The following is a 57,671-nucleotide window of genomic DNA, read 5'->3' as shown; positions in this document are numbered from 1 at the left end:
AAACGCCGGTGAACCCAACATGGAAGTGATCGTGAAAGAAGGCAAGGAAATTAAGCAATATAAATCTAATGGAGAAATAGGCTCTGGAGAAGGCATGAGAGCCGGGGTCGCATATAAAATGGCAGACGGTAGTTTTGTCTATATTCCAGAGAATGAAAAGAAAACTGAAAACAATGCGAAGGAGACAAACAGATGACCCGACTATTCGCGCTGCTCATTTTAGCTTTGTCTTCTTTCCAAAGTTTTGCACAGCAACAGCCTGAAGTGTTGATTATGATGTCAGGACATGCTTCTAAATCAAAAGGAGAGTTATTGCTCTCGCTGGCCGAAGATCAGCCTTTTAAACTGACTAACTTTAGCACTCGTGGCAAATCAGAAGATGAGATCCGAGCCGCTTGGCAAAGTGCTAAGTTGATTTTACTGGATGGTATTAATCCTATGCTGTCACAGTATATGTTTGCAGATTACACATCATATTTGACAGATTATCCAGAGGTTCCAGTGATCTCTTTAGGGGATCTTGAAAACATGAAAATGAATCAAGGGTTATCCCCGTCGCAGCATACAACATTGGGCGCATACTACAATAATGCAGGTAGCCAAAACTACCGTAACATGATGTTGTACATATCGACTAAGGTATTTGGGTTATCGAGTGAAGCGCCAGAGCCGGTAAAGGTAGTGCCAAATGTAGGTCTATATCATCCTGATTTTAAATCTAGCGTTACAGTTAATCAAAGCGAATTCTTTAACTGGTTGGATGTTGAAGACAATCAGCCGGTTATCGCGATTGCTATTCACCGCTCTGTAATTGACTACGAGCAACAACAAGTCGTGGATGCCTTAATCCATGGATTACAAAAGAAGGGAGCAAAGGCGCTCGCCTTTTTCTTTGAAGGTAATGACGAGTCATTGACTTACCCAGAGCTATTAACGGATGAGAATGGGGCGAGAGTTGATTTGCTCATTAATTACCGCTCACTTCACTACGTAGAAAAGCGTCGTGCTGAGTTTGCTCAAATTGGGGTGCCAGTTATTCATGCAATGAATTACACCGAAGGTGATGAAGCTGCTTTTAACCAAGATCATGCTGGCATTTCTCCTTCGTTAACGCCATTTTTCTTAGTAATGCCTGAGGATACAGGGAGTGTAGATCCGAGCATCATCGCTGCGAATGATAAAGGTGTGAAGGTGGTAATGCAGGCGCAGCTTGATGCGCTGGTTGAGCGGGCATTTAATCACGCGAATTTAGCGCATATTAAAAATCGTGAGAAAAAAATCGCTACATTTATCTGGAATTACCCTCCCGGAGAAAAAAATATAGGTGCTGCATTTTTAGATGTTCCAAGCTCAATTGTGAATATTGCCGATGCAATGAAAGCCAAGGGTTACGATGTGAAGCAAGCTCATCCAGAGCAAATTATTGAGCAAGCTGGCAAACTTTTACGTCCTTATTATCGTGGAGAAGATGCTGAAGCACTGGTTGATGTTGGTCTTGCTGATTATATGCCTTTATCCACTTATCAGCGTTGGTTTGACTCTTTGCCACAACACGTTACAGCGCCAATTGTGGAAAAATTTGGCAAGCCAAGCGAAAGTACCATGGTGCGTGAACACAATGGTGAACCTATGTTTGTTATTCCACGGATGGACTTAGGCAACATGATAATTTTGCCTCAAGGGGTTCGCGGCAGTAACGCAAAAGAGCATTCAGCAGCCTATCACAGCACAAAGTCCGTTATTAACCATGGTTATTTGGCAATGTATTTGTATGCTAGAGAGACGTTTGGTGCGGACGCGGTAATTCACTTAGGCACGCACGGCTCACAAGAGTGGTTAAGTGGTAAAGAGCGCGGATTATCTGTGTATGATGCGCCGAATTTGGCAATTGGGAACATTCCGGTGTTCTATCCATATATTATTGATAATGTTGGTGAAGCGATGCAAGCTAAGCGTCGAGGCAGAGCGACTATGATAAGTCATCTCACTCCAGGGTTTGCCAAAGCAGGGCTTTATACCGACGTTGCTGAACTTAGTGAGCTTATTACAAATTATCTGATGCTTGCTGAAGGCTTGACGCGTGAGAATACACGGGCAGAAATCATTACCCTCGCAACTAAGTTGAATATGCTGAAAGACTTAGGACTTGACGAAAAGGCTTTATCTCAAGCGTTCGATGCACATATTAGTAAGTTGCAAGATCATCTTAATACCTTAGCGCAGATGAGCCAACCTTTAGGGATCCATATTTTTGGCGAACTACCGGAAGAGGCGCATCTATACAGCACAATCTTACAAATGCTTGGGGACGACTTTACTCACCTTGCGGGTGAGTATGAACGTGAGCATGGTTTAGCTTTCGCAAAAGAGCAACAAATTGATGAGCGTAACGTTGTAAAGCTTGAAGCACTTGAGGGTTTTCAGTTATTGCAGAGCGTGTTGGGTGGGCAACAACAACTAGAGTTACCTGACACCCTTAAAGGACCAATTGACTTAGCAAAGACCTATTGGGATAACTTCCATCAAATCGCTGAACTAGAGGGCTTACTGAATGGATTATCTGGACAATACATACCTGTAAGTCACGGTGGTGATCCTATTCGCAATCCTGCAGCTGTGCCCACAGGTCGGAATCTGCTTGGTTTTAATCCCGCAAAAGTACCATCAAAAGAAGCCTATGAAGCGGGAGTTAACATGCTAGAGCAAACTGTTGCTGATTATCAGGCAAAACATGGGCGATATCCTCAAAAGCTCGCATTTTCTCTTTGGTCCCTAGAGACTATGCGCCATCAAGGGGCGTTAGAGGCACAAATTTTACACGCGATGGGTATAAAGCCTAAATGGAACCCACAGGGTAATATTATTGGTACGGAAGTGATCCCATATTCTGAATTGGGGCGTCCGCGAATTGATGTGGTGATATCGGCAACAGGTCTTTATCGCGACGCATTTCCTAACGTAATGCTGTGGTTGGCCGAAGCCATTGATAAAGTGGCGAAGATGAAAGAAGAAAACAACTTTGTTTATCGCCACGCTAGTAATTTAAAACAGCAGCTTATAGAGGAAGGAAAATCTGAGGATGATGCTGATTACCTTTCATCGGTACGGATCTTTTCGAATGAAACAGGTGCTTACGGTACTGGCTTGGCGGGAATGAGCCTTGCTTCAGATACGTGGGACGATGACAGTAAGCTTGCGAATCTTTACTTAGACCGGATGGGGTTCGGTTATGGCAAAGATGAATCTCGCTGGAGTGAGAATCTTTCAGAAACAGGACTCTATGCCAAGGTGTTATCGGGTACAGATGGCGTTGTATTTTCTCGTTCGACTAATCTATATGCTTTGATGACTAATGATGATCCATTTCAATATTTTGGTGGAATTGGTTTAGCTGTTCGCAGTCTGGACGGTAAAACTCCAAAGATGTATGTAGCGAACTTACGTCGAAAAGGACATGAGAAAACCCAAACATTAGATCAGTTTGTGAGCAATGAAATGCGCAGTCGGTATTTCCATCCTCGCTGGATACAAGCAATGCAAGACGCGGGGTATGCTGGGGCAACGGCAATACTTGATCGAATGAACAACATGTGGGGTTGGGAAGTGATGACACCCGAAGCGGTCAGGGACGATCAATGGCAAGAGTTCTTTGACGTGTATGTTGATGATAAGTATGACATGAAGATGCGAGAGTTCTTTGAGCAGCATAATGCCGAAGCATTAGCACAGATCCTTGAGCGTATGCTTGAAGCGGTTAGAAAAGGGTATTGGAAAGCCTCTCCTGAGACATTGAAAAAGATGCTAGATACTTACACCGAAATTGCAAATCAACATGATGTAGTGACCGATAATAAAAAGTTCACTGAGTATGTTGAACAACAAAATGCGGGGTTTGGTTTAGTACCCTTGATGCCTGGGCAAGCTGTGCCTAACGTTGATATGACAGCAAGTAAAGCCAATATGGAGCAAGTGACTGGTCAAAAGTTAGAACAAGTCGCTCAAGGCAAAGAAGTTGAAACTGATTATACCTTGTGGTGGCTACTGGCAGGAATTTTCTTTGCGGGTATGCTGCAGCCCTTGGTTCGACCTATGTTGACTTCTAAAACATACACTTGATAGCGCTACAAATAAGGCAATATTTGTAAACACCAGTAGAAACACAGCAAGTCGAGATAGGCTTGTTGTGTTCTCACTGTACTTTACCTATTTGCAATAAACTTACCTGTTTTGATTGGCCTTGTGGGCTAATAAATGTGAGTTATTTTCGAATGTAAAAAACGGTAAAAACAAAATATATTTTAAATTCCATTAAAAACAATATGTTGTAAATGCTATTCCTCGCTCTTACATTCTATTCCGAAAGTTTATTACTAGAGCTATAAAAATTAGTTATATTTTATAGTTGATAAAATAATAAAAATCATTATCATTCGCAATCTCGTTATTTTTGGTGTAATTAAAAATGATTCGCTTTATTGTTCCTTTTGTTTCTTCAGTAATTATCTTCCCCGGTTATGCAGCCAACGCGGACTCTAAATCCATTGAAGTGATAGAAATTGTTGCAAACAAAGCTGAAAAATCTTTGTTAGAGCTTTCCGGTAGTGCGGCTGTACTAAGTGATGATGATATTGAGCAGCTTGTAGCAACACAGTTGAGCGATTTGTTTAAAACGGAGCCAGGTGTGGCGATCACAGGTTATAGCGGTCGTCCTCAAAATATTACCATTCGCGGTATGTCAGGTAATCGCGTACTGGTGTTGCAAAATGGTAGTAGAGCTGCGGATGGTTATGGCGCAAGTGACATCAACGATCTGGTTGGGCGATTTAATTTTGATTTGGAAGACGTCAAATCTATTGAAGTGGCAAAGGGACCAGCCTCAACATTTTTTGGGGCTGGTGCACTAGCTGGTGTGGTTAAAGTGAATACCAAACAAGCAAGTGATTATCTAAGAAGTGAAGATAACTATTTAGCAATTAAGAGCTTGTACAACGGTACCAACTCGGAAGTTAAAAACACACTCACTGGTGCAACTGGATTTTTTGGGTTACCTGTTTTACTAAAAGTCAGTGACTGGCGTGCTGAAGAGCAGCAAAACTTTCCCGAGTCACGCGCTCCGCTAGACGTTAAAGGTCAAAGCGCAAAATTTAGTAGTCAGTACGAATCAGGTTTGGGCCTTTTTACATATGATTTTAGCTGGTTGACACAGCAGACAGAAAACAAAATCAAACCGGAAACCGTGCCCCAACATGACGGTGCGTGGCAAGTTGAATCTCAAAAACAACGTGAACTCCAACAAACTCATAGCCACAGCGTTAAATGGCAATCTGTGAATTCATCTCTCATCTTTGATGATGCGCTTGGACAAATGTTCTGGCGCAAAACACAGCACGAAAACGATACTGAGCAACTAATCAGCCGTCAATTTTTTAAGGTTCAGACTCGATATAGGCAGCTGCTTTCGGAAGACCGTTTTTCTCAGACCAGTTTTGGTGGCGTATTAGATTTTGCTAAGTCTTTTGGCAATCATGAACTGATGTATGGCATTAGTGCAGAACAGGTTGAGCATGAGCGTCCTAAAATCGATACCGTGATTGAGAATGGTACGCGGAAAGTGACGATTGACGCACCGTTTAATGCAGCTAAAACAGTGATACTCGGTGCTTATGTTGGTGACGATTGGCAGATTAATAGTAATTTTAGGGCGTTAATTGGTTTGCGTTACGACCATAATGCATTATCTGCTGAAGGTGACGAAGACACGAGCTCAAATGAAGTCACAGCTAGCGCACAAATCAGATATGAAAATAGTTATGGTTTTAATGCTTACGGAGCATATGCACAGGGCTACCGAGCTGCACCATACGATAAAGTATATGGCAATATTCCTCATTTATTTGCCTTTCCTCCGTTTGAAATTGTTGCCAATACTCAGTTGAGAGCAGAAACCAGTGATAGCTTGGAACTAGGGTTTTCGCAAACAATTGATAAATTGCATTTTGCCAGCAGTATTTATTACACCCGCTACGACGATTTTATCGATTGGGTGAACATCCGCTTAAGATTAAACGATGGAGTAATGGAGCGCCAGTTTGTCAATATCGATGAAGCATATACGTTCGGTGCAGAAGCAGAGGTAACTTATCAATTAGAGTCACTAATGTTTGGCGCAAATATAGGCTGGATGAACGGAAAGAATAAAGACAAGCAAGAATACCTAAGAAATCTTATTCCGCTCGAATATACATTTTATGCCAATTATGAGTTCAGTGACTTTGTAATCAACCTGCAATGGTATGGACAAAGCCAGATGACTGACTTACCTACGTGCCAAGACCCATTTTTAAATGTAGAAATACCTTGTCAGTCAACAGGAAGTTGGCACAGCCTAGACTTATCCGTAAGTTACACACTATCAAAAAATTGGAAATTCAATACCGCGATAAACAATGTGCTAGATAAGCATTATACCCGATATCAAGATGTTGCTGGTCAATCCAATTCCGACTTCGACTATTCACAACCAGGTAGAAACTTTAGAGCATCTATCCAGTATAAATTTTAAAGGGTGACTATCTTGAAAAAACCATTATTACTATTGCTACTGTGGCACCTAGGTGCGACCGCGGCAGAGCTTCAGTTTGTTACTGGTCGTGCTATTAACTCACAACAAGCTGAACAGTTACTTGAAACCAAGTTAGCAAGAAAATATCAGTTTTCTTACCGTCGTAAAGGTCAGTTTGGTAATTATTATAGCTTTATGCCTACTTATGACGCTTTGCCAATATTTAATATCGTGGATAGTGTTGCAACGGATCAACAAGGACTAGCATTTCGATTGTATGTCTCTCGTTTTTCGACGTTAAACGTGGATGAAGGCACGGTTTCTGTTGCTCCGTCTATTGAGCAGGTTGGTGCATTAATTGATAAACAAGTTGACCATTTTTCGATAGAAGAAATTAAGCGAGGGTGGTGGCTTGAGCTGCAAGGTTTAAGATTTGTTTGGAACGTATTAGTAAGTGAAACCTTGCAAGGTGAAGTCGTTACTCAGCATTATTTTATTGATGCTGATGCCACTAAAATCCTTGGTCAACGCGGCGCTATTCCTGCCTACCAAAGTGAAGTTGAGCCTGAATACTCAGGTCGAATCAAGCAGTCATGGTTATTTGATCCAGACCCAAAAACTAGCTTAATGAGTGAAGACATTGAGCAACAGTTTACACCGCAGACTGAATTTGCGGATGCAGCATTTAGACTTGTTGAGCTTAAAGATTTAACGCTAATTGGCAACCAGTTAGCACTGACGGGGCCTTATGCTCGAGTAACTGACTTTGCAGAACCACATGAAGTTGTGGAAATGTTACCTGTAGCTGGTGTAGCAAAAAATCATCATAGCTCTGCCAGCTTTTTACAACAAATGGCCTATTTTCACGTCGATTCTGCTCAGCGTCATTTGCAGGAATTGGGTTTTACTGGCGATAAGTTGATCCACTATGCGCCGATCACCATAGATGCACAAGGTTCTTATAATGACCAGTCGGCATATTCATTTCACCAAAAACGGATTTTATTAGGAGTTGGGGGGCATGCTGACGCGCAGGATGCTGATGTAATATGGCATGAATATGGACACAGTGTTACTAACTTCATCAATCCCTATGACGACGGTGCGGATAGCGGTGCAATTGGGGAAGGGTATGCCGATTTTCTCGCCGCAAGTCATAGTTACCGAGATCCGCAAGGCTACGAGTTTGAGCCGGATGTTATGTTTAACTGGGATGCTCGTTTTGGACAACGTAGACCAAGAACGTTAAATGATAGTAAAGCTAGGTATAATCCAAATTATCACTACCCAGCCCATATTCATGTTGCAGGTTCCCTAGGTGATCAGCTTTGGTCCACACCATTATTTCAATCCTTCAAAGAAGCTGAAGCGCATTATGGTGTGAAAGGCATGAATGACATGGAGAAGATTGTTATTGAAGCTATGTTTGGCCTAGGGGCGGGGATCACTATGCCCAATTTAGCGCTGTCTACACTCGATATGGCAAAGCGCCTGTACCCCAATGAACACTATGCCGACATTTTACAACGGCATTTTAGTCATCATAACTTGTTGCCAAAATTATTGGTAATTGAACAAGCCAAGGTCATTGATACTCTCACTTCAGATCCCTCTGTGGTCGTGAATATCAAAAATATCAGCCCTTACTCGCTTAAAGATATCCAGTTCGCGTCAACTGAGGACTCAACAATAAAAATCGCAACTCAACAGGTTGGCGATATTAAGGCTGGAGATTCGATAACACACACTTTTTCCATCACCTTCGATGGTGCGTTTGAATTGAGTTGTGGGATGAGTGCTTTTGTTCCGGTATTGGAGAAGTATTCGACAGGGATCCCAGTATTGAATCAAAGCCTACAGCAACTAGAAGTTACCTTAGGCCAGCCAAATCTATTTGTTGTAAAAGGTGAGGGAGGCATACTTAAAGACGCAACCGGAGAACCTAGTGGAGTTGTGCACAGTAAGGGGATCACCAACTTTTACCTTGATGTAGAGCAGCAATCTCTGCAGGTTAGCGATGACCTTAAATTTGAATTACAGCTTGAACACAATGACTTGAGCCAAGTAAGTATAAAGTTAATTAGCCCTGCGGGTGTTGCCGTAGTCATTTGGGATCAAAGCTACTACCCACATTCAAAATTTGAATTTAGTCTGCCTTCTGATGTTGCAAACGTAGATTTCTCGCCACTTGAAGGCCAGTCATTCAACGGCCAGTGGCAGCTTCAGGTTGTAGACCACAAGCCTGATTTCTCCGAACTAATTAATACGCCTACGCTTAAAGCTTGGCAGCTTTCACAAGTTACCGATTATCACTGTCATTCTGCATCCGACGATAAAGAACATACAGATGACCAAGATAATCATCTAGAAAAAATAAATGACAACACGAGTGGCAGCCTGTATTGGCTAAATATTGGTTTAATTTTAATTGGGCTTAGGCGACTCAAAATACACACTAGGAGTAAACATGACATTTAAATTGAAACCGCTTGCGCTTGCGCTTTCGGTTGTAGGTCTCAGTGCCTGCGGTGGGGGGAGTGGTGACACTAAAACAAATACTGAAAATGAGACAACGGTAGACCCAATTAGTTATTCGGTTTCGATCAGCGTTGATAACGCAGTAACCGGTACTTTATGCGCAGATAGCAACGAAAACTTAGTGTGTGACAGTATCGAGGTGCAAACTTCAATTACAGATGGAACCGCAACATTAACAAGTGAAGATGTTGCAATTCTTAACCAGAGCTACATTGTGACAGAAGGCAATGTGATGATACTCAGTGCGCCAGCTGCAGTTGCGAATGACGCTAGTATCGTAATGACACCTGCAACGACTCTGGTTTATGCGAATATGATACAAGGCATAAGTAGAGAGCGAGCAATTGAGGCTGTTGTTTCTACACTTAACGATGGCTTATCACTGTCTTTGTCAGCGGATACTTTATTGACAGCGCAAAGCGCAGACTTAGCAAACTTCAATACTGAATTTGTAAAATTGTGGCAGGCTGCGCAACAGCAAAGTGAAAATAAGGGGGCTATTCTTGCGGGCTTTGCGATTCAACTTGCAGATATTATTACCGCGATAAAAAACAATAGTCATTTTAATCAGCTAGATAGTTTTGTTGCGAATGCATTAAACTGGTCCGTAGGGTTCCCTATGACTGACACTGGGGTAACTGCATTCGCTAACCTAGATGGCTTTTACAATACCGCTTCTGTTGCGGACTTTCCAGGTCAAGACGCAGATTATGGCCTTGATCTTACACAAAATAATGATGCGGATGGTGCTGCGGGTTTTAGTTATGTAAAACTCAGTGGTACAGGTGAAATGCTTGCAGCTGATGCTGAACAATGGAGCTGTGTAAAAGACTTACAAGCAGGGCTAATTTGGGAAGTAAAAGATGCAAACGCAGGTATTCGCCACAAAGACACGTTGTTTGCATTTAAACCTAGCGACCGCGAATCGATTTTTCCTGCTGAAGTGGCTGAAGCCAGTTGTGATAATGCAGAAGGTGTATGCACAGTATCGCAATATGAAAGTTACATAAACAATCTAAACAACGGTGTCGGGTTGTGTGGATACTCTGGCTGGAAGTTACCTAAATTCAACGAGTTGTATAGCTTAGTGCACTTTGCGAGCACAGATAAGAATGACGGCGATGTTTTACTTGGAGTAGACGTTAATTACTTCCCAGAAACACATGCCGGAGACATATGGACAGCAACGCCATCGATAGAATGGCACACTTCTATGTACTATGCCCCCCACATGTGGGCGCTTGGGTTTAACGGTGGTTATATTGGTGCAACGACTTCTTATGAATACTGTGATAGTGCACAAGAATGTGAATATCCAAGTGTATTACCTGTGAGGCTTGTAACTTTAGGAGCAGAAAAATGAGATATTTATTAGTCACTTTGTCTTTATCAATGTGCTTTACTGTACAGGCTATTGAGCAAGCGTGTTCACAAACTATCGAGCGCTCTTCACCTAGCGTAGGTTTTATCGATAATAAAGATGGTACAGTAACTGATAGAGCAACACAGCTTACTTGGATGCGCTGTAGTATTGGGCAAACTTTTAATGCACAAACTTCAAGTTGTGATGGAATGCCAACCGCTATGTACTGGCAAGATGCCCTTAAAACAGCAGAAAAGATCCGGACTTCTCCAGGTCATGCAATTTATCAATACGCGGGTATTAAGAATTGGCGTTTGCCTAATATCAAGGAGCTTAACTCAATCCGTGAAGTTGCCTGTGTTAACCCTGCGGTAAACCAAACGGTTTTTCCTAATATTTTTGCTATCGCTGAAGCAGAAGGCGGGTATGCATACGTTTGGTCAGCTACGCCTTTAGCGTCTGAAGCTGGGGTAATGTATATGGACTTAAATGGTGGAAGTTTAGCGTCTACCTTTGGCTTGGAAGACTATGAGAGACAAATTTTACTCGTAGCCGACAAAGTGACAGAGTAGGCTTCAGTACTTGTCGTTCGGTGTTGTTTGGTTTTTGTTCTTGGAATGTCCTAGTCTCGGTGCTTGACTTGCTGCGAGTAGGCTAGATGCAAAGGTTGAGCAGCAAAGAGCGACAAGGTGAACTCTTTATTTTCAATATGTTACCGTCATGCTGATATAGATTAACGAGGCGCAACAGCTAAGTAAACTGGTGCAAAAAGCTTGAAAGAGCAACAGAGCTCAATATGATAAGCCAATGCGTCAAGAGTACTTATACCTAGGTTGAATAAGACTATTGATGCATTGGTATCAAGCTTAGTGTAGGTTAATACCAATTGAATTAATTCTCTAATCAATTTGAAGGGTGAAATAGCATATTAGCTTCGTTAAAAATTTCTCATTTAGAACAACTAAATAGCAAAATTTTTGCCTTGCTACTAAAGCTATTTCCCCGCTTCAAGATAGATCATTTACTTAATACAACTGGTATAAATCGTTTTAAAAAGGTTCAATCATCCACTTTGCGGATAACTGGTCCGGTTCGCCATGGCGATTTAACTCAGGTTGGTTTTGCGCTTGGTTAAACCAAATATATTGCTGCCAAAATTGATTTTTGATATTCCAAACACCACCTTGATAAATCAATGCGTAGAGTGCTTGCTTAGGAGAGTCTACGAGTTTGAGATAGCCGGCGCTTTTGCTGCTGTAACTTAAAAACAGTGAAGGGGCCTGAGTGGCTCTAAAATAGTGCTGACCCTCAGCATTGGTTACCTGAATTAAATCGAGAGGCTCAGTTGGACTAAAGGTAATTCGGGTGTCATTGTTCAGGGGTTGTGCTGCTAAATACTGATTATTTACGGGCGACTTTATCGTGATTTGTGTGCCCGTGTCTGCACTTAACTGCGGATATGTCCAGCCGCTTGGTGGCGTTTGCCAGGTTAGAGATTTCCAGCGCCAGTTGTAGGGAATATCTAAGTGTGGGTCGTTAAGATCTTCAAAACCAGGTTCGGCTTCGATATTAAAAAGACATTGGTTTCGCTCTGCATCTAGCTGTGCAACACGCTCTGTTTGGCTAGTTGTGCCTACATTTAGCTCCGTCATACAGGCTTCAAGTGACTTCCCTTTTCCTGACTCATTAGGGGCCAGTACATAAGTATGGTCACGTTTACTTTCGTCCTCATACCAAGCCAGCATTGCGGCCTCGTCAAACGACAACCAGTTTTGTACTAGTCGCTGTGCTTCTTGCTCGGCTACGCTACGTCTTTGTGCTTTTGGTATTGCCATTGTGCGAATAAACGCAGCCCAGAGATCTTTACTGGCCTCCAGCGCGACAATTGCAACCGGTTTCATGCTACTAATACGATAAGACTGCCAACCAGATTCTAAGCGTGTATTCGCTCGCCAAATTACATCGCCACTGGCGAAGTTGAGCACATCTTTGGTGTCGTGCGAATGCTGCTCGGCACCTTCAGAACAAAGGTAAGCTTTTACTTGCCAAACCTTTTCGTAGTTATCTTGTGGGAGCCTTACCGTATGTTCTGGACTAAATGAGTCTTGAAATAGGTGAACGGCACGGCCAAACAAAAAGTAATTATGATCTACTTCCGCGAGAGCTGCGTGACCACCACCATCCCACACTTTGAGGCGCTTCTCCTCAGCCATGGCCGCATCAATAAAATGTTGAACAAAACGTTTTTGCGCGCGATAAGCTGCATCTACACCACCTTGGCCTGCAATATCATCATAGCGGCGCATAAAGTGATCTAGCTGAATGTCAGCCGGTTCTTGCGATACTGCGCTAAAACAGTTTGGGCCGGTAGGATCGGTACTGGCGTTGGTGACGTTAAATCCAGCAATATCAACCCAACGCTCACCGACAATGGCGGAATTCACACTGTCGTATCTTGGTTCATAGAGTGGGTTATTGTTTAACTGGGACTGAAGTCGAGTAATTTCATCTTGTGCGGTATGTAGCGCGATGTTTTTTGCCAGACCATAGCGCCAAGCGTGTCTGGGGTCGTTGGGATCTGGTTCGATAATATGTTCGGCATCCAGCACCTCTAGTGCTGCGGTGCGGGTTAACCATTCATGTCCCATGGGCATGATCCCTTGTCCACCAAATTGGGTGAATGCTTGAACTGTGCTGCTTAATGCAAGTCCTAGTGAAATTGTAAGAGGCTTTATTTTCATATCTACTCCTTGAAAACCAAAAGCAAAAATAGAGTTTTTACTCAATGTAGGGGCAAAGATTATAGTTTGTGAAATAAATGTTTCAATTGATTTTTGTTTGTAACTAATAGGTTTTTTATCACCTGATTTGTTTGGTGAGTTTTTGCCTCTTACATGGCTTAAAAAAGATAAAAGTAATTTTTATTTAATATCAGATTGTTACAGTTTATTTTGTTCGTGTTTTATGTTCTGTAATGACGTGAAATATGCACATTTTCTTGCTGGTGCTACAGTTACTCTACTTAGCTGGGAATCAATTTAAGCGAAAGTTAGCGCACACTTGAGTATCTTTTGTTAACAAGTGTGTTGTTTTGTGCCGTGGTTACTATATCTAAAGGATATAAATATGAACTATTCACTTCACCCCTCTGTCGGTGTCGCAAGACTCGGTAATAGCGATGGTCAGTTTTATTTAGCACCAGACAAAATAGGTGGTTTACCGTTTGAATCCGATGAATGGGGCAATAAGATAGACAGCCCTGTCAGTCAGTTTAAAGACGCAGAAGGCCGGATCCGCAGACAGGGCCAACCCTTTAAAATCATTGACGAAAATAACAATGAGCTTACGTTATCGAGCGATAACGTTAAATCCATTAGTTGGACTGTACACGTCGCTAATAAAAAGGCGGCATGGTATGAGTTTAATGAATTACAAGGCAACTTACTCTATGGTCAAGATAATAGTTATAGCAATCGCAACACGCCTTGGCGTAATGCGGATGCAACGGATCGCCGAAGCTTAATTATTGACCCAGGTCCAAGAACGATATCTGGCGCAAATGCAAAGGCTGAATTTGACGCCGCCAGTGCGCCTGCAGGATATCCGGTTAGTTTCCCTCCCAAACCGTGCCAAGGCACTGAAATAAAGTCGCTCGGAGACATTTTAACCGATAACGAAGGCCGCTTAGTGGTACTTGGCGGTAAAGGGAATGCGGGTGGTAACCAGCCTCTTGAATCTTACGGTGGTGCGGACACATGGCATGATGATATTGCGGATGGAACTGTGTATTGCACGGTTACGTTTGACGATGGTAAAACCTTGCAACTCTCTGCTTGGGTAATTGTTGGCTCTCCGGATTTTGCACCGGAAATCGTTAATATCTCCAATCTCAGTGATACTATGTTTGACGTTGCGGTGCGCGAACAAAACTTATGTCCTGAGCTATACAGCGATGGTGAGTATCAGTCTTCTTATCAGGCAAATTATTACCAAGATATTGAGCCGATTATCCAGCGTATTAGCCGTTATCAGTGGGTATCAAATGTCCAATCTATGTCGGCATTTGTTTCCAATATTTTTGATTTTAAAGACAACTCTGAAGATAATAAAGCCAATCGTCAGGCTTACTTTAAGTACTTTAGGCAGCCAGTTGACCCAGCCACAGTGCAGCAAACTCCGCCAAACGAGCAAACCAATCAGCAACTCTTCGAGTATGGTATTGAGGGTAATTTACCACTGATGCCAATGAACTCTGGTAGTAACTCGGTGAGCAACGCTGAAGACAATATTGTCGATAAGTTTCTGACGTTAACGCAGACTCAATATTTCTTACTGAGTCAGTGGGCTGCTGGTAACTTTTCAAGTGCTAAACCTTCAGCGCCACAGAGCGCAGTCGATGAGTTTGGCGTATTTTATGCGGATCAAGGTAGCGTGGGTAATTGCGTTGGCTTACCTATGTGTCCAGGGATTGAGGTAACGTGGAGTTTACAAAATCCAGCAGTGTACGCGGCGCCTTATATCATTAAAGATCAAAGCATGGGTAATGGCTTTCCGAGCGGCTTGGATGCTGAGCGTGATGAGTGCGAAGGCGGTGGATGTCAGCCTGGAGATTTAACCAAGCGCATGGCATGCCCGTGGCAAGCAGACTTTTTCAACTGTACTATTCAAAATGTGAACTTTACCGAGCCAACGGTGAATAAAGTGAACGTTGGCACGGAAGACGATCCGCAAATGGTGCCAGCTGCCCCAACTTACTATAGTTACTGGTGGCCACCACAAAGCCCTTGGGATGTATTGACGAATCAATTTGATGATCAATCACTTACCCATCTGCCTGCAGGCCAGCAAGTCAACTATGCACGTGGTATCAATAGTTTTGTGCAAATGGTTGAGCATTGGTCGGCACTTGGTTTTATCCGCAATCAAAATAGTGATGAACCGAATTTCCCCTACTTTACGGAAATCGAACGTAATCACCAACTGTTTGCGTATAAGGATGTGCCTGTCTCTGATATTACTGGGAATTGCCAAGACGACGGAACCGATATTCCGGTGTTTTATATTCCTGATGACCTTAAAGATCACCTGTCTTGCGGGTGCTCTAAGGCCAAAGCAATATTAAAAGGGCTTGAAGAAAAAATGGCTAAGCCAATTACGCAAAAACGAGCTGCGAAAAAAGTGCCTCGCAGTGGTACTCGAACAAGACGGTAATGGATATGAATGGTACTCACGAATGTGATGTGCTAGTAATTGGTGCTGGCCCTGCCGGGGCTAGCACCGCATTAAACTTGCTCAATCACACAGACCTATCAGTCATTTTAATCGAGCAGTCTGATTTACAAAAATTAAGAATTGGCGAAAGTGTATCTGCAAGTGTGTTTTCGGTATTGGACTATTTGCAGATAGATAGAGCGGATTTCGGTCCGCACTGTTTTACTCCAACTCAAGGCAATAGTGCATTTTGGGGAAGTGAGAAATCTGCTAATCGTCACGCGATTTTTGCACCAGACAGAGCAACCTATCAAATTAATCGCGAGATATTTGATCTAACCTTGCTCGAAAGCACAATCCAGCGCGGTGGAACGGTGTTCCCGCGCACTAAAAGCAAAGCAATTACTCAGTTACAAGACGGTCGTTACTCAGTGGTGGTGAGTCATCCTGACTATGGTCAGTTCACCATTGTTTGCAAGTATCTAGTTGATGCGTCAGGGCGTAATTCGTCTATTGGCAAATCTCTAGGAGCGGCTGTTCAGCAATATGACAGACTTACTGGGGTTGGTGCCTTCTTTAAAGTAAAGCGGGGGGCGCTTGAGCAACTTCAACTAATTGAAAGTGATGAATGTGGCTGGTGGTACAGTGCGGCGCTTTCTAACGATATGTTAGTTGTAACGTATTTTAGTGATTTTGAATTGCTCTCAAAGCAGCGCTTAAATCGTTTGGCACAGTGGCAAGCGCACTTAGGTAGCAGTAAATATATGTCAAGGCGTGTTGAGGGGGCAAAGATGGTCGACGAAAACCTATGGGTCCGACCTGCCGGGAGCCATTTTAACAGTTTTGCTCATCTCAAAAATTATCTACCAGTGGGGGATGCGGCTTGTGCGTTTGACCCTATTTCCTCTATGGGATTAGGGTTTGCCATGACATCGGGATGCCAAGCGGCAGCCATTATCGGCAATACCAAAACATCTCAAGCGTTTATCCACAGTAGCAAGATGTATCAACAAGACTTAGCGCGTCAGTTTGATCAGTACTTAGCGCTAAAGCAGCAGTTTTATAATAAGGAAAAACGTTGGTGTGATGCGCCTTTTTGGTTCAAGCGGCAGCAACTTATCAACCAGGTTGCTTAGCTGAAACTAACCGAAGAATAACAACTGCTAGCACACAAGTTGTTATTCTGATCTCGGGTTAGCTCATATTAAAGCAAGCTTAAAATGTGTTTGGCGTTTTGTCGGGCAAGACAGCCCTTGACGGGATCGGTTGAAAACGTTTTAGCCGATATCTCCATAGGCTCCCCTTCATGAAGTACATCACCGCTATAGACTTTAACTCGACAGGTCGTTTTGTTTTGCTCTTCTGAATAAACAAGCTCCACTTTTTCGGCCTTCATAATTAAGTTTTTGTAGGGGTATCCCGCATCGGTAGATACTTTTTCAGTTTGTACCTGCTCGGATGTTGATGCGAGTGCTGCTAGAGGAAATGCAAGAATAATTGCGTATTTCATGATAAAGACTCCTTCCGTCTCTGATTTCACTGCTAAGTATTGTGTGCATTCATAAAACTGACAAACTAGAAATTCTGACCTATAGTTAAGTTTTAATTAAGTAAGATGACGAATGAAATCACCTCCACTCAAAGGACTTTGGTATTTTAAAACGGCGGCGGAATTAGGCAGTTTTAAGCAGGCGGCGGAAGCCTTATTTGTGACTCAAGCCGCTGTGAGTCAACAGATAAGAACCCTTGAGCAACAGCTTGGTTGTATGTTATTTGAACGACAAACAAGAAAGGTATTGCTAACTCAGCAAGGACAAGACTTGTTGCCTTACTTACACAAGGCCTTTGGGCAAATGGAAATGGGCTTGTCGACGTTAAAATCAGATCCTAACCCAAACACCATTAACCTGTCGGTTTTGCCTTCATTTGCTACTTGTTGGCTGTTGCCAAGGTTGGCGAGCTTCAACAAAGCATTACCAGACTACCAGCTACGTATTGATCCAACCGAGCAACTCGCCGATTTTAACCACGACGATATTGATATTGGGATCCGCTTTGGATTTGGTAACTATCCGGGACTGAAAAGCGAGCTCATCGCGGAGGATGAGTTAGTCCTTGCCTACCGTCCTGGATTAATTGACCCAAATAAACCGTTGCGAGAACAGCTATCTAAACTCAATTTTATCTATGATGAAGGCCGGGATAATGAGCATGCGTGGCTTGAACTAAACAAACAACTGGATTTGAGTGGTCATACATTCAGTAATCTCAAAATTGATAATGCGGCGTTGGTACAGCAAGCAACGGTGGCAGGGCAGGGGTTTTCTTTGTTACGTCGACGTTTAGTGAATCAATCTTTAGAGCTAGGCCAATTAGAAATCTATCCCGACTTTGCATGGTTATGTGAATATCGGTATTACTTGGTCGCACCAGAGCGCCATTTTGAGTGGCCTAAATTAAAGGCGTTTCGAGATTGGATTGTGGCTGAGCTTAGCGCATGTTGAAATTGCGATCTTATATGTTCTTGGTTAACTTTAGCTTGAGCCATAAGACGGCGAGTTGAGTACTGCAAAAAATAAAGCGGATAGGATAAACAGGCCAAGCCACTGTTAAATACGCACCAGTGGCTAGGCTGAGTTATAAGCTGCTATTTTAGGTCAAATCGGTCAGCATTCATTACTTTGGTCCATACCTCAACAAAGTCGCGGACAAACTTCTCTTTGCTATCATCTTGTGCGTACACTTCGGCGTAAGCGCGCAAAATAGAATTAGAACCAAAGACGAGATCAACGCGAGTCGCGGTCCATTTTACCGTGTCCGTATCACGTGTTTTTATCTCATATAGGTTCTCTCCACTTGGCTCCCAGCGATATGCCATATCGGTCAAGTTGACGAAAAAGTCATTACTCAAAGTGCCAACGTTATCGGTAAATACGCCATGCGATGTTTGCCCGTGATTGGTGCCTAGCACGCGCATTCCGCCGATCAGTACGGTCATTTCCTTGGCTGTGAGGCCCAACAGTTGAGCTTTATCAAGTAGCATTTCTTCTGGTTTTACGCTGTAGTGCTGTTTTTGCCAATTGCGAAAACCGTCATGTACAGGCTCTAATACATCAAATGACTCAATGTCGGTTTGCTCGTCTGTGGCATCGCCTCGCCCAGCGGCAAAAGGCACTTGGATTGATACACCGGCATTTTTAGCCGCTTGTTCAACGGCAGCGCAGCCACCCAATACGATTAGATCGGCCATGCTTACGGTAGGCGTAAAATTACTTTGCACGGTTTCTAATGCCGCAAGTACTTTCGCTAGACGCTCTGGCTCATTTCCAAGCCAATCTTTTTGCGGGGCTAGGCGGATCCTCGCACCATTTGCACCCCCTCTAAAATCGGAATATCTAAACGTTCTAGCACTATCCCACGCGGTGGCTACTAATTCTGAAAGCGTCACATTGGTTGCTAGAATTTGTTGCTTGAGTGCGCTAATTTCACTGTCGTTTAGGGTGTAGTTAACGCTGGGGACGGGGTCTTGCCATAGCAGGTCTTCGTTAGGGACTTCTGGGCCTAGATAACGGCTTTTTGGGCCAAGGTCGCGATGCGTAAGCTTAAACCACGCTCTTGCAAAAACATCGTTAAAATAGTCGGGATCGGCATAAAACTTCTCTGAAATTTTACGATAAGCAGGGTCCATTTTCAGCGCCATATCGGCATCTGTCATCATCGGCATGCAGCGTTTGGATGCGTCTTCAGCATCAACCGGCTTATCTTCTTCTTTTATATTAATAGGCTGCCATTGCCATGCACCCGCAGGGCTTTTGGTCTGCTCCCACTCGTACGTGAACAGCAAGTAGAAGTAGCCATTGTCCCATTGAGTTGGGTTCGTCGTCCAAGCGCCTTCAATACCACTAGTTACTGCATCAGAGCCAATGCCACGCGAGTTATGATTCATCCAACCAAAACCTTGTTCATGCAAGTCCGCGCCTTCTGGTGCCGGGCCTAATTCATCGGCATTGCCATTTCCGTGCGCTTTTCCCACAGTGTGTCCGCCAGCGGTTAGGGCAACGGTTTCTTCATCGTTCATTGCCATTCGAGCGAAGGTAACACGCATATCTTCAGCTGTTTTTAACGGATCGGGATTACCATCTACGCCCTCAGGATTAACGTAGATAAGACCCATCATCACAGCGGCAAGCGGGTTTTCTAAATCGCGTTCACCGCTATAGCGGCTGTTTGAATTATTGGAGGGAGCCAGCCACTCTTTTTCGCTGCCCCAGTAGGTGTCTTTTTCTGGATGCCAGATATCTTCTCGGCCACCGGCAAAACCAAAGGTTTTGAATCCCATCGACTCATAAGCAACGTTGCCCGCCAGCACGATTAAATCGGCCCAAGAAATACGATTGCCATACTTTCTTTTAATCGGCCAAAGTAAACGCCGGGCTTTATCTAAGTTTCCGTTGTCCGGCCAGCTGTTTAGCGGAGCAAAGCGCTGATTACCCGTGTTTGCACCACCGCGACCATCCGCAACACGATAACTGCCCGCAGCGTGCCATGCCATTCTGATCATTAATCCTCCATAGTGTCCCCAATCTGCGGGCCACCATGGCTGCGAGTCTGTCATAAGTTGCTCGAGATCTTTCTTCAGGGCGGGGTAATCGAGGCTGTTAAATGCGCTTTTGTAATCAAAATCGGCATCCATCGGATCGGTTTTCGTATCGTGCTGATGCAATATGTCTAAGTTCAGGCTATTTGGCCACCACTGGTGCTCGCTATGCTCTGACGACGTATTTGCACCATGTGCAAAAGGACAAATCGATGGTGTGTTTTGCTTCTTATCCATGGGAGATCCTTGTTTGTTCGATGACGGAAGATTGCTAGGGCCTGTTTATCTTTCAAGTTTGTTTCTGCAGCAGTTTGATTGATGTATACATAGGGCAAGTTGTACGCCGCGAGCAAAATACGCTCAGAGGAACAAAAATCAAACAGCAAAGGTCAACAGGCCCTAGATAAAGGTAGTCCCGATAAGTGCTTTTTACCAGATTTAGGTGGCCTTAAAAGCCAATATTGAATACCAAGAGAGTGGCGACATTTGTGACTCTCTGGGTAGTGAACACGCCAAATCTGACTGATTACATGATTTTTAATTAGACGCTTGAATATTCAATAAAAGTAAATAAATTTTGCGCAAATCGTCTAGAATTGTTTGTTGGAACGATTTAATTGTGTTATCAGTATAAAAAGGCGCAATAAATAACCTATTTCATTTCCTATAGTGATAATAAGAAACTTTCTATCGTCAGCGTCTAACTATAATTTGGAACGTTACAAAGGAAACCGTTATGACAATAACAAAACAAAAAACGACTTTGGCGTTGGCAATAGCCAGCTTGTGTGGTTTGGGCGCTATGGTGTGGACGGCCCCAGTGTTTGCCGAGGAAGCAGCGTCGGAACCCGTTGAAAAGATTATGGTAACGGGGTCACGTATCGCGCGGGCAAACCTAAGTAAACCCGGCGCGGTAACCACAATATCTAGATCGGATATTGAGCAAACCGGGTTTAAAAATATTGGTGATATGCTGCAAAATCTAACGGTTTCCGCCAGTGCTCCTAATGCTTCTCAAAATGAAAATACGTCTGGCGTGACAAACTTCGACTTACGCGGTCTAGGTGCGCAGCGCACGTTGGTCTTGCTAAATGGCCGCCGCTTACCAAACGGGGGAAATGGCGCGGATGCTGCGGTTGACCTAAGTGCTATACCTACAGCGATTATTGAACGTGTTGAAATTCTATTGGATGGTGCCTCTTCTATTTACGGCTCTGATGCGGTGTCTGGTGTCGTAAACATTATTACTCGCCAAACGGGCGATATTTTTGAGGTCAGTGGCTCAATTGGCCAATCCGCTGAAGGTGATGCTGATACGACTTCTTTGGAACTCGTAACAGGGATTGTTGGCGATAAAGGGCGTTTTATGGTGAGTGCCAGCTACGATGAAAAACAAGAAGTGTATGCTGGCGACAGAGACTTTAGCCGCTATGATTTAACACTTAATCCCGATGGCAGTTACGGCCAAGGCGGTAGTTCCGCAATGCCATGGAGTAACCTAAAAGTCACGGATGAAAACGGTAAGGAAATATTTGTTACCCGAGGCCCAGAATATGGCGAGTGGCGTGAAACTATCTCCGATGCATCACTTGCACAAAATGATTTATACAACTACCAAGAGCCTAGCTTGCTACAAACGCCTTTTGAACGCTATAGCATGAGTGCGTTTGGCGAGTATGATCTTGGCAATTTGAAGTTTTCGGATGACGTGGTATTCAATTTCGAGGCGCTTTATTCACATCGAAAATCCACAACCAATGGCGCGCCTCAGCCATTAGTTCCAGTTTGGGGTGGGTATTTAGATTTTACCTACTCTCCTGATAACTACTACAACCAGCAATTTGGTCCGAAAGACAAAGATGGTAATCCTTATGCCATCAATGACTGGCGTCGCAGAATGGTAGAAACCAATGGCCGTATGAACCATGTGGAAAACAGCCAATACCGTATCGTGATGGCGCTTTCTGGTGATTTTAATGCAGATTGGAGCTGGGAGTTGGCCTACAATTTTGGTCGCAACTCAAACAAACGACTAAAAACCGGCATATTCAATTGGCCAGCGGCTAAAAATGCGGTTGGTCCTACCCACTTTGATGAGCAAGGTGTGCTGCGCTGTGGTGCTACACCGGATGCGCTAATTGCAGGTTGTGTGCCGCTTAATATCTTTGGCCAACCCGGTACCGACTCCGAAATTTCCGAGGACATGCTAAATTATCTCTCTGGTGATTGGCCGGGGATCCAACAAGGTCATAACCAGATTAAAATCGCCAGCGCGAACCTAAGTGGCGTAGTGGCGAGTTTGCCTGCGGGCGACCTAGGTGTGTCTTTTGGCATCGAAAATCAAAAAGTTGAGGCGCGTAATCAAACAGATGCCGTTTCTATTAATATTTTAGTCACGGATGGATTAGGTAGACCAACTGGCGGCGAATATTCGCTCAATGAAGCCTACCTAGAAGCTGTCGTACCACTACTATCAGACCACGATTGGGCGCAGAGCCTAGAGTTAAATCTCGCGACTCGATATTCAGACTTTGATACGTTTGGTTCGACCACCAATTCAAAAGTGGGCGTATTTTGGGCGTTGAATGAGCAGTTGAGTTTTAGAGGGACTTGGTCACAAGCATTTAGAGCGCCTAATGTGGTGGAACTTTATAAAGGAAGGTTACCTGGTTTTGAAAATGGCGACGATCCTTGTGCCGTAGCAAATCCAAACCAAAACTGTGTCAGCACAGGCGTTCCCGCTGATGGCAGTTACCGAGAAACGATCGGACAGATCAGAACTAATACTGGCGGTAACACCGAACTTGAACCAGAAACCGCGACGAGCAAAACACTTGGGGTGATTTATCAGCCGAGCTGGCTTACTAACGGTTCAATCACCTTAGATTTTTATGACATCCAATTAAAAGATGCCATTGGTAACATTAGCGCGGTGACTAAATTGAGTGAATGTATGAATAATGGTTTGTACTGCGACTCTGTACATCGTGTTCAATCTGGTGAGTTTCAGGGGGTGATCACCGGTGTTGATGTGTTTAATGAAAACCTCAATGCGTTAAACCGTCAAGGGGTGGACGCGGAAGTTCGTTTTGACATCGGGCAGTTTTCATTTGGTGATTTGAGTACCGCACTAAACTGGTCATTTGTGAGTAAACATGAAGTCATTGAACCAGGCCTTGTAACCAAAGACAGAGCCGGACAGCGCGTTAATGGCCAGATGGCGGTGCCTGAGCACAGAGTTAACTTTGCACTTAATTGGCAGCATGACGACTTTAGCGCAAGTTGGCAAAGTTACTATATCGATTCAATGTTAGAAGAAGTATCGGTTAAACAAGGCGACCAAATCGTTAACTTTACCAATACCGTTGATAGCACGCTGACACATAATGCTCAAGTAACCTACCATTTAGACTCTGTTGATACTCAAATTACGCTGGGCGTTAACAATCTACTGGATGAAGCGCCGCCTTTTGCGACGGGTAATGGAAATAACGCAGATCCCATTCATTCATCTTTATATTTGGGTCGTGAGTACTACCTAAGATTTAAGACAGAGTTTTAACTTCACATTGTTTCCCTGTGAGAGTAAGACAAAGCGGGCTATGTAAGCCCGCTTTTTTAGTTCGCAGTTTGGTGCGAAGTTCGTTCTGACGAAGTTGCGCTTGTGGTTTGCGCTGCGGCGTTGATCCGTGACACTGCCTTCCAACAGATCAAGGCCATTAGTGCTATTAGTCCAATTACAATCGCGAAGTCTACTTTAGTTTGTAGCGGTAATAAGTTGTATTGGTTACCGAAGTAGGCCAAATTCATCACTAAACTTAAACAATAGCAAATCCCACTTAGTCCTAATAACACCTTGCTAAAGGACAAAACATCTTTGGCAAATTGGCTACTTATCAGGGCGAAGAAAAAGGCTATAAACATAGAGGACTTGACGGTTTCTAATTTGTCGGCATGCGTCGCAGGAAGTAAAGTGGTTAATGTAAAGCCAACAGCAACCGCTAAAATCACCCCAATAAAACTGCCGCTGGTCAGTCTTTTGACAAACATTAGGCTTTTAGGACTTTGCTTTTTCTGCTTTGCTCGTTTGTCAATCCACATCAAATTGCCAGTAACAATTAAGTAGGCGGTTGCAAGACCAAGGCATAAAAACGCCAGTCGCATGCCATATCCAGCAAAATCACCAAAGTGGAGGCTTGCAATGGTAGAGAGTCCCGCTCGTACCGCATTATCATAGTTGTTTTCTGTGAGGTAAACTTGCGAATTGTCACTGAGCTTATACTGAATTTCTTTAATATTAGAGAAAGCATCATTGCTTTTTGCTGTAAAGCCCACCACCGCATTCTTGTCACCAAAGTGGCTAATTTCAACCATAGTAAAGGTAACATCCCCAAGCTTAGCCTGTGCTTGAGCTCTTAGTTGATCGATGCCTTGCATGGGTTGTATTTGGTTTATGGCCTCAATTTTTGGCTCGTTAAATCCAGCTGCTTGCAGTAATGCAGTTTGGTTGCCACCATAGAGCAGCACGGCGTATGAAATCTGGTAGATAATCACGAGGTTGAAAACAAGCCCTGTGAAGGCGTACATAATGTGAAAAGGTAGGCCCATCGTGCCAATCAGGTTATGAGCATCCAGCCATTTGTCTTTTTTACCTTCGGCGCGATATTGAAAGAAGTTTTTAGCAATTTTACGCCAATGGATCACAACGCCACTTAGTATAGCAACGAAGAAAAATAACGTAATCACTCCAACAAAATAGAGTCCAGGCCTACCTAACCCCAAATCGAAATGGAGTTCAAAAAGCAACGTAGAAAACTCAAACTTATCGGCGTCAGCAAGTACCTCACCAGATTGCGGTGATATCAATAGGTGTTGATCCTGATGATCCTCCCCCGTGATCGGGTGGGGCTGATCTAAATGGGTTGCAAAATATACTTCAATAAACGGATTATGCGGCGTAGGCTCTCGCATAAAAAAGCCATGATCGGTATCAACATCGTATTGTTGTTGAATAGAGTTTATGGCGTTGTCATAAGAAATTGTGGTTATTGACTCGTTTGATTGTACAGCCAGAGGTGCACGCTCCCAACCCCGAATATTATCTCTAAATAGGCTAAGTGAGCCTGTGATAAAAACGATGAATAATACCGTTGAAATAATGAGTCCAATCCAGGCGTGCGCTTCGGTTAATGATTGTAGTGTTTGGTTTTTCATTGTTTATCTCATTAACAATAATGCTGTATTTAATAGCAGCGAAGGGATAAAAATAGCAAATAACGGCTTGCAGGCTGCTTTTGCACTTGGAAATGCGTAGCTCCATACGATAAAACCCGCCCAGATAGGAAATGCTAAGATCAGACCCAGCATGAGTTTTGCCGATTCAGAAAATGGTAGTAACAAGTTGAGGTTTAGCACCAAAGAAATAGACAGTAATAATCCCAATGAAAATCCAAGTAAGGTTTTAGGCCACATAACTTATTCCCCCTACAAATAGAGATAACAAGAAGACTAATGCTGAACTGAGATAGAAACGTCTTATTGAATACCCACTTAACAAAGTTACTGAAACTAAACTAAACATCAAGATAACAAGTGCTGCTAACATCGCAGAGATAACAGGATATTGCACAGTTAAAATACCAAGTCCGGACAAAATTAGTAGAGTGGCTAAAGGATATGCTGCGAGTCTACTAATAGATGAAGCCAAAAATCGTTGTTTAGGGCTTGCCAAGTAGAGTAACACTGCGGCAAACCAAAATGGTATAATTGAGAAAAAGCTCATGATGGTGATAATCATTATTGTTTGCAATTGATTGTAATGATTATAGGTATGTTCTTCAAGGCTTGAGTAATAATTGTCACAAATTAGATAAATTAATGATATGGCAAAAGCAGGGCTGCACTGTGAGGCTTCAGGAAGTCACGGTTTGATCCCTGCTCTGTAGCACTTTTAGCTAAGTGTAAAAGTGCCTTGCATAATGGCGAAATGGCCCGGGAAAGAACAGAAGAACTTGTAGCTGTCACCTTGCTTTAACTGCTCAGTAGAGAAGGTCACTGTGGTTTGCTCGCCACCGCCAATCACCTTTGATACGGCTAAAACGCGACTGTCGTTTGGCTTTACATAGCTATTATTTGCACCTGCCGACATACCATCGGTTGCAACGGCTTGAACATCTGCTGCTTTGCTCAACACCCAGTTGTGGCCCATGGTGGTGGCTGGCAGTTTGCCCGTATGCTTTAACGTGACTGAAATTTCTTTACAGCTAGATGGCGCACTGAGTGATTTTTTAGAAAACTGCATCATGTCGTTGGCTTCGATGCTGAGTTCACATTCGTTTGCCGATGCAGTATGAGAAAACAGAAAGACACCTAGGCTAAGCAAAGTGATGGAAAGAGAGGTTTTCATATTTAACTCCTTAATTAAAAATCATTCTCATTATTATCTTTGCCGGGGTGAATGTAAATGGATGCAGATCAATAAAACGGTTCTTTGCGTGAAGTGACTGAAATTAAAGAGTGAAAAGCAAAATGAAAGCTTAACAGGCCCAGATATTCAGGGCATCAATGCAATGGAAAGCCGTCAAGCAGCCAAAACAAGAGGGTAGTTCTTTTAAAACCATTGTCTTATGGCTGATGTCGTTGGTGTAATCATGATCAGTCAAGACATCAGCTAATCCGACTTATTGCTAATTTGTTTATGAAGCAGTGATAGTGCAGTTATCCACCCTGCGTACCTTTTGCAGTGCCGAAAAGAGTCTAGTTTTGTCGTTTGCAAAGAGCTGTTCGGTGTTTATTATTTGGTTAAACAAGCCTGCCAGTTCATCCGTGAGGTTACCGTGCTTGGCAAGATGCTGGGTCAGTGTTTCAAGAATGGCTGCACCAAGCTGATTTAATGTGCTTCTTAGCTGATCCAAATTGGCATCTTCGTTTGGTACGCCTTCAGCCAGCCATTGTGCCCGGTATCTGTATTGAATAGCTTTTGCAGCATCCATTTGTGCTTGGAAAAACGCCTCAACGCTTGCACTATCCAGACATTGCTGGCGGGCTTGCTCTAGCGCTTTTGAGAGCACAGTGGCTTCACGGGATAAGTCTTCAATTGGCCTGTGTTGTTGTGCTTTAAACAGTGCTACAGGCTGCATCTGAGCAAGACGTTGGTTGATATGTGAGAATAGCACCTCAGCAGAGTCTGTTCGCGTTTTGACCAATGTATTTGCCTTTTCAACGACCTGTGCCAGCGCGGTGCGAGCTTCATCTTCGCTTATCGGCTGAGATCGTTTTTCCATTTTCATCAGACCAAACAGCGTACGGTTATCCGCGTTATCCTGAACGCTTACTTCACGTAGTGTCAGCTCTGGGTAAACCACTTTAAGTGCGCAGCTACCTACGGCAACGGTGTTTTGGTCAAATTGTCCATTTGCAAGTAAGCGAGCCGCTTCGTTGGTGCCTTTGGGCACGGGCTTGGTTTGTACCTGATGAGCATTGAGCCAATGACCAATTTGGTTCAGGGCTGCCGGGTGGGATGCTGCATGCGTAATTTTAGTTGTCTTGTTCAATCCAAAAACACACATTTCGATAGGGATATACACAGCAGCACTCAGCTCAGTTACCTTGTAGTTACGCATCGCATTGACAATGGCTGGGACCAGTTGTCCTTCAATAGTGGAGTTGGCCAGCGCGCTAAAGGCCCAGCTCTGCGCTTGTGCGGCATTGGCATAAGTATGCTCCGGGGTGCCCGAGTAAAAACGCTCATACTCCTGCGACTGGCGGTTGGCGAGTAGGTCAAGTGCGGCATGATTAAAACTCCCCGGCCCGGCTTGTATATAAACAGACTCGGCCTGAGTTGTCAGCGTAAACAGCAGCGCGGATAACACCAGTAAGCGAAACATAAATGACAATTTCAAGGGCTTTTCCAAAGGTTCTACAGGCAAAAAACGCATCCTAACAGAACCTCTACGCGCTGTCCTGCAAGCGGAGTGATTTATTGATAACTCACAGCGCACTTTATGTACCTGCTTACTCGCCTTTTAGCATCAATGAGTACTTTTTTATTACCGCCAGCCAAACGCTTATAAAACGGAAAATAATCATGCCAAGCACGTTAACAAGCGTATAAAACTGTATCAGTGACAGGGTGGAAACGGCGGTCTATGCTTGAAATGACTGCAATTAAAGGGTGATTTTAAAGATGAAAAAATACTGGCTGCTGCCATTGTTGTTTACTCCACTATTTGTCAATGCGGCGACATCTTCTACCGTAACATTGGCTTCCGATTATTTATTTAACGGCGTGAGTCAAACTAAGGAAGACGAAGCGCTTCAAGTTAGTCTCGATTGGTTTGGAAAAAGTGGTTGGTATGCTGGAGGCTGGGTATCTCAAGTAGATTTTGGCGATGGTACGGATGTAGAAGGAGATCTGTATGGTGGCTACAAATTTACGCTAACTGAAAAATTAAAGCTTGATGTTGGCCTCTCCCAATATACCTATCATGGTGATGATGTGAGTTCTGATTACAACTATGCAGAAGCCTTTGCAAAGTTTAATTATGGCCAGACAAATTTAGACTTTTGGTATGCATGGGATTACTTTGGAACAGGGGCTGCTCACGGGATAGTGATGCTCACGCATAGTATCCCAATTACAGATCGGTGGTTACTGACGCTCGGGGTTGATCATTCAATGAGCTTTGATAGTGATAAATACGAATGGGAGTCGGGTGATGATGACTATACCCACTGGCATCTAACTGGAACTTACTCGATTAGTACTTGGTCTTTTTCATTGGGTTATGAAAGCAATGACATTGATTCTTATGCAGATTCTACATTTGTGGCGTCAATTTCAAAAACATTTAACTTCTAAATTTACCTTTTATTAACTTTTGTGTTGATTTTAGTTGCGAATTGTACTTTTATATAGCTATATGATTGATGCTCCATAACTTTTTATAGGAGTAAGCAATTGATGAGATAAATAGTGATAAAAGCTATGGAGTCGCAATGATGAAGGATACGATAAAACTAACAGCACTCTCTTTGGCGGTATTTTCTCGGTTTAGCTTTTCAAGCCCGCTAGAATTTGCCGGTGGTGCAGACATGTCTAAGTTAGTCGAGGCAGAGCACATATTGCCAAATCTCAATGACTACACAACAAACCTTGTGACCGTAAAAGGAGTGGTCACTCATGTTTGCAGAAAGTTAGGTTGCTGGATGACGCTGCGAGTAGCAAATGGCCTAGACGTAAATATCGAAGTTGAGCAAGGCGATATGGTATTTCCACTTGCTGCGATTGGCCGTGAAGCCCATGTGACGGGGCGCTTCGAAGCGCAAAACCAGCGCGCTTTGGCTTGCGTGAGTAAAGCAGACGATGAAGCTGCACTTATGCGTTTGGGATTTAATCCAACGGCCGTCACCATTTCGCATTTAGTACAGCAGATAAAACACAGCTAGGCTCCCAAACGTGGTGACATAGAGGTTTTTAAAGCGAAACGCCAGTATTACCGCAACCGTTGCGGCGACCAAATAGGGGTTGCTTGGCGTGATGGCAAGTTGCTTGTCTTGAATAAATACAATGGGCACCCAAATAGCGGTCAATACGCAAGGGGCGCTAAAGCTTAAAAAGCGCTGTAGTTTAGGACCGATAGTAAAAGGCAGTTGTTTTGCCAAAAATAAATATCGAGTTGCAAACGTGACGCAAGCCATGGCTAAAATAGTGGTGATCATACACGCTCCTTTTTACTTTGTAGCACATATCCTACCGACATTCCGAGCAGCGCTGAGGCGATTAAACCAAATTCAAAATGGATCAGTTTGAACACTAAGATAGTTACGGCCGACGTTAAACAGGCGCATAACACGGGTAATGCGTTAATACTCGGGACCACTAAAGCAATAAATATTGCCGCAATCGCGAAGTCTAAGCCAAGGTTGGTCAAGTCAGGTAAAAACTGACCTGCGACAATACCAATGAGCGTCCACAGATTCCATGCAACATAAAAGCTACCACCAGCGATGAGCGCATACACGAGCCGAAGTTTGCCTTGATAGGCACGGTGGTGATGGGAAAACGCAAATAATTCGTCAGTGAGAAAAAACGCAATGGGGCCACGCCATTTAAGGGGTTTATCTATCATTTTATTGCGGATCGCAAGGCCATAGAGTAAATGTCTCGCGCTAATAATAAAGGTAGTCGCAAGCAAGGTGATAAGCGCGGTGTCTTTGGCAATAAGCTCTATTGCCACTAACTGCGCCGAGCCTGCAAAAACTAATAACGACATTAACTGTGCTTCGAGCGGCGTAAAGCCATTTTGCACGGCAAGGGAGCCACACAATATTCCCCAAGGAAGCACGGCGAGATTTAATGGCAACATATCCCAAAAGCCTTTGCATACTGCGACTTTCATATTAACAAGCCTTGCTATATTGACTGGGAGTGATCCCCATATTCTTTTTAAAATGACGGTTGAAATGGCTTTGGTCATAAAAGCCTACGCTTAATGCTGCATGGGAAACACTTTTGCCACTGCGCAGTAATGCCTTGGCATGATTAAGCCGGTGTTGTATTTGAAAGGCATGGGGAGTGAGGCCGGTGTGGGCCTTAAACACACGAATAAAGTAAAAGGGACTCATGCCGACAAGGCTCGCTAAGGAGTCGAGTGATACATCTTCAAATAAATTATCCAAAAGAAAATGGCGTGCTGTGGTAATTCGTTGCTTAACCGAAGGGATTTTGGTATCGAATGTGACTTTGCCTTGCTTATTGCTTAAATAAGATAGCAGAGTAATAAGTTGAGACTGCTTTTCAAGTACGCTGGTATCACATTCTAAGACGTTAAAAGTGGTGTCCATGAGTGCCGCAAGCGCTCGGTCGTGTACCACTGCATCATGGAAAAAAGGAGCCATTGCCTTGCCATCACCAAGAAACTGATTAAATAGTTCAGGCGTTGGGTAGAGTGAGCGGTACGAAGACTTATCTTTTGACGCCTTTCTGCAATCGTGCACCTGCTCTGCATTAATCAAAATGACACTATGCTGACTAGCTAAGTGTTCACCGCCACTGCGGTAGAATCGCTGTGCACCACTATCCACTAAGGCAAGCGTATAGCCGCTGTGGCTATGTCTACCAAAGTCTTCCTGCTTATCAATGTTGTGTAGTACTTCTAGGCCACCGAGTTCACGATGAAAACTAAACTTTGAGTGTTGCATAATTCTCTCCCCCATTGATGAAAAGCGTATCTGTCTTCACTCAAAAAGTCTTGTACAAAATTGCACAATGCCACAAACAATAACCGGGTTAATAACGCCTAATGCCAAGTCTCTTTTTTGATCACGTTAACAAGGCGGTGATTGATTAAGCATCGGCCATCGATTACTTTAAGCTCGTCTTCATACACTCCGTTAAATACGGTGATTGGGGCATCTGATTGAGATTTTGGCTGCTGATAAAGAACAAAGTAGCTTTTAGCACTAAACTTATTTGCCTCGATAGGTTGAATATCGGCACTGGTTATCATGTGCATACTTTTTGTTGTTTTTATGGCTTGTTGCTGCCTTATTGTTATTTCTTCAGCACCAGTAATATTGATACTGAGTGCTGGGATACTAAATGTTGCATCCTGTGTAAAAACACTTTGGTATGCTTGTGCTGAACCCGAATCTCGATATTTTATGTAATTGTGCAGTGTCGTTTCACAGAGGCGCTGGTTACTGCTTGGCTTGGTGGTCATGCAACCACTCATAACACCTGCCGCTGCAACTAAAAGGAAATATGATTTCATAACGTAACCCTAATTTTTTGCTAATAATCTCAGTGAATTTAACCGTATTGTCAACCAAGCTAAAGCGTATGATTTATCTTGACGTAACGATTGCGTAAACATGTAAAGCCCCTTTACGGCTTTTTCTGCTACGGTTTTATTAGATGCTACTGATCTGTTAAGTGTGTATTTATATCATGCAGATTTTCACCTTATGACAATTTAATATTGACGAATAAATTAACTTAGTTTACTTTTGTGAAAGCGCTTACATTTTGCGTTTGTTTTTTTAACTTCATTTGTAAGCGCTTACATTTGTTGCTAGGAACGCGCTGAGTAGTCTTCCAGCGTATAGCTAAATAACCTGCTCTGAGAAACGATGAGTTAATCGACGGCTTATCTAAGCCTCAGGTTAAATAATAAAGTTCTTAGCATTCAACCATTTGACAACGACGTTTTGCATCGGGGTAACTGATGAAAATTGCAGCAAGAAAATTAACAAGGCTATGTACCGCAATCTCTGTGGCTATCATAGCGGGATGTGGCGGAAGCGCCGAGACAGAAACTAATTATAAATCCGTTGATACCACAGCGCCGGTTTCAGACTGGACGCTAGTGTGGAGCGATGAATTTGATAGCGATGCGATAGACACATCTAAGTGGACGCACGAGGTAAATTGCGACGGCGGTGGCAACAATGAAAAACAGTGTTACACCGACAGTGAACAGAACGCGTTTATTGCCGATGGCATGCTGAATATTGTCGCTACCCCTGCGCAAGCAGGCGCACAACTGCCGTATACCTCGGCAAGATTGAACACCAAATATAAAGCTGATTTTAAGTATGGCAGATTCGAAATGCGGGCCAAGCTACCAAGCGGGCAAGGCAGTTGGCCCGCGTTTTGGATGTTGCCTACGGATGAGGTTTACGGTGGCTGGCCCAAGTCTGGTGAAATAGACATTATGGAAGCGGTAAACCTCAAGGTCGCTAATGAAGACGGCTCGGTTGAATCTAACGTGCATGGCACGCTTCATTACGGCCGTGATTGGCCTAATAATGTTCACACCGGTAAAGCATACGCCATACCTGATGGTGTAAATCCAGCCGATGACTTCCATACCTATGCTGTGGAGTGGCAAGAGGGTGAGATCCGTTGGTACGTTGATGGTTATCTCTACGCCACGCAACGTCAATCGGAAGTTCGTTACAACTCAAAGCAAGAAGCGGTTGGTTTAAAACACCGTGGATGGTTTGCTGAATACTACGAGCAAGGCTCAGGCGAGCTGGTTACTCATTGGGATAGTGCGCCTTTTGATCAACAGTTTCACCTTATCTTAAACCTTGCCGTTGGCGGTGATTGGCCTGAAAACGTTAATAATAAAGGTATCGACTCGGACGCCTTTGTGAACGGACAATCGTTTGTGGTTGACTATGTCAGAGTGTATGAATGCGGCTCTAACCCTGAAACGGGCAAAGGATGTGAAACGGTGCGTCCAGGCTACGACGACCTTGAGGATGCGTTAGTCGAAGGCGAAGCACCTATTCCGTCGCCACCTTCTTCGGGTACCGCTAAAAACCTAACCATCTTTGATGATAATTTTAATGTTAACTGGCCAGCTTGGGATTGTTGTGGTGGCTCTACGCCTGCATTGGTTGCAGACGAAAGCCGTGGCAATGTTGTTGAGTTTATGGTCGGTGAGACGCCAACCGTAAATGGCTTTACCAGCCGTGCCGAATTTATCACAGATCCAAGCGGTAAAGCCTCGCCATTTGATGCAACGAGTATGCTAGAATCGGGCTATATTCGGTTCGATATGCAAGTGACACAAATGCCTTCAGACCCGAGCGCAGCATGGAAATTTAAAGTCGAAAGCCAAGGTGCTTCTAGCGCTGCTGAACTCGATCTTTTTGCAAGCGTTGAAGGACAATCACCAGCCGCAGGCTCGTGGCAAACTTATACCTTCCCACTACAGCAGTTGGCTGATGCAGGACTTGATGTGTCAGCCATTGATGTTGTGATGATCTTCCCAGCATGGGGGGCTGGTAATGGTGCTATCTATCGTGTTGATAAGGTTGAGATTGCACAGGATACAAACTTACCTTCGTTGACCTTATTTGAAAATGCCATTAACGCGCAGTGGCCGCTTTGGGATTGTTGTGGTGGCTCGACACCGGCTGAAGTCTCTGACGATGCGACGCATGGTATTGTTGCTGAATTCACGATTGGTGACACACCAACGGTAATGGGGTTTTCGTCTCGAACAGAAGTGGGCGGAGCTGGAAAGCCGTTTGATGCAACTGCAATTTTAGCAGGTGGCGTAGTACAGTTTGAGATGAAAGTCATGAGCTTACCGTCAACGCCTGATGCCCCTTGGCTACTTAAAATTGAGTCTGACAATGCCGCGAGTGCGGTTGAGCTACCACTATCTGAATCACAAGAAGGTGTAGCACCACAGGCCGGTGAATGGCAAACCTATACTTTCTCAATTGAAGCTTTGGCTCAGGCAGGACTTGACCCAAGTGCAATTGATGTGGTGATGATTTTCCCTGCTTGGGGCTCAGGTAGCGGTGCGGTTTATCGTGTTGATAACGCAAAAATCTTTCATCCTGACGGTGACAAGACGAGTGGCGGTCTAAGCTTATTCAAAGAGCAAGTTGCTGAGCAGTGGTCAATTTGGGATTGCTGTGGCGGCTCTACACCCGCAATCGAAGTCGACGAAGATGCAGCCCATGGTCAAGTTGCGCAATTTGTTATTGGTGCAACCCCAACTGTGATGGGGTTCTTAGCGGATGACGATGTCTATTATGATGCTTCCCATTTACTAGAAACTGGCGTAGTTAAGTTTGATATGAAAGTGACTTCAGCACCTGCAAATATCGACGCTCAATGGCTGTTTAAAATTGAGTCAAATGATGCCAGTGCAGCGGTAGAGCTTGCTCTGAACCAAAGCGCTGAAGGTCAAGCTCCAGAAGTTGGCAAATGGCAAACGTATACGTTTCCACTTCAAGCTTTGTACGATGCAGGACTCGATATTAGTGCCATTGATGTCTTGATGGTATTCCCCAGCTGGGGAATGGGCGAGGGCGCCGTTTACCGCATAGACAATGTTGAAATCGTCAGTCAATAAGCCAGTGTGGATCGCCAATAGTGCTTTGAACTCGGTGATCCAGCAGCAAGAATAGAATCGCAGGGCAGTCATGAATAACAAACAATTCAATAAAAGTAAGCTTGCCGTTCAGTTGTCGCTAGCAATAGCGATGAATGCGGGAATGGTCAGCATAGCTCAAGCAGAAGAGCAACAAGCAGCCGAAAAAGTCGAAGTGATCGAAGTGAAAGGGATCCGCGGAAGTTTGATCCGTTCAATGGATTTAAAGCGCTCCGCATCGGGGGTTATGGATGCCATTTCGGCAGAGGAAATGGGGAAATTTCCAGACACCAACTTAGCCGAGTCTTTACAGCGGATCACCGGTGTTTCGGTCAGCCGCGCCAACGGTGAAGGCAGTCAAATTACCGTACGTGGTTTTGGGCCTGATTTTAACTTGGTGACATTAAATGGTCGTCAAATGCCGGGCACAGGTAATACTCGCTCGTATAACTTGGAAAACCTAGCCGCTGAAGGCGTGAGTGCGCTTGAGGTATATAAAACCGGGCGTGCTGATGTACCAAGTGGCGGTTTAGGGGCTTTGGTCAACATTGTCACGGCTAAGCCACTACAACGCCCAGGGCAACACTTTAGCGCAACAGCAAAGGCGATTGTTGATACCTCTAACGAAGCGGGAGATGATGTTACACCTGAGGTTTCCGCGGTTTATAGTAATACCTTTGCCGATGAAACCTTTGGTTTTGGATTTTCCTTCTCCCATCAGCAACGTGATTTTCAAAAGCAGCAAGCCAATATTCAGGGCTGGCAGGCCAATGTTGATCTACCTGATTTAGACCCGTCTAAAATCATTGATGGCCGTGCTGAAGATGCCGAGGGTAATAAAGTCGGAAATTACTTTTTTCCAAAAGACATGAACTACGGCATCGAAGATCTAGAGCGAGAAAGAACGAACGGTCAAGTTACCTTTCAATATGCACCGACTAACGGTTTTGTTGCCACCTTAGACTACACGGCAAGCCTTGCCGTAACTGGCTCTAATACGGTGGGGTGGGGTATTTGGAATGAGTTTGGCGGTAACATTAACGCCTATGAGTTAGATGCCAATGGCACCGCGGTTTATGCCGATATTGGCGGTAATGATGCGTCGTTCACTGCAAATAGAAATACGACGGAAGTCGAGGCGCGTTCACTTGGCTTAAATCTGGACTGGCAAATTAACGATAATTGGCATGTAGAGCTTGATTATCACGACTCGAAAAACGAAACCGATAATGGCGCAGATAAAGGCTTGGGTAGTGATGGTCAAATCATCTTAGGCTCAGATCAGTTGCTCACTAAGATTTATGACTATCGGCAGGGCGAAGTGCCGCATGCAAATGTGCTTTGGAAAAATGGCACGAATGAACTCATGGCAAGTGAAATTGATTCTAACTTTAGCCAATTTATCCATTCTCCCGGAGAGGCGACAGTCGAGCAGTTACAACTTGATGCCACTTGGTTTAACGACAGTTTTGATATTGGCCTAGTCAGTGTGCAGTTTGGTGCAGCTCGCACTGAACAGTCAACTGGGGGATATGAAGCGTGGAGTGGTTTGCGAGGAGGACCGGGTTTTAACCCTTCGTTTAAAGAAATTTTCCCAGATAGCATGTTTACGCGCCATGAAACTGGCGATTTGCTAGACCAATTCGCTGGTGGTGGCAGTGACCTACAGCCGGGGTATTACTATACTTATGACTTTGATGAAGCTATTGCAAGGCAGCTTGCGTATCTTACAGAAGATGTGATCGGTGCTGACTACTACTCGGCGGATGCCTATTTTGATGGCATAGATAGCCAAAGTCGAGTTGATGAAACCACTGACAGCATCTACTTGCAATCCAAATGGGAGTTTGAATTTTCTGACTACTTTGTGCAGATCAACGCAGGCCTACGCTATGAACAAACGGATGTGACAAGTGTGGTGCGTCAGCGTGTGGAAACGCAAGTGAATTGGGACAGTCCATCTGAATGGATTATGCAATACGCTGCGGGCGGTGATGACAACTTCTTAACGCAGCAAGGGGATTACGACATTCTATTGCCGATGATCGATGTGCGTTTTGATCTCACCGAAGATTTAATTGCACGAGCGTCTTGGGGCAAAACAATGTCGCGTGCGCCACTTAGTAATCTCGCTGGTGGCAGAAGTTTGTCAGGCAGCCCAAAACCGGGAGCGAGAACTGGTTCTCGAGGCAATACAAATCTACTACCGTTTGAGTCGACCAACCTAGATTTTTCACTTGAATATTATTACAACGAAGGAAGTTACGCGTCACTTGGCTACTTCAAAAAAGAGGTCGATAACTTTATTCAAACCACAATCACGCAAACCACCATTGAAGGTCTTTACGATATTTACAATGGTCCAAGGTATAAACAAGCGATTGCAGATATTGAAGCCCGTGGAGAGCAGGCAACCAGTGATGCCATTTTTGCGCAAATGCTCGCCAATGGTCACGGTAATGCCGATGGTAAAATTGAACCAAGCAGTGACGATCCATTGATGGTATGGAACATCAGCCAGCCACAAAATACCGATAGTAAATCGGTTGATGGTTTTGAAGTGGCGGTACAGCACTTATTTGGTGAAACGGGTTTTGGCCTTGGTGTTAACGCAACTTTTGTTGATGGCGATGTTGAGTTTGATAGTGAAAGCCTAGTGCAGCAAGCACCGCTGACGGGGTTGAGTGACTCGGCTAACTTCCAAGCATTTTACGAAAAAGACGGGTTATCGGTGAAGTTAACCTACGCATGGCGTGACGCTTATCTTATCGGGGTAGGTCAAGCGCAAGGCTCGGCAGATGCACCACCGCAATATGCCAAGTCTTACGGTCAATGGGACGTTAGTGTAAACTACGATATTGATGAGCAGTTTACGGTGTTCTTTGAAGGTATAAACTTAAACAATGAAACCGAGCAAGGATATGGTCGTTATGAAGAGCAATTCTTATTTGCTCGTCAGTACGGTCCAAGATACTCGGTTGGTGTGAGGTATACTTTTGAGTGATCTTTTTCGCATCAGTTCACTAGGGCCTGCTGACCTTTGCTGTTTGATTTTTGTTCTCCTGAGTGTGTTTTGATCGCGACGCTCGACTTGCCGCCTAGTAATCTAAGCAAAAGTTGAGCAACAATGAACAAAGCGCACTCAGGGGAACCCAAAGGGCAGCGCTTGATTGGCATTTCTACTGTGTTATCGCCTAACTTACATAGAATAACTATGCTACGCAGGCTCTGCCTTGTATAAATACCAATCAAACTGCTGCAAAAACAAACTTGAAAGATCAACAGGCCCTAATACCAATTTCACTTAATTAAGCAAATTGGCATAAAAATGCAGACCGATGAGTCTGCATTTTTTTGGCTCTAAACTACTTACTTTAGTAGGGGCGACTTTATGTCGCGCTCATTCAAGCGCATATTGCATAGGGAAATGATAAGGCTGAGTTCGAAGATGAATATCATTGATAAACTCAGTACGTAGCTCCCACCTATCGCATATTACTTTGTAACTTCATGATTTAGTGTGATGATGCAGTGAGTGTGAATCGGACATGTTTGCGGGGTTGATGTTTTGGACAATTATTTGCTGTTTGTAGGTGTCGCTTTGGCGACAATTTTATTACCAGGGCCTGCGGTGATGCTGACTATCAATAACTCAATTCAAAGAGGCTTTGCCAAGTCTTTAGCTGGTATTTGTGGTGTCGCGCTCGGGATTTTGATTGTCGCCGCGGTATCGGCATCAAGTTTAGGTGTGATCTTAGCCAGTTCGGTGTTGGCATTTACGGTCGTTAAATTTATTGGCGCTGCATATCTTTTCTATTTAGGCTACAAAATGTGGCGAACTAAAGGTGAAAGTAAAATAGGCAAATCTATTGCTGCAAGTACGATGAAAAAGTGCTTTTTAGAAGGCTTTTTTGTTTCGATCACCAATCCTAAGGCTGTTATTTTCTTTATGTCTATCTTTCCGCAATTTATCAATGTGGAAAATGCCTTTATGCCGCAATTTATGTTGCTGGTTTTGACCTTTAGCCTGCTGGTGTTTATGGTGCATATTTCTTATGCGGTGTTTTCTGGCCTTGCTAAGACTAAATTGTCGTCACCGAAGAGTATGACGATGATGAACAAAGTGAGCGGTGGCGTGTTTTTTGGGTTTGGCGCCGGTTTAGTTGCCGCCGGTAAGTAATTTGAGTGGCTTAAAAATGTAAGCATACTCCCTTTTCCCGCGAGTAGTTAAAGGGAGCAAAGCTTGAGTTCGGCATCGCTTAGCTCCGCACTGTAGCTGGCTTACTAGCCTTAGTGCGAGTGGTTGGGCTACTTAGATTTGAATAAGCGCTTGAAGCACTCATTAAGCCAAAACAACCCAAAGTTGTTAATATGCCAATGACGACGTAAATAATAAAATCGATTACCATGATGTTGCTCATATCTAGTTCCTCTCCGTTGGTACAATGTGCATTAAATTCTGTGGGTTTCTACGTGTGATTCGACGACACGGAAACTCTGTGGGACCTCAAACTGAGGCATTAAGTTAAAAACAATCGCTGGGTACTTAAACTTTCTGTTTCTCGATGCGCTTGTAGGGCTTAAACAAGTGATATAAAGCGGCTCGCCATCCAAATTAAAATGAAAATTATTGCTGCAATCTGACGATTGAGAATGCGGCCCTCTGGGCGTGCTCTGCGAAACTAGGTTTTGCAATTCCTGCAGTTTACGCCAAACAGACTTATTAAAGTCGCTGTCATCTAAGTGTTGGCTCTGCTCAAAAACCGCCACAAACGCGGCACTTTTCATGCTGTCAAAATCTACCTTTTCGACAAAAGAATAGAGGCTCGTTATCAAACTAAAGTTGTTGTGTCTTGAGGTGAGATCGCCAAAACCTAAAACCTCAACATGGTTAAACGCTAATTCGGCTCTTTTACCACCACAAATGCATGGAAATTGCTGCTTGTTCACGAAATCAATAAAACTATCTTGCAGCTCGGGTTGTGGTGTCATGTTTTATGCTCCTAATGTTGTTATTTGCGCTAGTTGGTTTTGGTGGTTTCCAATGCTGAATGGCGAAATGCATCTACATTGTTTATCTATCACTATGTAAGCAAGGCTCGAACCACAAATTTAAATTTTTAAGTTATTGAATTTAATTGGTTTTTAATCTTCGTGTTTTAATGGGGTAAATTTTTCACGTTTTATTCAGGTAAGAAGTACACGGTTGTAAAAATTGGTAACGGTGGGTTTTTCGCTCCTGGCAAGGTTTACCCAGATTGGTTGTTATTGTCCGAGTAAAGGTAAGTTTTTGAGGTTTTTATAGTCCATTGCAATGGCGATACAGCGGTAGAGTAGCGCGGCTGGCATGTCTTCTTCCAGTTTAAGGACTATCGCTCGGTTTCCTTCAAACTGTAACTCGTCGGAAAATAGTACTCTAAATGTATCAACTAGCTTCGTTTGACAGTGAAAATAAAGGTGATAGTTAGTAGGCGTTTTGGCTTTCCAAGCCATACGGAAAGGACTACCCGATTTAACACTAAAGCTTAACTCTCCCCACTTTATTGCCTCAATCACTGCGCCAAAGTTTTGCTCACTGGCAACCTGCATAACGAGGCTACGCAGTGCCCTGATTTTTGCTTGTGCAGCAGGTGGATAGGTAGTAATCACTTGTTCGGCTATGTTTGACACTCTGGCTCTTCCTTGGTATTAGCTCATTTAGCTCATAAAGTAGAGTATTAAATTGAGCAGGTGAGGGCAAGTGTGCTCTTGGTGTGACTTTTTAAATCGCTTGTTTGTGCCCTGTAAAAAGAATAAACGAGCGCATCAGACAATTGGCTTATCTTAGATCTCTTAAATTCTAGTCCACATTAAAGTTGGTTCATTAGACACTAAAAAACGATGTGAACACAGCCTCGTGCCCACATCGTGTTAAGGGGACTAATTGCAGCTTAGTGTCGGTGATGCTTCTGAAGAGATCTGTATCTCAGACAGCGTTACCTCTAGTATTCCAGCGGTTGAAAGCTCGAAAGGGACAACGGTTTTAGTGAAGTCCATCCCTTGGGCTGTAAAGCAATTGAGGTCAATGCTTAGTGATTGCCATTTGGCTAAAGGCATAGCTTGAAGTTGCTTAGCAATATCGACTTTTGCGGTGCATGAGCCGTTTGCGTCCGCTTCGCCTTCACAGCTCATCGCTACCCAAACCGGTTTATCTGGCGCAGCATCAACTTGTACTTTAAAAGTAAGGGCGCTGTCGATTGGAATACTTGGGCTTATGTCTTCCCTAAAGTAGCTTTCACTGGCGAGTCTAAAGCCGCTGCGTCGACTACCGTCAAAAAGTAGCTGAATGGCATCTTCTTGTACTTCTCTGTCCGTTGTGCGGTAGCTAATACCACCAAGCTTATGGGTGTTGGCATTTATCACTTGATTTTCGGCACTGCTATATAGATGGCCTTGCCAAGGTTTATTGATTGATCTTACCAGCAAGTCTACACCGCTGGCGAGATTTGCCTGAGTTTGTATTTGCTCTGGTAAATTATCTGCTAATACATTTTGGTCTGAATAACGTAAGCCAAAACCATAAGGTAAAAGCGGGTCGTAATTTTCATCTTGGTAATTTACGATTTGTGTCGGCGTTTTTGGCCAAGAGTAGCTAAGCTTGCCAGTAAAATCATACTGAACTTGGCCGTTTTTGTCGGCCAGTAATACGTCGCTGATACCAATTCCTTCAGACCCCGGTAACCATGCTGCCACAAATGCATCTGATGCGTTGAGTTCAGGGTTTACCCACATTGGGCGACCACTGATAAACACCGCCACCGTAGGAATTCCAGCTTGTTTAAAGCGTTTGAGTAATGCGAGATCAGATTTATCAGACGGCTTGTATTCAAGTGTTGCTCTATCACCGTGGCCCTCTGCATAGGGATCTTCGCCAAATACCACAATAGCAACGTCAGGCTTATCTTCGAAATCACCGCGAGTACTTAATGTGACGGTGCCACCAGCCGCTTCCGCTTGCTGCTTTATACCATCATAAATTGAAGTACCGCCCGGGAAGTCGGCATTGGTGTTGTTGGTACCTTGCCAAGTAATACTCCATCCGCCGGATTGTTTGCCGATATTGTCGGCACCATCGCCTGCTAACAAAATATGTTGGTTTGGTTTAAGTGGTAATAGCTGATCTTTGTTTTTGAGTAAAACCAGTGACTCACGTACGGCTTGGCGCGCAACTTTACGGTGTGACTCTGCGCCAATGATTTCTGAGTTGCCAGCCAATGGACGATTTGCAGGACTTGGTTTTTCAAAAAGTCCCGCACGGAGTTTAACTCTTAAAATACGACTTACTGCATCATCAATGCGAGACTGCGCGATAGCGCCGCTTTTTGCTTGCGCTAGCGTATTGTTGTACAAGGCTTTCCAATCGTTCGGGGCCATGACAATATCAATGCCGGCATTAATGGCCTCTGCACAGCTGTCGTTCGTACAGCCTTTTATTTGGCCGTGACCATTCCAATCGCTCACCACAAAACCATCAAAATTCATTCGCTCTTTGAGCACTTGGGTAAGCAAATAATGGCTGCCATGCACTTTTTCGCCATGCCAACTGTTAAACGATGCCATCACCGATTGTGCTCCGGCTTCAAGTCCGCCTACGTAGCCTTGAGCGTGAAGTGCAATTAATGCTTTTTCAGAGGCGATGTTGTCGCCTTGGTCGTCACCATCAACTGTGCCACCATCGCCGACAAAATGCTTTACCGTGCTGATCACGCGGTTCTTACCAAGAAAGTCCGCCTTAGGATCGCCCTGTAAGCCTTTAACAATAGCGCTGGAATACGCTTTTACGATGTCGGGATGCTCTGAGTAACCTTCATAGGTGCGTCCCCAGCGATCATCACGTACCACCGCGACCGTCGGGGCAAAGATCCAATCAATCCCGGTGGCTAACACTTCTTTTGCGGTAATCTGGGCGATTTTCTCGATGAGATCTGGGTTATTTGCTGCGCCAAGGCCAATGTTATGTGGAAATAGCGTAGCGCCAATGACGTTATTGTGGCCATGAACCGCATCCGTTCCCCACATGGTAGGAATAGTGCTGCCACCTAGGCTATCGTCAATCGATGCCTGATAAAGCGCTTCGGCAAGTTTAACCCATTCTTCCGGCGTTGCATGTTTGTTGTTGTAAGGAAATGCACCGCCGCCATTGAGATATGAGCCGAATCCGTACTCTCGCATTTCTGCGACGGTAATATTTCGAATCTCAGGTTGGATCATCTGCGCAACTTTTTGCTCCAGGGTCATCTTAGCGAGTATCGACCGAATTCTTTCTTCTAGATTGCTATCGGTTTGAATCGCAGGAGTCAGCGCTGGCCAGTTTTCTACTTGGCGAGCTGCATCAACACTGGTTTTATTTGGGCTTTCGCTACATCCTGTTAAGGTTGCGATAGCCATTGCAAGACTTAGCATGGTTATTTTCGTTTTCATGTCTTAATTACTCTTGAAACGCTGAGGAGTTGCGCCTTTTAATCCAAAGTAGGCGATGTAGATATAGCATAAAGCTGGCAGTAAGAATGATAGCTGCAGATTGATTCCGTCTGCTAGCATCCCTTGAAATAGCGGGATAACTGCACCGCCAACAATAGCAAGACAGAGAATACCAGAGCCTTGTGCCGTTTGTTTTCCAAGCCCATTCAACGATAAGCTAAAGATAGTCGGGAACATCACTGAGTTACAAAGCCCGACCGCCAAAATGCTCCAAAGGGCGAGCTGACCGCTGCTAAATACTGCGATAAGTACTAATGCAAATGCACAGGCTGCATTAAAGACAAGCACGGTTCGACCCGATATTTTCTGCATGACTAACGCGCCAATAAAGCGTCCGACCATGGCTCCACCCCAATAATATGCGATGAGCTTTGCGGCTTGGGCTTCGGTCATGTTGCCAATGTCCGGTTGATGTAAGAAGCTAACGAGTGTTGAGCCTATCGCCACTTCAGCCCCAACATAAACGAAAATGCCGATTGCACCAAGCACCAAATGTTTATGCTGCCATGCCTTGATTTCACCTGTGGTGACTTCCTCAGTAGTACTACTTAGCTGGGGAAGTTTGATAAAGGCAAAGATCAAAGCCAATGACGCGAGCATGGCTGCTAACATTAAGTAAGGCAATTGGGTTGCGCTGGCATTGCCCACCTCAACTGTGCTTCCCTCACTGAAGATGAGCATGGCGCCAAAAAATGGGGCGACAGTCGTACCAAGAGAGTTAAAGGCTTGGGTCATGGTGAGTCGTGCAGGGGCAGTTTCGGGAGAGCCAAGTACACTAACAAACGGGTTAGCAGCAACTTGTAGCACTGTGATCCCTGCCGCTAGTACAAATAGCGCGAATAAAAACACGCTGTAGATACCACTTTCAGCCGCGGGGTAAAAAAGCACACAACCAACGCCTGCGGTAAGTAATCCAGTTACAATGCCTTTTTGATAGCCGATTTTTCCAACCAATTTGCCAGCTGGCACCGAAACAACAAAATAGGCGCTAAAAAAGCAAAATTGGATCAGCATAGCTTGAGTGTAATTAAGCTCAAACGCGCCTTTGAGATACGGAATTAAAATATCATTCAAGCAAGTGATGAAACCCCACATAAAAAATAGTGAGGTGAGGGCCCCCAAAGCAAATCGGTACTGACCAGTATGGCCTGTGGCGATTGCTGCTGAAACCTGTGGTTGAGACGGTACGCTCACGACAAACTCCTAGTTGATTTTTTTTGGTAAAGCGCTTACATTTATAAAAATGAAAGCGCTTACATTTTTAATGATGATTGCAGAAAGCGAACACGAATTCAAATAAAAAATGTTTTTGCTTTGCACTGTGACTAACACAACACGCTCGTACCTTGGCGTGAACACATAACTTGGAACGATTAACCATGAATAAAATTATCCTGCCAACACACTCGGCCATGTTGAAGGCAGACTATATTTTCGGCGTTGCGACTTCGTCATTTCAAATCGAAGGTGAGCGGCGTGGGCGTTGTGAGTCAATTTGGGATAGGTTTTGTGAACATGATGGCGCGATAAAGGATAGTAGTAACGGTGATATTGCCTGTGAGCATTTATCCAGATGGCAGCAAGATGTTGAACTCATAACCAGTTTAGGGGTTGACGCCTATCGCCTTTCTATTTCTTGGCCAAGAGTAATGAATGATGATGGCACGGTTAACGATGCTGGACTTTCATTTTACCAACAATTGGTCGATGCGTTGGTTGTTAAAGGCTTAAAAGTGTTTGTCACGCTATATCACTGGGACTTACCACAAGCGCTTGAGGATAAGGGCGGGTGGCTGAATCGAGAAACGGCTGTGGCGTTTGCACGGTATACCGAGGTGGTATGTAAAGCGCTTGGCGATAAAGTGTATGCGTACACCACGTTAAATGAACCATTTTGTAGTGCACATTTGGGGTATGAATTAGGTATTCATGCACCGGGCTTGCGCTCCCAAGCGGCGGGACGACAAGCAGCTCATCACCTGCTTCTTGCCCATGGTTTAGCGATGCAAGTGTTAAGAGCGCATTGCCCAAATAGCCTCCATGGAGTCGTGTTGAATTTTGCCAATGCGGATCCTGTGTCTACAGCGCATTGTGACGTGGAAGCGGCAAAAATCGCGGATGATTACTGTAATCACTGGTATATCAAGCCAATTCTTGAAGGGCAGTACCCAGATTTACTTGCCCAGCTCCCCAAAGACGTACAACCAGATATTCTAGCTGGAGATTTAGAGATTATTGCTGCCCCCATTGATTATCTTGGCGTGAACTATTACACCCGAAATATTTATCAATCTGATGGTAATGGATGGTATGAACAAGTTGAGCCTAGTGCCGAAACGCTCACTACAATGGGCTGGGAAGTCGTGCCAGACTCATTTTGTGCATTGCTTCGGGAGTTACATGCTGAGTACCAGTTGCCACCACTTTATATCACAGAAAATGGTGCTGCCTTTGACGACAAAATGGAAAATGGCGAAGTATTAGACGTGCAAAGGCTGGCTTACTTCCAATCTCACCTGCTCGCGGTTAATCAAGCAATGGAGCAGGGCGTTGATATTCGTGGCTACTTTGCATGGAGTTTAATGGATAATTTCGAATGGGCAGAGGGGTATACGCAACGCTTTGGTATTGTGCACGTTGATTATCATACTCAGCAAAGAACCTTAAAGGCGAGTGCAAAAGCCTACCAAACGATGCTGTTTGAGCGTAAATCAAGTGTCTAAAACTATGCGCATTTTTAGCCAAAATTGGTATAGTGCGCAGATACAACTGATGGAATAAAAGTAATAGATATGGCAACGATTTACGAAGTCTCAAAAGCTGCAGGGGTATCATTAGCCACGGTGTCACGGGTGATGAATGGCAATGCAAAGGTGAGTGACAAAACCAAAGAGAAGGTGCTCGCGGCAATGTCCGAGTTAGGTTATAAACCTAACGCCATCGCGCAATCTTTGGCTTCTAACCGCAGTAACAGTGTGGGGCTTATGGTATCTGAGCTACACGGCTCTTTCTTTGGTGACATGATGAGCACCATAGAGAGTACGCTAAGAACGGCGGGTAAACATGCCATTATTGCTGCGGGCCACAGTGATGAAGAAAAGGAACAACAAGCCATCGAATTTTTATTGGATAGGCGCTGCGATGCCTTAATTGTGCATGCAGAAGCAGTCAGTGATGAATATCTCATTGAGCTTGCGGGACGAGATGTAGAACTGGTGCTAGTGAACCGCCACATTCCAGAGTTGGCAGAGCGCTGCTTTTATACTGATAACGAACTGGGTGGATACTTAGCGACTGAGGCGCTATTGCAGCGCGGACATCGAGATATCGCGTATATCAGTGGACCGTTATTTAAGCTTGACGCCAAAGCGCGTTTGGCTGGTCATCAAAAAGCCTTAGCTGAATACAATGTGTCATTTGATCCTAAGCTCTCATTTGAAGGCGGTTATCATGAAACCGATGGCATCGCGGGATTTAATCATTTAATGCAAACAGGGCAGCGCTTTAGTGCCTTGGTTTGCGCAAACGATGAGATGGCATCAGGTGCGATGACTGCGGCCAGAGAAGCTGGACTTGATGTCCCATCAGCGCTTTCCGTTGTAGGCTTTGACGATGTGTTATTTACCAAATATCTTTATCCAAAACTCACCACCATAGATAACCCCATTCGTAAAATGGGCAATGCGGCGGCGCGTTGGGTACTTAAGTATGTGTATAAAGAGAAGCACCAACCCGATGTAGAAAATCTCTACCCACCAACCTTAATCTTGCGCGATTCTATCGCCGTAAAAGCAGAGTAATAAGCGATGACCAGCTTGTCGATATCCAATGCATTAAAGTACACCTTAATTGTATCGTTAGGCGGGTTTATTTTTGGCTTTGATGCGTCGGTGATTTCGGGTGCAATTGGCTTTATCAGTGAGGCCTTTAAGCTCACCCCATGGCTGCAAGGGATAGTCGTGAGTGCACCTACCTTAGGAGGGTTGGTCGCAACACTTATTGCAGGACCGGTGGCAGACGCTATTGGCCGTAAGCAAACATTGCTGATGACCGCGTGTTTGTATTTTGTCTCCGCGATTGGCTCGGCTTTCGCAACTTCGTTTGAAGCATTGGTGATTGCGCGTTTCATTGGTGGAATGGCATTTTGTTCTTTGATGGTGGCGCCCATGTATATTGCTGAGATCAGCTTAGCGGATCAGCGCGGGCGTTTAGTATCGGTTAATCAGCTCAATATAGTCGTTGGCCTATTTATCTCCTATTTCACTAACTATTTCTTACTTCAGCTCAGTCATAGCGAAGCAATGTGGGTGTCTGGTTGGCAAATAGATACTCAAACATGGCGTTGGATGCTTGGTGTTGAGGCGCTGCCAGCACTGGCGTGGATTTTGTCGTTACTGTTATTGCCACGAAGCCCTCGGTGGTTATTGATGAAAGATCAGCAGCTAGAGGCTAAACGCACATTAACGCGATTATTTGGTAGCAACAATGCACAACAGCAACTTGATGCTATTCAAGCGGCGTTACCTAAACTGCAACTGAGTAGTTTGTCGCTTGCGCGCAAAATGGGCAGTTTGTTTAGTAAGCGACTTCGTGTCCCTTTGATGGTAGGGGTTGTGCTTGCCATCGCGCAGCAAGTCACCGGGATTAATGTGGTGTTTTTTTATGCCCCGACCATTTTTGAGCAAAGCGGTATTGGTACTGATGCTGCATTTATGCAAGCGATTTGGATTGGTCTGATCAATGTGGTTTTTACCATCGTTGCGCTATTGACCATAGATAAACTCGGACGGCGGCCATTGTTACTCATCGGGTTAACGGGCATCTGCTTTAGTATGGCGCTGTGTAGCTGGGGCTTTAAACAAGCAACTTATCAGCTAAATACAGCACATATTGCTGAAATTAAGACAGAAGTTGCCGATTTTCCTGTGCATGCATTAGCACCAATATTAGGCCAGACTTTCACCTCCGACGTTGCATTTAATGACGCGATAAAACAGCGTTTAACTGCAGATGAGTACCGGCAATACAAGTCAGTGATTTTCGCACACAGTATTAATATGCCAGCAAAACTGGTTCTGCTTGGGATTTCCCTTTTTGTCGCGTCGTTCGCGATGTCGCTGGGGCCAGTCATGTGGGTAATGTTTTCGGAGATATTTCCAAATGCAATTCGAGCCGTTGCGATTTCCGTTGTCGGTGTGATTAATAATGCCGCCAGTTTTACTGTACAACTAGTGTTTCCGTGGGAGCTTGAGTATTTAGGGGCAAGCACCACCTTTTTATTGTACAGCCTGTTTTCATTGCTTTCGTTTGCGCTGGTATTTTTGTTTGTGGAAGAAACCAAAGGTAAGAGCTTGGAGCAGCTAAGCGAAAGTTTGGAACCGAAACCTAGTTAACCTGAGCTGCGGATAATTAATGCCTTTCTAGCAGCCAGTTTTAGCGCTAACTGCGTTGAATTCACTTCCAATAGCCAGCTATTGGTGCGTAAATTCGCCTTGCCTACAGGATGTAGGTACCTTAGCGAGAGCAGGACGCGGAAGCGGTGTTTTCCCTAAAACTCTCTGGCTAGATAAGGAGAAAACTAAGTTGTGCTTTAGCAACAATGAGTTGGAACATTCCTTATCCAAACCTCAGGTTAGTTAGCAAAACCCGCGATAAAATATTTTTTCATGTAATTTTTTTGTAAACGATTTTTCATGTTTGGGATTTATTATCTTTCTTGGACTAGTCCAGAAATTCACATTTAAAGGAAAGATAATGAAATTACCCGTGCTTAGCAGTGCATTACTTGCACTTTCATTTACCGCAAGTGCAGATGCATTTGAAAACAAAGTATTGCTTATTGGTATCGATGGCCTGCAATACGAAAAAATTGGTGCCAATAATACACCGAACTTTGATCGCCTATATCTAACTCAAGCTTACACTGGCGGGATCGCAAAAACACAAACACAGCAAAAAACCAAAAGTGGCCCAGGTTGGGCGACAATTTTAACTGGGGTTTGGGTGAATAAGCATCAAGTGCCGAGCAACGACTCAGGCCTAGCAAACAAAGCCTATCCCAGTCTTTATCGTTACATCGCAGAACATGATGCTAACGCCGATATCTCAAGTTTTAGTACTTGGGGACCTATTCATACACAATTCTTCAGTGACGATGTTGCCTTGATGGACAGGAGATCGGAGGGAGGCAGCGACGACGATAATTTAAATAAAGCGCTGGCTACCTTAAACAGCGGCTCACCAGATTTTGTCTTTTTACATTTAGATGAACCGGACGCTGTGGGCCACAGCTTATGCTTTGGTTCTGCCTACAATAAATCGGTAGAAGATGCAGACAAGCGACTGGGTAAATTGCTCGACGCGGTTGAAGCAAGAGAGCAAAGCGGTGAGAACTGGTTGGTGATGGTCACCACTGATCATGGCCGTACACCGGTTGTTGGCTGTCATCATGGTGAGCAAACCGAGCCGGAAAAAACCATCTTTATCGCCACTAACAAAGTGTTGAATAAAGAATTTAGCTCAAAAGATGTTAATCCTGCTAATACCGATTTCTCTGGTTTATATGGCTATCCGGCACAAACAGCGGTTGTACCGACCATTTTATCTTACATGGGCATTGAAACAAATGTGCAAGCGGGTTTTGAAAGCACGCCAATGTATGGTGACTTAGGAATTCGTAAACTCAATTATGGCAATAAACTATTTACGTGGCTAAATGGTGCGAATGCACAAACGCGTGTTTATCGAAATAATCAATTGATTGAGACATTGCCTGCGGGTGTTGCCCAGTGGCAAGACCCGCAGCCCGTATCTGGCATCAATAACTATAGCTTTGAGCAACAGGGTGTGCATGTTGGTTATCGAGTTACCGAGCTGAAACTCAGTGCGGCGCATCAGTGTCACAATACTAAAAGCTACTTTTTCTCTGAAGATGCACGCTACTGGCGTTACGATACTGTGTTAGATAAAACGGATGATGGCTATCCGGTATCGGTGACTAATGGCAACTGGCCGGGACTTGGCGATTATGCAGAACAAATTCGTGCAAGTTTTTATAAAGACAGTGGTACGGTGTACTACTTCCTATCGGATGGTCAATACCTAAGCTATGACGTACAGAACGATAAGGTACGAGCAGGTTACCCTAAGACAATTGATAACAATACTTGGCCGGGGCTTGCTGCCTACGCAAATAAAATAACCGCAACCCTTCGTTGGACGTCCGATAAGGTGTATTTCTTCCTAGATGATGGTCAATACTTACGCTATGACTTGGGAGATGACCGAGTGGACAGTGGGTATCCCAAAGCTGTCAACGATAATACTTGGCCGGGACTTGGTGCCTATGCGACAAAGATAAATGCAGCATTAAAGTGGAATGATACGCGTGCCTATTTCTTCTTAGCTGACGGTCGCTATCTAAGATATAGCATTACTTTTGACAAAGTGGATGCGGGTTATCCTAAAGCCATTGATAACGGTACTTGGCCCGGGTTGCAGTAAACACTGCAAAAGTAACGGATCTTGAAGGGAGTGAACAACTCCCTTTTTCATCTTGTTTTTTACTTCAATCCGCGTTTTTCAGTTATACCAGTTGTATTAAGTAAATGATCTATCTTGAAGCGGGGAAATAGCTTTAGTAGCAAGGCAAAAATTTTGATATTTAGTTGTTCTAAATGAGAAATTTTTAACGAAGCTAATATGCTATTTCACCCTTCAAATTGATTAGAGAATTAATTCAATTGGTATTATGCTGTGTGCTCCTATTTTGACAAGGATAAGATTGATGGATTTTAGATCTGATACGGTTACGCAACCGACCCCCGCCATGAAACAAAGCATGTTTGACGCGCCGCTTGGTGACGATGTTTATGGTGATGATCCGACAGTGAATGCACTTGAACAGTTTGCGGCTGAGCGTCATGGTTTTGAAGCTGCGCTGTTTACCAGCTCAGGCACGCAAGCAAACCTGCTTGCACTGATGAGCCATTGTGAAAGAGGGGATGAATATCTTTGTGGCCAACAGGCGCATAATTATAAATTTGAGGCGGGTGGAGCGGCTGTGCTTGGCTCTATTCAGCCGCAACCATTGGAAAACGAGGCTGATGGCAGTATTTGCTTAGAAAGAATTAAGCAAGCGATTAAACCTGATGATTTTCATTTTGCGAAAACTAAGCTGCTTAGTTTAGAAAACACCATTGGTGGCAAGGTTTTAAGTCTAGAATATATCGCACAAGCCAGAGCGCTGTGTGACGAGCATGGCTTAAAGCTCCATCTTGACGGTGCAAGAGTCTATAACGCTGCAGTCGCGTTAAAGGTTGATATCACAGAAATTGTAAAGCATTTTGATTCATTTACTATTTGCTTATCTAAAGGACTTGGCGCGCCGATTGGCTCTTTATTGCTTGGTGATAAAGCATTGATAGAAAAGGCGAGAAGGCTTAGAAAAATGCTTGGAGGTGGTATGCGTCAGGCGGGCATGCTCGCGGCGGCTGGTCTTTATGCTTTGCAACATAATGTAGAGCGTCTCGAGGAAGATCATCAAAACGCGCAATATTTAGCTGATAAACTTGAGCAACTGCCTGGGTTTAAGCCATGCAAGCACTTAGTACAGACGAATATTATCTTCGCTGAAGTGGAAGCTGGCATTGATCTTTTTACTATAGCAAAGCAGTTAAAGGCAAAGGGCATCAATATCACTCCAGGATATCAAGGCATGCGATTTGTGACGCATATGGGAGTGAGCCGCGCCGATGTGGATGAGCTAATAACAGAACTCACCAATTTGTTGATGTGATAGGTATTATATTTCGTTACATTTAACGTATTCTATTTGGGAACGTTTACTGCTAGTTTTGTGCGAAAGTTATATAAGGAAAATTCAATGCTCTTTTCGTTGATAAAGGCTACGTTTGGTATTTCTGCTTTGCTAATCAGCACCGCAAGCATTGCCAATTCGGTCGATTTTTCTGTTGGTACTGGCTATCCATTTTTTGGTCAAATCGAACTTTCTCTTCCACAAGCCGATAGTAATAGTCGGTGGTACGGAAATTACCTTATCGGTTTAGATGATGGATTTTCTATAGGCTATGAGAAAGCGGTGTCTGATAATAACAAACATGCAATAGGCGTGGTGTTAGGGGCTTTGGGGGCACGAGATGCTGGCCCTGCATGTGAAGATGATGATATTACATGTGGTATTTTTGAGCCAATTATCGATTTACTTGATGATGAAACCACCAATGGCGCAGGTTTAAGTTATAGCTATCACTTCTCGGGTATAAATCAGTCTGGATGGAGTGTGAAGCTGGTGGCTGGTTATGGCGAAAGCGGCGAGTCTCATAAAAAGCGTGCTGATGGTAGTTTTATTGTTAGCTATCAGTTTTAAGTCATCGCCCTATGAACATTGGTCTCGGTTCTAGGGCGATTTAGTTCTTATAATTTAGCCGTTAAAACTTGTATTTCACGTTAGCGCTGATAGTTCTACGTTGTCCATAGAAACAATCGCCACGGAACAAACAGCTGGTAATAACCGTTTTATCGGTGACATTATCGACTTGTAAACTGAATTGATATTGTTCAATGTCATAGCCAATCATCATATCAATAAGGTTAAAGTTATCAGTCACTAATTGCTGATGTAGTGTTTGGCCGTTTAATTCAACTGTGCGACTGCCATCATAGGTTTTTCCTACATGTCGAATACCCGCGCCAAATTTTAGCCCTGGAAGCCATTCATCTGCGCGGTACGTCGCCCAAATTGAAGCTAAGTGCTTAGGTGTTGCTGAGAGCTGAGTATCATCTGTGATGAGCGTAACCAAATCTTGTGCTACATAGAGCTCTGTAGGTGACAGCGGAGAAACGTCTTGTTCCGTATCTAAATAAGAATATGCTGCATAGATATCAAGGTGCTGCCACTCAAGTTGGGCCTCAAGCTCTAACCCTTTGACCGCGATTTCACCGTCTTGTACTTCAAATTCGGGGGAAACTTTCCGTATTTGATTTTTGTCTTTAATTTCAAATATAGATGCCGTGATAAGGTGTTCGGTACCCGTTGGTTGATATTTTAAGCCGAGTTCAATTTGTTCACCCTCTAGCGGTTTATATGCGCCACCTTGTGGTTTTTGTCCAAATACAGCCTTAAACGATTCTGAATAGCTAGCATAGGGCGCTATGCCATTCTCAAATTGGTAAAGCAAACCGATCCGACCTGTTGTGGCATTCTGACTATTTTTGATTGCACCTGCCGTTTGCACCTGATTTGAAACATCATCATAGCGAAGTGCCGCATTGAGTACCCAGCTATTCACTTCAGCAGTAACTTGAGCATAAGCACCAAGCTGTTTATTGTTTAACGTGTTTTCAGGGTTATCGACAACTGCTGTTGGTAACGCTGTACTTTGTCCATACACTGGGTTATACAAGTCGAGTGGAGCTGCAACGCCACGGCCGCGATCAGAATCTGTATCCGCATTTTGGTAATCAACACCCGATACCATAGTGAGTTTAACCGCATCCAGTTCCAAATATTTATGGAATTGAAGATCCATCGTCATACTACGTGCACTTGAATCGGTGAGGCTGGCAATACGTTTAACAGTGCGTTTGTCTGCTTCAAATTTTGGTGGCCAAGAATAAATGGTACGGTACTCGGATGAACTATCGCTGTAGCGACCAGAAAACTTAACATGCGTGTCTAAATCAAAGCTGTGCTCAACAATAGCGGTGATCGCTTGTTGCTCAGTATCGTATTTATCCCAGCCAGGCTCGCTGATGAAACGCTCACTGGGAATTTGGCCATATTTTGCAGGTAGAATAGTGCCTTCATGCGGGAAGAATTGCGTTGAAGAGCCTGATTCATTTCTCTGAAGGTTGGCAAGCAAGGTAATTTTAGTTTCATCTGAAGCAAGCCAGCTAAAGCTTGGTGCAAGCATCAGGGTGTTGTCATCAACATAATCGGTCTGTGTGCCGCTGTCTCGATACATGGCAACAGCACGTGCTTGATACTCTTGCTGCTCACCAAATGTGGTGTTGTAATCAAGTGCTAGTTGCTTACGGTCGTAGTTGCCCACTTGTGCCCAGATCTCACCTTCAGTGTCTGCTTTTGGTAATTTTGATACTGCGTTGACGATACCACCTGTAGACCCCTGTCCGTAAAGCACGGATGAAGGACCTTTTAAGATCTCTACGCTTTCAAGTGCATAAGGGTTAGTACGGGTATTGTTGTAATTGCCAAACAATTTTTGCAGGCCGTCAACATAGAGTAAGGGGTCGACGCCACGAATTTTAGACCAGTCGCCTCGAGTATCAACACCATATGGCCCATTATAAACACCTGCAACATACCCAATCGCATCTTGCAGCGTTTCTGCGCCTAAATCAGAAATACGTTGTGCTGTTAATACAGAAACCGAAACAGGTGTTTTGACGATTGGAACTGCTGTTTTTGATGCAGTAGCGCTAACGTATGAAATTAGTCCTCTTGGGCTAACTTCGATGATTTCAATGTCGTCTTTATCTTGTTTTGTTTGCTCTTGTGCAATCGCAGAGCAAGACAATGCCAGTGCTACGCTGGCAATAAGGCTTGGATATTTGTATTTAAATGAGCGCATGATTAATCCCTATGATCTAAGTTTGCGCAAATGATATTGTAGATGAGAGTGATTATCAATATTATTGTTCTGTAATTTGCAAATATTACAAAGCATTATTCTAGTTACAACATTCGCCACGTTTTGTTAATTGTTGTGCCCTATACTTAAGCGGCGCTCAGCAGCACAGCGCTTTGAGCAGTATTTAACGTTTTCCCAATCTCTTTGCCATTTTTTCCGCCAATAAAACGGGCGTTTGCAAATAGGGCATACTTTATAAGGTAGGTTTACTTTCTTATGAGCCATTTAGGGTTGATACCAATTAGTCTTAATACTTGCTCAATTTGAAGGAGCCAATCTGACGCTAACTGAGTTAAAAATTTCTCATTTAGAACAACTAAATAACCTGAGCTGCGGATAATTAATGCCTTTCTAGCAGCCAGTTTTAGCGCTAACTGCGTTGAATTCACTTCCAATAGCCAGCTATTGGTGCGTAAATTCGCCTTGCCTACAGGATGTAGGTACCTTAGCGAGAGCAGGACGCGGAAGCGGTGTTTTCCCTAAAACTCTCTGGCTAGACAAGGGAAAAACTAAGTTATTCTTTAGAAACAATGAGTTGGAACATTCCTTATCCAAACCTCAGGTTAAATAGCAAAATTTTCGTCTTGCCTACACGGATGTAGGTACCTTGGCGATAGCAGGACGCGGTAGCGGGGTTATCGACAAGATTTTCTCGCCTCAAAATAGATCACTTAATTAAGCCAATTGGTATTAGTCATTTTTAGTATTCATACGGTAGTGATGAAAAGTGAGATCAAAAAAGCCCCATAGCGAGCGCTGTAGGGGCTTTAGAAAGGAAACAGTGAAGGTTATGCTGATGGGATGAGTGCATACCCTCCTTTTAAATGTCCGATATTATTAAAGCCGAGTCGTGCTAGCGCCTGTGCTGCAACTTGTGATCTACTGCCGCTGCGACACACCAACACCAACTCTTTCGTCTTGTCTTGGCTTTGTTTGCAAATAAAGTCAGTAAGGCGGGTTAGTGGCACATTTTGATCAAACGCTCTGTTGTGATTTAGAGCATATTCATGCGGTTCACGTATATCAATTAACAGCACACCTTCGTTGTTAGCGATGTGAGCATTGAGCTCTGTTGTGTTGTACTCGTGCAATTCAAATTGGTTTTTATTGCAAACCGTTGCGCCACACATGATCTCACTGCCAGCCTCATCAACAATGTTTTTGTCTATTTGCGCCTTTTTCTCGACAAATACATCAACCGCAATGTCATGTTGAAGCACACTATTTAATAGTAAATTACGACTACACTCTGCCGCTAGGGTGGTTGCAAACTCATTGTTGTAGTCGTGACTTGGGCATAACAAGGTATCTGTGTCGATGAGCTGAGCAAGTAACTGAATGCTATTCAGCATCGCTTTTGGTGAGCTGGTGGAGAAGTTGGTTCTACCTAATGCCCCCATCAGGATTAGGTCACCACAAAAAACGTATCTGATGGCGTACTTATCTTGTTGTTGCTCCAATAGCATAAAGGTGACGCTATCTTCCGTATGTCCTGGGGTGGTTAGTTTTGCAAGACGGAAATGACCAATAGCTAGCGCTTCAAGTGACTGGCCTTTATAGTCAATTTGTGTAGTTTGAGTTGGCCAGCCTAAATGGTCGCATGTTTGTTTTGGTAAATTCAGTGTGGTTCGACTCGATTCGTGATCGGCGTGCCCATGTGTATCAAGCGCAGCGAGCAGTGTTAGCTGCTGGCATTCTAATATCGTATTAAGACGTTCTACCAGCTCAGGAAGTGGATCGATAATAATCGCCGTTTTTGACTGCTTATCAGCAAACAACCAACAGCATGCACCACCCACTTTAAATTGTACTAGGCCGTCAAGCGCTTCTTTATTGTTAACGCCATTCGCCGCTTGCATGAGACAACTGTGACCGAGTGCCTGAGCACAATGGAGAATGCGCTCACACGCCGCGTCTATTTCAGTTTGGGTTGTGGCAGGACCAAAAGACAGTCGAATAGCCGATTCGCTTTGCCATGCAGGGAGTCCCATGGCATCTAGCACAAAACTGCGCGTTACCTTTGAACTGCACGCTGAGCCCGAGCTGACACGGATGTTTGCTGCGTCAAACAAATCCATGATTTCTTTTGAGCTAAATCCCGGAATTGCAAAGTTTAGTGTAGTCGGAACGCTATTACTGAAGTGATTATTAAATACAATAGTCGGGAACGCATCTTTGAGCGTTTGTGCTAGTTGATTTCGAAAATCGTGTAGTTTATCTACGCTTGCAAATTGGCTGTCATTTTCTTTTAGCAGTTCATCAAAAATCACATTCAGCGCGGCAAGGCCAGGTAAGTTTTCTGTCCCTG

General features: G+C 44.1%; 40 protein-coding genes (2 of these 40 running past the window's edge). 21 read left to right on the top strand and 19 right to left on the bottom strand.

Going from position 1 to position 57,671, the window contains the following annotated elements:
- The 6 genes from L1271_RS11085 to L1271_RS11060 form a co-directional block, all read left to right on the top strand.
- On the top strand, nt 1-196 hold the 3' portion of the coding sequence (locus tag L1271_RS11085; RefSeq protein WP_010607457.1) for a DUF2149 domain-containing protein. The gene continues 152 nt to the left of window position 1, outside the view; only the last 196 of its 348 coding nucleotides appear in the window; the start codon falls outside the window, past its left edge; its stop codon occupies nt 194-196.
- A complete protein-coding gene (cobN, locus tag L1271_RS11080; protein WP_235367868.1) occupies nt 193-4,116 on the top strand; it encodes a cobaltochelatase subunit CobN in 3,924 nt (1,307 codons plus the stop codon). Before L1271_RS11085 ends, cobN begins: the two co-directional genes overlap by 4 nt.
- 346 nt (nt 4,117-4,462) lie before the next feature.
- Complete coding sequence (locus L1271_RS11075; protein ID WP_235367867.1) at nt 4,463-6,562, top strand: TonB-dependent receptor domain-containing protein; 2,100 nt, start codon at nt 4,463-4,465, stop codon at nt 6,560-6,562.
- A 12-nt stretch (nt 6,563-6,574) separates the two neighbouring features.
- On the top strand, nt 6,575-9,040 hold the full coding sequence (locus L1271_RS11070) for a proprotein convertase P-domain-containing protein (protein WP_235367866.1): 2,466 nt from the start codon (nt 6,575-6,577) through the stop codon (nt 9,038-9,040).
- A complete protein-coding gene (locus tag L1271_RS11065) occupies nt 9,030-10,463 on the top strand; it encodes an Lcl C-terminal domain-containing protein (protein ID WP_235367865.1) in 1,434 nt (477 codons plus the stop codon). The genes L1271_RS11070 and L1271_RS11065 overlap by 11 nt, the downstream gene beginning before the upstream one ends.
- Nucleotides 10,460-11,035: an Lcl C-terminal domain-containing protein gene (locus tag L1271_RS11060; protein WP_010607462.1), complete on the top strand. Its 576-nt coding sequence runs from the start codon at nt 10,460-10,462 to the stop codon at nt 11,033-11,035. The genes L1271_RS11065 and L1271_RS11060 overlap by 4 nt, the downstream gene beginning before the upstream one ends.
- Nucleotides 11,036-11,512: 477 nt before the next feature.
- On the opposite strand, the gene L1271_RS11055 is transcribed toward L1271_RS11060, so the two are convergent.
- Nucleotides 11,513-13,204: a hemolysin D gene (locus L1271_RS11055; protein ID WP_102058551.1), complete on the bottom strand. Its 1,692-nt coding sequence runs from the start codon at nt 13,202-13,204 to the stop codon at nt 11,513-11,515.
- Nucleotides 13,205-13,589: 385 nt separating this feature from the next.
- Between L1271_RS11055 and lodA the strand changes: the two genes are divergently transcribed.
- Together lodA and lodB are read left to right on the top strand one after the other, a co-directional pair.
- Nucleotides 13,590-15,674, top strand: a complete 2,085-nt coding sequence (lodA, locus tag L1271_RS11050; RefSeq protein WP_102058552.1) for a CTQ-dependent lysine 6-oxidase LodA — start codon at nt 13,590-13,592, stop codon at nt 15,672-15,674.
- A 5-nt stretch (nt 15,675-15,679) separates the two neighbouring features.
- Entirely contained in the window at nt 15,680-16,810 is a 1,131-nt protein-coding gene (gene lodB, locus L1271_RS11045; RefSeq protein ID WP_235367864.1) for a lysine-epsilon-oxidase maturase LodB, read from the top strand.
- Between the two features lie 68 nt (nt 16,811-16,878).
- Here the strand turns inward: lodB and L1271_RS11040 are convergent, their stop codons facing one another.
- Nucleotides 16,879-17,184: a hypothetical protein gene (locus L1271_RS11040; protein WP_235367863.1), complete on the bottom strand. Its 306-nt coding sequence runs from the start codon at nt 17,182-17,184 to the stop codon at nt 16,879-16,881.
- A gap of 112 nt (nt 17,185-17,296) precedes the next feature.
- On the opposite strand from L1271_RS11040, the gene L1271_RS11035 reads away from it, so the two are divergent.
- Complete coding sequence (locus L1271_RS11035; RefSeq protein ID WP_010607467.1) at nt 17,297-18,178, top strand: LysR substrate-binding domain-containing protein; 882 nt, start codon at nt 17,297-17,299, stop codon at nt 18,176-18,178.
- A 143-nt stretch (nt 18,179-18,321) separates the two neighbouring features.
- On the opposite strand, the gene katG is transcribed toward L1271_RS11035, so the two are convergent.
- Nucleotides 18,322-20,508 (bottom strand): catalase/peroxidase HPI, encoded by a 2,187-nt coding sequence (gene katG, locus L1271_RS11030; protein ID WP_206471137.1) that lies wholly within the window; start codon nt 20,506-20,508, stop codon nt 18,322-18,324.
- A 499-nt stretch (nt 20,509-21,007) separates the two neighbouring features.
- On the opposite strand from katG, the gene L1271_RS11025 reads away from it, so the two are divergent.
- Nucleotides 21,008-23,833: a TonB-dependent receptor plug domain-containing protein gene (locus L1271_RS11025; protein ID WP_235367862.1), complete on the top strand. Its 2,826-nt coding sequence runs from the start codon at nt 21,008-21,010 to the stop codon at nt 23,831-23,833.
- A 56-nt stretch (nt 23,834-23,889) separates the two neighbouring features.
- Here the strand turns inward: L1271_RS11025 and L1271_RS11020 are convergent, their stop codons facing one another.
- From L1271_RS11020 to aroQ, 5 genes are all read right to left on the bottom strand, one after another.
- Nucleotides 23,890-25,485 (bottom strand): PepSY-associated TM helix domain-containing protein, encoded by a 1,596-nt coding sequence (locus L1271_RS11020; protein WP_235367861.1) that lies wholly within the window; start codon nt 25,483-25,485, stop codon nt 23,890-23,892.
- 3 nt (nt 25,486-25,488) lie between these two features.
- The gene (locus L1271_RS11015) at nt 25,489-25,743 is read right to left on the bottom strand and encodes a hypothetical protein (protein WP_010607471.1); all 255 of its coding nucleotides are present in this window, start codon (nt 25,741-25,743) and stop codon (nt 25,489-25,491) included.
- Entirely contained in the window at nt 25,733-26,068 is a 336-nt protein-coding gene (locus L1271_RS11010) for a hypothetical protein (RefSeq protein ID WP_157782821.1), read from the bottom strand. The genes L1271_RS11015 and L1271_RS11010 overlap by 11 nt, the downstream gene beginning before the upstream one ends.
- 153 nt (nt 26,069-26,221) lie before the next feature.
- Complete coding sequence (azu, locus tag L1271_RS11005; RefSeq protein ID WP_010607472.1) at nt 26,222-26,677, bottom strand: azurin; 456 nt, start codon at nt 26,675-26,677, stop codon at nt 26,222-26,224.
- Between the two features lie 289 nt (nt 26,678-26,966).
- Nucleotides 26,967-28,172, bottom strand: a complete 1,206-nt coding sequence (gene aroQ, locus L1271_RS11000; protein WP_235367860.1) for a gamma subclass chorismate mutase AroQ — start codon at nt 28,170-28,172, stop codon at nt 26,967-26,969.
- A 284-nt stretch (nt 28,173-28,456) separates the two neighbouring features.
- On the opposite strand from aroQ, the gene L1271_RS10995 reads away from it, so the two are divergent.
- A complete protein-coding gene (locus L1271_RS10995; RefSeq protein WP_235367859.1) occupies nt 28,457-29,131 on the top strand; it encodes a TorF family putative porin in 675 nt (224 codons plus the stop codon).
- A gap of 137 nt (nt 29,132-29,268) precedes the next feature.
- Nucleotides 29,269-29,718, top strand: coding sequence for a DUF4920 domain-containing protein (locus L1271_RS10990; RefSeq protein WP_235367858.1), 450 nt, complete (start codon nt 29,269-29,271; stop codon nt 29,716-29,718).
- Here L1271_RS10990 and L1271_RS10985 read toward each other — a convergent pair.
- From L1271_RS10985 to L1271_RS10970, 4 genes are all read right to left on the bottom strand, one after another.
- A complete protein-coding gene (locus L1271_RS10985; protein ID WP_039491726.1) occupies nt 29,692-29,991 on the bottom strand; it encodes an AzlD domain-containing protein in 300 nt (99 codons plus the stop codon). The genes L1271_RS10990 and L1271_RS10985 overlap by 27 nt on opposite strands.
- Nucleotides 29,988-30,671: an AzlC family ABC transporter permease gene (locus tag L1271_RS10980; RefSeq protein ID WP_010607477.1), complete on the bottom strand. Its 684-nt coding sequence runs from the start codon at nt 30,669-30,671 to the stop codon at nt 29,988-29,990. The genes L1271_RS10985 and L1271_RS10980 overlap by 4 nt, the downstream gene beginning before the upstream one ends.
- 1 nt (nt 30,672) lies before the next feature.
- Nucleotides 30,673-31,473: an AraC family transcriptional regulator gene (locus L1271_RS10975; protein ID WP_235367857.1), complete on the bottom strand. Its 801-nt coding sequence runs from the start codon at nt 31,471-31,473 to the stop codon at nt 30,673-30,675.
- A gap of 98 nt (nt 31,474-31,571) precedes the next feature.
- On the bottom strand, nt 31,572-32,045 hold the full coding sequence (locus L1271_RS10970) for a nuclear transport factor 2 family protein (protein ID WP_010607479.1): 474 nt from the start codon (nt 32,043-32,045) through the stop codon (nt 31,572-31,574).
- A gap of 453 nt (nt 32,046-32,498) precedes the next feature.
- Here L1271_RS10970 and L1271_RS10965 point away from each other — a divergent pair, with 453 nt between their 5' ends.
- From L1271_RS10965 to L1271_RS10955, 3 genes are all read left to right on the top strand, one after another.
- Nucleotides 32,499-35,153: a glycoside hydrolase family 16 protein gene (locus L1271_RS10965; RefSeq protein WP_235367856.1), complete on the top strand. Its 2,655-nt coding sequence runs from the start codon at nt 32,499-32,501 to the stop codon at nt 35,151-35,153.
- 70 nt (nt 35,154-35,223) lie between these two features.
- Nucleotides 35,224-38,175, top strand: coding sequence for a TonB-dependent receptor (locus L1271_RS10960; protein ID WP_235367855.1), 2,952 nt, complete (start codon nt 35,224-35,226; stop codon nt 38,173-38,175).
- Between the two features lie 597 nt (nt 38,176-38,772).
- Nucleotides 38,773-39,351, top strand: a complete 579-nt coding sequence (locus tag L1271_RS10955; RefSeq protein ID WP_235367854.1) for a LysE family translocator — start codon at nt 38,773-38,775, stop codon at nt 39,349-39,351.
- A 272-nt stretch (nt 39,352-39,623) separates the two neighbouring features.
- On the opposite strand, the gene L1271_RS10950 is transcribed toward L1271_RS10955, so the two are convergent.
- The 4 genes from L1271_RS10950 to L1271_RS10935 all read right to left on the bottom strand — a co-directional run bounded on the left by L1271_RS10950 (nt 39,624) and on the right by L1271_RS10935 (nt 44,885).
- A complete protein-coding gene (locus L1271_RS10950; protein WP_235367853.1) occupies nt 39,624-40,163 on the bottom strand; it encodes a YqcI/YcgG family protein in 540 nt (179 codons plus the stop codon).
- Between the two features lie 273 nt (nt 40,164-40,436).
- Entirely contained in the window at nt 40,437-40,841 is a 405-nt protein-coding gene (locus L1271_RS10945; RefSeq protein ID WP_235367852.1) for a DUF1801 domain-containing protein, read from the bottom strand.
- Nucleotides 40,842-41,090: 249 nt separating this feature from the next.
- The gene (locus L1271_RS10940; protein ID WP_235367851.1) at nt 41,091-43,631 is read right to left on the bottom strand and encodes a glycoside hydrolase family 3 protein; all 2,541 of its coding nucleotides are present in this window, start codon (nt 43,629-43,631) and stop codon (nt 41,091-41,093) included.
- 3 nt (nt 43,632-43,634) lie between these two features.
- Complete coding sequence (locus L1271_RS10935; protein WP_235367850.1) at nt 43,635-44,885, bottom strand: sugar MFS transporter; 1,251 nt, start codon at nt 44,883-44,885, stop codon at nt 43,635-43,637.
- A gap of 185 nt (nt 44,886-45,070) precedes the next feature.
- Between L1271_RS10935 and L1271_RS10930 the strand changes: the two genes are divergently transcribed.
- From L1271_RS10930 to L1271_RS10905, 6 genes are all read left to right on the top strand, one after another.
- Nucleotides 45,071-46,414 carry a GH1 family beta-glucosidase gene (locus tag L1271_RS10930; protein WP_235367849.1) on the top strand — a complete coding sequence of 448 codons (1,344 nt, stop codon included), beginning with the start codon at nt 45,071-45,073 and terminating at the stop codon, nt 46,412-46,414.
- 69 nt (nt 46,415-46,483) lie between these two features.
- Entirely contained in the window at nt 46,484-47,491 is a 1,008-nt protein-coding gene (locus L1271_RS10925) for a LacI family DNA-binding transcriptional regulator (RefSeq protein ID WP_010607488.1), read from the top strand.
- Nucleotides 47,492-47,497: 6 nt separating this feature from the next.
- Nucleotides 47,498-49,084, top strand: coding sequence for a sugar porter family MFS transporter (locus L1271_RS10920; protein WP_235367848.1), 1,587 nt, complete (start codon nt 47,498-47,500; stop codon nt 49,082-49,084).
- A gap of 361 nt (nt 49,085-49,445) precedes the next feature.
- Nucleotides 49,446-51,194: an alkaline phosphatase family protein gene (locus L1271_RS10915; RefSeq protein WP_235367847.1), complete on the top strand. Its 1,749-nt coding sequence runs from the start codon at nt 49,446-49,448 to the stop codon at nt 51,192-51,194.
- A gap of 283 nt (nt 51,195-51,477) precedes the next feature.
- Nucleotides 51,478-52,488, top strand: coding sequence for a low-specificity L-threonine aldolase (gene ltaE, locus L1271_RS10910; protein WP_010607491.1), 1,011 nt, complete (start codon nt 51,478-51,480; stop codon nt 52,486-52,488).
- Nucleotides 52,489-52,575: 87 nt separating this feature from the next.
- Nucleotides 52,576-53,079 carry a hypothetical protein gene (locus tag L1271_RS10905; RefSeq protein WP_010607492.1) on the top strand — a complete coding sequence of 168 codons (504 nt, stop codon included), beginning with the start codon at nt 52,576-52,578 and terminating at the stop codon, nt 53,077-53,079.
- A gap of 61 nt (nt 53,080-53,140) precedes the next feature.
- Here L1271_RS10905 and L1271_RS10900 read toward each other — a convergent pair whose 3' ends face one another.
- From L1271_RS10900 to L1271_RS10890, 3 genes are all read right to left on the bottom strand, one after another.
- Nucleotides 53,141-55,303, bottom strand: coding sequence for a TonB-dependent siderophore receptor (locus L1271_RS10900; RefSeq protein WP_235367846.1), 2,163 nt, complete (start codon nt 55,301-55,303; stop codon nt 53,141-53,143).
- A 126-nt stretch (nt 55,304-55,429) separates the two neighbouring features.
- Nucleotides 55,430-55,588: a DUF2256 domain-containing protein gene (locus L1271_RS10895; RefSeq protein ID WP_102058576.1), complete on the bottom strand. Its 159-nt coding sequence runs from the start codon at nt 55,586-55,588 to the stop codon at nt 55,430-55,432.
- A gap of 563 nt (nt 55,589-56,151) precedes the next feature.
- Nucleotides 56,152-57,671, bottom strand: partial view of an aminotransferase class V-fold PLP-dependent enzyme gene (locus tag L1271_RS10890; RefSeq protein ID WP_010607496.1) — the 3' portion only. The gene runs 748 nt beyond the window's last position; 1,520 of the gene's 2,268 nt are visible here — the last part of the coding sequence; its start codon lies beyond the right edge, outside the window; the stop codon is at nt 56,152-56,154.

Source organism: Pseudoalteromonas sp. OF5H-5 (genome assembly GCF_021530695.1).
GTDB lineage: Bacteria > Pseudomonadota > Gammaproteobacteria > Enterobacterales > Alteromonadaceae > Pseudoalteromonas.
This window is presented reverse-complemented; position numbering and strand designations above follow the sequence as displayed.

Bases quoted from the DNA above. Each gene is read 5' to 3' on its own strand.
- cobN (WP_235367868.1), top strand. From the start codon at position 193: ATGACCCGACTATTCGCGCTGCTCATTTTAGCTTTGTCTTCTTTCCAA.
- L1271_RS11075 (WP_235367867.1), top strand. From the start codon at position 4,463: ATGATTCGCTTTATTGTTCCTTTTGTTTCTTCAGTAATTATCTTCCCC.
- L1271_RS11065 (WP_235367865.1), top strand. From the start codon at position 9,030: ATGACATTTAAATTGAAACCGCTTGCGCTTGCGCTTTCGGTTGTAGGT.
- L1271_RS11060 (WP_010607462.1), top strand. From the start codon at position 10,460: ATGAGATATTTATTAGTCACTTTGTCTTTATCAATGTGCTTTACTGTA.
- L1271_RS11055 (WP_102058551.1), bottom strand. From the start codon at position 13,204: ATGAAAATAAAGCCTCTTACAATTTCACTAGGACTTGCATTAAGCAGC.
- lodA (WP_102058552.1), top strand. From the start codon at position 13,590: ATGAACTATTCACTTCACCCCTCTGTCGGTGTCGCAAGACTCGGTAAT.
- lodB (WP_235367864.1), top strand. From the start codon at position 15,680: ATGAATGGTACTCACGAATGTGATGTGCTAGTAATTGGTGCTGGCCCT.
- L1271_RS11040 (WP_235367863.1), bottom strand. From the start codon at position 17,184: ATGAAATACGCAATTATTCTTGCATTTCCTCTAGCAGCACTCGCATCA.
- L1271_RS11035 (WP_010607467.1), top strand. From the start codon at position 17,297: ATGAAATCACCTCCACTCAAAGGACTTTGGTATTTTAAAACGGCGGCG.
- katG (WP_206471137.1), bottom strand. From the start codon at position 20,508: ATGGATAAGAAGCAAAACACACCATCGATTTGTCCTTTTGCACATGGT.
- L1271_RS11025 (WP_235367862.1), top strand. From the start codon at position 21,008: ATGACAATAACAAAACAAAAAACGACTTTGGCGTTGGCAATAGCCAGC.
- L1271_RS11020 (WP_235367861.1), bottom strand. From the start codon at position 25,485: ATGAAAAACCAAACACTACAATCATTAACCGAAGCGCACGCCTGGATT.
- L1271_RS11015 (WP_010607471.1), bottom strand. From the start codon at position 25,743: ATGTGGCCTAAAACCTTACTTGGATTTTCATTGGGATTATTACTGTCT.
- L1271_RS11010 (WP_157782821.1), bottom strand. From the start codon at position 26,068: ATGATTATCACCATCATGAGCTTTTTCTCAATTATACCATTTTGGTTT.
- azu (WP_010607472.1), bottom strand. From the start codon at position 26,677: ATGAAAACCTCTCTTTCCATCACTTTGCTTAGCCTAGGTGTCTTTCTG.
- L1271_RS10995 (WP_235367859.1), top strand. From the start codon at position 28,457: ATGAAAAAATACTGGCTGCTGCCATTGTTGTTTACTCCACTATTTGTC.
- L1271_RS10990 (WP_235367858.1), top strand. From the start codon at position 29,269: ATGATGAAGGATACGATAAAACTAACAGCACTCTCTTTGGCGGTATTT.
- L1271_RS10985 (WP_039491726.1), bottom strand. From the start codon at position 29,991: ATGATCACCACTATTTTAGCCATGGCTTGCGTCACGTTTGCAACTCGA.
- L1271_RS10980 (WP_010607477.1), bottom strand. From the start codon at position 30,671: ATGAAAGTCGCAGTATGCAAAGGCTTTTGGGATATGTTGCCATTAAAT.
- L1271_RS10975 (WP_235367857.1), bottom strand. From the start codon at position 31,473: ATGCAACACTCAAAGTTTAGTTTTCATCGTGAACTCGGTGGCCTAGAA.
- L1271_RS10970 (WP_010607479.1), bottom strand. From the start codon at position 32,045: ATGAAATCATATTTCCTTTTAGTTGCAGCGGCAGGTGTTATGAGTGGT.
- L1271_RS10965 (WP_235367856.1), top strand. From the start codon at position 32,499: ATGAAAATTGCAGCAAGAAAATTAACAAGGCTATGTACCGCAATCTCT.
- L1271_RS10960 (WP_235367855.1), top strand. From the start codon at position 35,224: ATGAATAACAAACAATTCAATAAAAGTAAGCTTGCCGTTCAGTTGTCG.
- L1271_RS10950 (WP_235367853.1), bottom strand. From the start codon at position 40,163: ATGACACCACAACCCGAGCTGCAAGATAGTTTTATTGATTTCGTGAAC.
- L1271_RS10940 (WP_235367851.1), bottom strand. From the start codon at position 43,631: ATGAAAACGAAAATAACCATGCTAAGTCTTGCAATGGCTATCGCAACC.
- L1271_RS10930 (WP_235367849.1), top strand. From the start codon at position 45,071: ATGAATAAAATTATCCTGCCAACACACTCGGCCATGTTGAAGGCAGAC.
- L1271_RS10925 (WP_010607488.1), top strand. From the start codon at position 46,484: ATGGCAACGATTTACGAAGTCTCAAAAGCTGCAGGGGTATCATTAGCC.
- L1271_RS10920 (WP_235367848.1), top strand. From the start codon at position 47,498: ATGACCAGCTTGTCGATATCCAATGCATTAAAGTACACCTTAATTGTA.
- L1271_RS10915 (WP_235367847.1), top strand. From the start codon at position 49,446: ATGAAATTACCCGTGCTTAGCAGTGCATTACTTGCACTTTCATTTACC.
- ltaE (WP_010607491.1), top strand. From the start codon at position 51,478: ATGGATTTTAGATCTGATACGGTTACGCAACCGACCCCCGCCATGAAA.
- L1271_RS10905 (WP_010607492.1), top strand. From the start codon at position 52,576: ATGCTCTTTTCGTTGATAAAGGCTACGTTTGGTATTTCTGCTTTGCTA.
- L1271_RS10900 (WP_235367846.1), bottom strand. From the start codon at position 55,303: ATGCGCTCATTTAAATACAAATATCCAAGCCTTATTGCCAGCGTAGCA.
- L1271_RS10895 (WP_102058576.1), bottom strand. From the start codon at position 55,588: ATGGCTCATAAGAAAGTAAACCTACCTTATAAAGTATGCCCTATTTGC.